General features: G+C 73.8%; 49 protein-coding genes and 1 pseudogene (1 of these 50 running past the window's edge). 19 read left to right on the top strand and 31 right to left on the bottom strand.

The annotated features are described in order from the left end of the window. A protein-coding gene (locus ACFRAV_RS09375) for a hypothetical protein (protein ID WP_382553046.1) crosses the window boundary here: on the bottom strand, positions 1-95 show its 5' portion. 1177 nt of this gene lie to the left of the window's left edge; only the first 95 of its 1272 coding nucleotides appear in the window; its start codon is at positions 93-95; its stop codon lies beyond the left edge, outside the window. A gap of 307 nt (positions 96-402) precedes the next feature. Between ACFRAV_RS09375 and ACFRAV_RS09370 the strand changes: the two genes are divergently transcribed. Beyond that, the gene (locus ACFRAV_RS09370; protein WP_382553044.1) at positions 403-957 is read left to right on the top strand and encodes a peroxiredoxin; all 555 of its coding nucleotides are present in this window, start codon (positions 403-405) and stop codon (positions 955-957) included. A gap of 3 nt (positions 958-960) precedes the next feature. Continuing rightward, positions 961-1497: a carboxymuconolactone decarboxylase family protein gene (locus ACFRAV_RS09365; RefSeq protein WP_382553041.1), complete on the top strand. Its 537-nt coding sequence runs from the start codon at positions 961-963 to the stop codon at positions 1495-1497. Positions 1498-1598: 101 nt separating this feature from the next. Here ACFRAV_RS09365 and ACFRAV_RS09360 read toward each other — a convergent pair whose 3' ends face one another. The 8 genes from ACFRAV_RS09360 to ACFRAV_RS09325 all read right to left on the bottom strand — a co-directional run bounded on the left by ACFRAV_RS09360 (position 1599) and on the right by ACFRAV_RS09325 (position 13945). After that, on the bottom strand, positions 1599-2837 hold the full coding sequence (locus ACFRAV_RS09360) for an AI-2E family transporter (protein WP_382553038.1): 1239 nt from the start codon (positions 2835-2837) through the stop codon (positions 1599-1601). A 164-nt stretch (positions 2838-3001) separates the two neighbouring features. Beyond that, positions 3002-3700, bottom strand: a complete 699-nt coding sequence (locus ACFRAV_RS09355; RefSeq protein WP_351116957.1) for a transglycosylase SLT domain-containing protein — start codon at positions 3698-3700, stop codon at positions 3002-3004. Positions 3701-4171: 471 nt separating this feature from the next. Next, entirely contained in the window at positions 4172-5497 is a 1326-nt protein-coding gene (locus ACFRAV_RS09350) for a PhoH family protein (RefSeq protein ID WP_351116959.1), read from the bottom strand. A gap of 372 nt (positions 5498-5869) precedes the next feature. Beyond that, a complete protein-coding gene (locus ACFRAV_RS09345; protein WP_382553033.1) occupies positions 5870-6643 on the bottom strand; it encodes an isoprenyl transferase in 774 nt (257 codons plus the stop codon). A 456-nt stretch (positions 6644-7099) separates the two neighbouring features. After that, the gene (locus ACFRAV_RS09340; RefSeq protein ID WP_382553031.1) at positions 7100-8095 is read right to left on the bottom strand and encodes an endonuclease/exonuclease/phosphatase family protein; all 996 of its coding nucleotides are present in this window, start codon (positions 8093-8095) and stop codon (positions 7100-7102) included. Positions 8096-8193: 98 nt separating this feature from the next. After that, the gene (locus tag ACFRAV_RS09335) at positions 8194-9633 is read right to left on the bottom strand and encodes a hypothetical protein (protein WP_382553029.1); all 1440 of its coding nucleotides are present in this window, start codon (positions 9631-9633) and stop codon (positions 8194-8196) included. Next, a complete protein-coding gene (locus tag ACFRAV_RS09330; RefSeq protein ID WP_382553027.1) occupies positions 9630-12863 on the bottom strand; it encodes a DEAD/DEAH box helicase in 3234 nt (1077 codons plus the stop codon). Before ACFRAV_RS09330 ends, ACFRAV_RS09335 begins: the two co-directional genes overlap by 4 nt. Positions 12864-12919: 56 nt before the next feature. Further along, a complete protein-coding gene (locus tag ACFRAV_RS09325; RefSeq protein ID WP_382553024.1) occupies positions 12920-13945 on the bottom strand; it encodes a hypothetical protein in 1026 nt (341 codons plus the stop codon). 187 nt (positions 13946-14132) lie between these two features. On the opposite strand from ACFRAV_RS09325, the gene ACFRAV_RS09320 reads away from it, so the two are divergent. Beyond that, positions 14133-14300, top strand: coding sequence for a hypothetical protein (locus tag ACFRAV_RS09320; protein ID WP_382553022.1), 168 nt, complete (start codon positions 14133-14135; stop codon positions 14298-14300). A 471-nt stretch (positions 14301-14771) separates the two neighbouring features. Here ACFRAV_RS09320 and mscL read toward each other — a convergent pair whose 3' ends face one another. Continuing rightward, positions 14772-15263 carry a large conductance mechanosensitive channel protein MscL gene (gene mscL, locus ACFRAV_RS09315; protein ID WP_351116971.1) on the bottom strand — a complete coding sequence of 164 codons (492 nt, stop codon included), beginning with the start codon at positions 15261-15263 and terminating at the stop codon, positions 14772-14774. A gap of 698 nt (positions 15264-15961) precedes the next feature. Here mscL and ACFRAV_RS09310 point away from each other — a divergent pair. Both ACFRAV_RS09310 and ACFRAV_RS09305 read left to right on the top strand, forming a co-directional pair. Beyond that, positions 15962-17704: a hypothetical protein gene (locus ACFRAV_RS09310; RefSeq protein ID WP_382553019.1), complete on the top strand. Its 1743-nt coding sequence runs from the start codon at positions 15962-15964 to the stop codon at positions 17702-17704. Positions 17705-17919: 215 nt separating this feature from the next. Continuing rightward, a complete protein-coding gene (locus ACFRAV_RS09305; RefSeq protein WP_170145095.1) occupies positions 17920-18081 on the top strand; it encodes a hypothetical protein in 162 nt (53 codons plus the stop codon). 87 nt (positions 18082-18168) lie between these two features. Here the strand turns inward: ACFRAV_RS09305 and ACFRAV_RS09300 are convergent, their stop codons facing one another. Then, a complete protein-coding gene (locus ACFRAV_RS09300; RefSeq protein WP_382553016.1) occupies positions 18169-19482 on the bottom strand; it encodes an MFS transporter in 1314 nt (437 codons plus the stop codon). A gap of 129 nt (positions 19483-19611) precedes the next feature. Between ACFRAV_RS09300 and ACFRAV_RS09295 the strand changes: the two genes are divergently transcribed. The 3 genes from ACFRAV_RS09295 (at position 19612) to ACFRAV_RS09285 (ending at position 23672) form a co-directional block, all read left to right on the top strand. Next, positions 19612-20607, top strand: a complete 996-nt coding sequence (locus ACFRAV_RS09295) for a DUF5937 family protein (RefSeq protein ID WP_382553013.1) — start codon at positions 19612-19614, stop codon at positions 20605-20607. Between the two features lie 217 nt (positions 20608-20824). After that, positions 20825-22381, top strand: coding sequence for an MDR family MFS transporter (locus tag ACFRAV_RS09290; RefSeq protein WP_382553010.1), 1557 nt, complete (start codon positions 20825-20827; stop codon positions 22379-22381). A 334-nt stretch (positions 22382-22715) separates the two neighbouring features. Further along, positions 22716-23672, top strand: a complete 957-nt coding sequence (locus ACFRAV_RS09285; RefSeq protein WP_382553007.1) for a hypothetical protein — start codon at positions 22716-22718, stop codon at positions 23670-23672. 138 nt (positions 23673-23810) lie between these two features. On the opposite strand, the gene ACFRAV_RS09280 is transcribed toward ACFRAV_RS09285, so the two are convergent. The 11 genes and pseudogenes from ACFRAV_RS09280 to cpaB all read right to left on the bottom strand — a co-directional run bounded on the left by ACFRAV_RS09280 (position 23811) and on the right by cpaB (position 31957). Then, the gene (locus ACFRAV_RS09280; RefSeq protein ID WP_382553005.1) at positions 23811-24476 is read right to left on the bottom strand and encodes an OmpA family protein; all 666 of its coding nucleotides are present in this window, start codon (positions 24474-24476) and stop codon (positions 23811-23813) included. Positions 24477-24478: 2 nt separating this feature from the next. Then, positions 24479-25054 (bottom strand): hypothetical protein, encoded by a 576-nt coding sequence (locus ACFRAV_RS09275; protein ID WP_382553003.1) that lies wholly within the window; start codon positions 25052-25054, stop codon positions 24479-24481. Between the two features lie 11 nt (positions 25055-25065). Then, a complete protein-coding gene (locus ACFRAV_RS09270) occupies positions 25066-25206 on the bottom strand; it encodes a hypothetical protein (protein WP_382553070.1) in 141 nt (46 codons plus the stop codon). A gap of 309 nt (positions 25207-25515) precedes the next feature. Then, positions 25516-25608 (bottom strand): annotated as a pseudogene (locus ACFRAV_RS09265) (pilus assembly protein TadG-related protein); the annotation flags it as partial. A 62-nt stretch (positions 25609-25670) separates the two neighbouring features. Beyond that, positions 25671-25871, bottom strand: coding sequence for a hypothetical protein (locus tag ACFRAV_RS09260; protein WP_382553001.1), 201 nt, complete (start codon positions 25869-25871; stop codon positions 25671-25673). 54 nt (positions 25872-25925) lie between these two features. After that, positions 25926-26834, bottom strand: a complete 909-nt coding sequence (locus tag ACFRAV_RS09255; RefSeq protein WP_382552998.1) for a DUF5936 domain-containing protein — start codon at positions 26832-26834, stop codon at positions 25926-25928. Positions 26835-26837: 3 nt separating this feature from the next. After that, on the bottom strand, positions 26838-27779 hold the full coding sequence (locus ACFRAV_RS09250) for a type II secretion system F family protein (RefSeq protein WP_382552997.1): 942 nt from the start codon (positions 27777-27779) through the stop codon (positions 26838-26840). After that, complete coding sequence (locus tag ACFRAV_RS09245; RefSeq protein ID WP_382552996.1) at positions 27776-29158, bottom strand: CpaF family protein; 1383 nt, start codon at positions 29156-29158, stop codon at positions 27776-27778. Before ACFRAV_RS09245 ends, ACFRAV_RS09250 begins: the two co-directional genes overlap by 4 nt. A gap of 21 nt (positions 29159-29179) precedes the next feature. Beyond that, the gene (locus ACFRAV_RS09240) at positions 29180-29590 is read right to left on the bottom strand and encodes a TadE/TadG family type IV pilus assembly protein (protein ID WP_382553066.1); all 411 of its coding nucleotides are present in this window, start codon (positions 29588-29590) and stop codon (positions 29180-29182) included. A 20-nt stretch (positions 29591-29610) separates the two neighbouring features. Next, positions 29611-31236 carry a CpaE family protein gene (locus tag ACFRAV_RS09235; protein ID WP_382552994.1) on the bottom strand — a complete coding sequence of 542 codons (1626 nt, stop codon included), beginning with the start codon at positions 31234-31236 and terminating at the stop codon, positions 29611-29613. A gap of 10 nt (positions 31237-31246) precedes the next feature. Then, positions 31247-31957: a Flp pilus assembly protein CpaB gene (cpaB, locus tag ACFRAV_RS09230; RefSeq protein ID WP_382552992.1), complete on the bottom strand. Its 711-nt coding sequence runs from the start codon at positions 31955-31957 to the stop codon at positions 31247-31249. Between the two features lie 1579 nt (positions 31958-33536). Here cpaB and ACFRAV_RS09225 point away from each other — a divergent pair. Further along, positions 33537-33863, top strand: a complete 327-nt coding sequence (locus ACFRAV_RS09225) for a hypothetical protein (RefSeq protein WP_382552990.1) — start codon at positions 33537-33539, stop codon at positions 33861-33863. A gap of 785 nt (positions 33864-34648) precedes the next feature. Further along, complete coding sequence (locus ACFRAV_RS09220) at positions 34649-36376, top strand: chitinase (RefSeq protein WP_382552989.1); 1728 nt, start codon at positions 34649-34651, stop codon at positions 36374-36376. 180 nt (positions 36377-36556) lie between these two features. On the opposite strand, the gene ACFRAV_RS09215 is transcribed toward ACFRAV_RS09220, so the two are convergent. Then, positions 36557-37594 carry an ArsR family transcriptional regulator gene (locus ACFRAV_RS09215; RefSeq protein ID WP_382552988.1) on the bottom strand — a complete coding sequence of 346 codons (1038 nt, stop codon included), beginning with the start codon at positions 37592-37594 and terminating at the stop codon, positions 36557-36559. A 135-nt stretch (positions 37595-37729) separates the two neighbouring features. Between ACFRAV_RS09215 and ACFRAV_RS09210 the strand changes: the two genes are divergently transcribed. The 4 genes from ACFRAV_RS09210 to ACFRAV_RS09195 all read left to right on the top strand — a co-directional run bounded on the left by ACFRAV_RS09210 (position 37730) and on the right by ACFRAV_RS09195 (position 41577). Further along, positions 37730-38659: a hypothetical protein gene (locus ACFRAV_RS09210; RefSeq protein ID WP_382552987.1), complete on the top strand. Its 930-nt coding sequence runs from the start codon at positions 37730-37732 to the stop codon at positions 38657-38659. A gap of 88 nt (positions 38660-38747) precedes the next feature. Beyond that, the gene (locus ACFRAV_RS09205) at positions 38748-39203 is read left to right on the top strand and encodes a hypothetical protein (RefSeq protein ID WP_382552985.1); all 456 of its coding nucleotides are present in this window, start codon (positions 38748-38750) and stop codon (positions 39201-39203) included. A 192-nt stretch (positions 39204-39395) separates the two neighbouring features. After that, complete coding sequence (locus tag ACFRAV_RS09200; RefSeq protein ID WP_382552984.1) at positions 39396-40433, top strand: ParB N-terminal domain-containing protein; 1038 nt, start codon at positions 39396-39398, stop codon at positions 40431-40433. A 136-nt stretch (positions 40434-40569) separates the two neighbouring features. After that, the gene (locus ACFRAV_RS09195; RefSeq protein WP_382552983.1) at positions 40570-41577 is read left to right on the top strand and encodes a helix-turn-helix transcriptional regulator; all 1008 of its coding nucleotides are present in this window, start codon (positions 40570-40572) and stop codon (positions 41575-41577) included. 3 nt (positions 41578-41580) lie between these two features. Here the strand turns inward: ACFRAV_RS09195 and ACFRAV_RS09190 are convergent, their stop codons facing one another. Together ACFRAV_RS09190 and ACFRAV_RS09185 are read right to left on the bottom strand one after the other, a co-directional pair. Further along, on the bottom strand, positions 41581-42369 hold the full coding sequence (locus tag ACFRAV_RS09190; RefSeq protein ID WP_382552982.1) for a hypothetical protein: 789 nt from the start codon (positions 42367-42369) through the stop codon (positions 41581-41583). A 122-nt stretch (positions 42370-42491) separates the two neighbouring features. Continuing rightward, the gene (locus ACFRAV_RS09185) at positions 42492-42704 is read right to left on the bottom strand and encodes a hypothetical protein (RefSeq protein ID WP_382552980.1); all 213 of its coding nucleotides are present in this window, start codon (positions 42702-42704) and stop codon (positions 42492-42494) included. 179 nt (positions 42705-42883) lie between these two features. Here ACFRAV_RS09185 and ACFRAV_RS09180 point away from each other — a divergent pair, with 179 nt between their 5' ends. After that, positions 42884-43516, top strand: a complete 633-nt coding sequence (locus ACFRAV_RS09180; RefSeq protein ID WP_382552978.1) for a class I SAM-dependent methyltransferase — start codon at positions 42884-42886, stop codon at positions 43514-43516. Positions 43517-43545: 29 nt separating this feature from the next. Here the strand turns inward: ACFRAV_RS09180 and ACFRAV_RS09175 are convergent, their stop codons facing one another. The 4 genes from ACFRAV_RS09175 to ACFRAV_RS09160 form a co-directional block, all read right to left on the bottom strand. Next, on the bottom strand, positions 43546-44835 hold the full coding sequence (locus tag ACFRAV_RS09175; protein ID WP_382552976.1) for an Nramp family divalent metal transporter: 1290 nt from the start codon (positions 44833-44835) through the stop codon (positions 43546-43548). An 82-nt stretch (positions 44836-44917) separates the two neighbouring features. Beyond that, positions 44918-45694: a hypothetical protein gene (locus tag ACFRAV_RS09170; protein WP_382552974.1), complete on the bottom strand. Its 777-nt coding sequence runs from the start codon at positions 45692-45694 to the stop codon at positions 44918-44920. 85 nt (positions 45695-45779) lie between these two features. Continuing rightward, positions 45780-48482: an ATP-binding protein gene (locus ACFRAV_RS09165; protein WP_382552972.1), complete on the bottom strand. Its 2703-nt coding sequence runs from the start codon at positions 48480-48482 to the stop codon at positions 45780-45782. 303 nt (positions 48483-48785) lie between these two features. Next, positions 48786-49193 (bottom strand): RidA family protein, encoded by a 408-nt coding sequence (locus ACFRAV_RS09160; RefSeq protein ID WP_382553063.1) that lies wholly within the window; start codon positions 49191-49193, stop codon positions 48786-48788. An 84-nt stretch (positions 49194-49277) separates the two neighbouring features. Between ACFRAV_RS09160 and ACFRAV_RS09155 the strand changes: the two genes are divergently transcribed. Together ACFRAV_RS09155 and ACFRAV_RS09150 are read left to right on the top strand one after the other, a co-directional pair. Next, complete coding sequence (locus ACFRAV_RS09155) at positions 49278-50552, top strand: amino acid deaminase (protein WP_382552970.1); 1275 nt, start codon at positions 49278-49280, stop codon at positions 50550-50552. Positions 50553-50625: 73 nt separating this feature from the next. Beyond that, positions 50626-52257: an amidohydrolase family protein gene (locus ACFRAV_RS09150; protein ID WP_382553061.1), complete on the top strand. Its 1632-nt coding sequence runs from the start codon at positions 50626-50628 to the stop codon at positions 52255-52257. Positions 52258-52339: 82 nt separating this feature from the next. Here ACFRAV_RS09150 and ACFRAV_RS09145 read toward each other — a convergent pair whose 3' ends face one another. Then, positions 52340-53410, bottom strand: coding sequence for a hypothetical protein (locus tag ACFRAV_RS09145; protein WP_382552969.1), 1071 nt, complete (start codon positions 53408-53410; stop codon positions 52340-52342). A 194-nt stretch (positions 53411-53604) separates the two neighbouring features. Between ACFRAV_RS09145 and ACFRAV_RS09140 the strand changes: the two genes are divergently transcribed. Both ACFRAV_RS09140 and ACFRAV_RS09135 read left to right on the top strand, forming a co-directional pair. Continuing rightward, the gene (locus tag ACFRAV_RS09140) at positions 53605-54816 is read left to right on the top strand and encodes a pyridoxal phosphate-dependent aminotransferase (protein WP_382552967.1); all 1212 of its coding nucleotides are present in this window, start codon (positions 53605-53607) and stop codon (positions 54814-54816) included. Between the two features lie 123 nt (positions 54817-54939). Then, positions 54940-55368, top strand: coding sequence for a hypothetical protein (locus ACFRAV_RS09135; protein WP_382552966.1), 429 nt, complete (start codon positions 54940-54942; stop codon positions 55366-55368). 123 nt (positions 55369-55491) lie between these two features. Here ACFRAV_RS09135 and ACFRAV_RS09130 read toward each other — a convergent pair whose 3' ends face one another. Further along, positions 55492-57267, bottom strand: a complete 1776-nt coding sequence (locus ACFRAV_RS09130) for an Ig-like domain repeat protein (RefSeq protein ID WP_382552965.1) — start codon at positions 57265-57267, stop codon at positions 55492-55494.

Here is a 57267-nt window from a genome sequence, read left to right as displayed (position 1 = left end):
CACCCCGCGAGGGACCGGGAGAGCCGCTCGTAGCCGGCCCGGTCGAGCGATCCGCGCGCGCCGCCGTCCAGCACCCCGTCCAGAACGCCCGTCATCACACCCCCGACCCGATCCGCCGTCGCACATCTGCCTGACACGTCGCCCTGAGGGGGCAATGTCTACAGCGGCCCGGCGCGTACCGGCCGCATGCGACCGAAGCTGTCGCCAGGTGACGCGAGATGACCGCTCACGCCAGTCGAGACCCGTCATGCTTCGCTCATCCGACCGATCGAGGACCGGAAACTTCACACCACCCCCACGGCACACCGGCGCCCCGAAATCCGTGAGTTGGCCTATTTCCGGAAACGCCCCCGTCTGTGCCACGATCACGGGGAACGTCCACCCCCGCGCAAGGGAGAGCCCGTGCTCACTGTCGGTGACAAGTTCCCTGAATTCGAACTCACCGCCTGCGTCTCGCTGGAGAAGGGCAGGGAGTTCCAGCGGATCGACCACAAGACCTACGAGGGTCAGTGGAAGGTCGTCTTCTCCTACCCGAAGGACTTCACCTTCGTCTGCCCGACCGAGATCGCCGCCTTCGCCCGGCTGAACGAGGAGTTCACCGACCGCGACGCCGTGGTGCTCGGCTTCTCCGGCGACTCGGAGTTCGTCCACCACGCCTGGCGCAAGGACCACCCCGACCTGCGCGAACTGCCCTTCCCGCTGCTCGCCGACCCCCGGCACGAGCTGATGCGGGCGCTCGGCATCGAGGACGAGGACGGGTACGCGCAGCGGGCGGTCTTCGTCGTCGACCCCCACAACGACATCCAGTTCACGATGGTGACCGCCGGCTCCGTGGGCCGGAATCCGCAGGAGGTGCTCCGCGTGCTGGACGCCCTGCAGACCGACGAGCTCTGCCCCTGCAACTGGAACAAGGGCGAGGCCACCCTTGACGCGGACGCCCTGCTGGCGGGTGTGTGACCGATGGCGCTCGCGGAACTGAAGTCGGCCATACCGGACTACGCCAAGGACCTGCGGCTCAACCTGGGCACGGTGATCGGCAACTCGCTGCTGCCCGCCCAGGCGTTGTGGGGGACGGTGCTGGCCTGCGCCATCGCCTCGCGCTCACCGCTCGTGCTGCGTGAGCTGGAGCCGGAGGCGCGGGAGAACCTGAAGCCGGAGGCCTACCGGGCGGCGAAGACGGCCGCGGCCATCATGGCCATGAACAACGTCTTCTACCGCACCCGGCACCTGCTCTCCGATCCGGAGTACGGCTCGCTGCGCGCCGGGCTGCGGATGAACGTCCTCGGCGACCCCGGCGTGGACCGGGCGGACTTCGAGCTGTGGGCGTTCGCGGTGTCCGCGGTGAACGCCTGCGGCGCGTGCCTGGACTCGCACGAGCACAAGCTCCGCGAGGCGGGGGTCTCCCGCGAGGTGGTGCAGGAAGCGACCAAGATCGCGGCGGTCCTCCAGGCGGTGGCCGTCACGCTCGACGCCGAGGCCGTGATGTCGTCCTCCTGACGCCTCCCCCGCGCGGGCGGGACACATGCGTGAGGGGTGGACGCCGCACGGCACCCACCCCTCACCCGTTCCCAGCCGTCAGGCCCTGCCGTAGTCCCCGGTCAGGGAGCCACCGTCGACCCGGCGGACGGTCCGCTCGCCCGGTGGGCGTGCCGGTGCAGGTACGAGACGACCGTGTTCAGCACGGCGACCAGCGGGACGGCCACCACCGCGCCGCCGATGCCGGCGATCATGCCGCCGGCGGACACGGAGAGCACCACGGCCAGCGGATGCACCCGCACCGCGCGGCCGAGGATGAACGGCTGAAGGATGTGGCCCTCGATCTGCTGCACCGCCAGCACCACCAGCAGCGTCATCACCGCGACGAACACGCCCTGGGTCACCAGGGCGACCAGCACCGCCAGCGCCCCGGAGACGAAGGCGCCGACCAGCGGGATGAAGGCGAAGAGGAAGATGACGACGGCCAGCGGCACCGCCATCGGCACGTCGAGGAAGTAGATGCCCAGGCCGATGAAGACGGCGTCGATCAGCGCCACCACCACGGTGCCCCGCACGTAGGCGGTGAGCGTCCGCCAGGCCATCGGGCCGGCGCCCGCGACGCCCGAACGGGCCGCCGCCGGGACCAGCTTCAGCGTCCAGCCCCAGATCTTCCGGCCGTCGTGCAGCAGGAACAGCGTGCAGAAGATCATCAGCAGCAGCATGGTGAGCGCCTCGACGACCACCGTGACGCCCTCGAGGCCGGCCGAGGTGAGGGACTCGGTGTTGGAGCCGACCGCCTCGCGGAGGTTCTCCGCGATGCCGTTGATCTGGTCCTCGGTCACGTGGAACGGGGAGTTGAGCAGCCACCGCCGCAGGTCGTCGATGCCGCCCTGGACCTGCTGGGAGAGGTTGTCGGCGTTCTCCATGATCTGCCAGGTCACGAACCAGCCCATCAGGCCCAGCACCGCGAAGCCGAACACGGCGGTGAGCGCGGTGGCGGCGCCGCGCGGCAGCCCGTTGCGGATCAGGCGGGCGGCGAGCGGCTGGAGCAGCGCGGTGACCAGCAGGGCGCCGGCGAAGGAGAGCACGATCAGCCGGACGGAGCTGATCACCCGCATCAGCACCCAGACGGTGCCGGCCAGGACGAGCAGCCGCCAGCCGGCCTCGGCGGCCACGCGCAGGCCCCACGGCACCACCTGGGCCGGGTCGGGCCGCACCACGACCTGCTGCACGACGATCGGCTCGTGCTCGGACTCGTTGCCCTCGTCGCGGCGGACCTCGGCCCGCCGCTCCTCCCACCGCTTGCCCGCGGCGTTGAGTCCGGCGCCGAGCCGGCCCGCCCAGTCAGGAAGTCGCGCCATGGTCGTCCTCTGCCCCCGTCTCTCCCCGTCACTCCGGGCGTGTCAGCTTGATGTGGACGACCGTACATGGCCGCAGCCCCCCACCGTAGGACGGTGAAGGGCTGCCACACGAACGCGCGGTGACCCGGGAGCGAAGCCCCCGGGTCACCGCGGTACGGGTCCGGTCAGTACCAGTGGTTGGCCTGCCAGAAGTCCCAGGCGCCGCAGGGGCTGCCGTAGCGGGACTCCATGTAGTTCAGGCCCCACTTGATCTGGGTGGCCGGGTTGGTCTGCCAGTCGGCGCCCGCCGTGGCCAGCTTCGAGGCCGGAAGCGCCTGGAAGAGACCGTAGGCGCCGGAGGACGCGTTGACCGCCTTGTAGTTCCAGCCCGACTCGTGGGAGACGATGTTGCTGAAGCACTGCCACTGGTCGGCGGCGACCATCTGGCGGGCCATCGCCTGGACCTGGGCCGTCGTGTAGGAGGACTGCACCGCGAAGTCGGCGGCGTCGGCCTTCTCGCGGGCGGCGCGGTCGGCCTTCTTCTGCTCGGCCTCGCGCTCGGCGGCCGCCTTCTTGGCGACGGCCTGCTTGGCCGCCGCCACGCGGGCCTCCGCCTCGGCGCCCTTGCGGGCCTCGTAGTCGGCGGCGATCGCCTGTGCGTCGGCCTGGGCCTCCAGGTGCGCGACCTGGACGTCGGCCTGCTGGCCGGCCGGGATGTCCGCGAGGAGCAGCGTGGCGCCCTCGGCGGCTGCCTGTGCGTCGTTCGGCTGGGCGGTGCTGCCCGTCGCGACGCCGACCACGCTTCCGACTGCGGTGACCGCCGTGGCCGAAGCCACCGCGAATCCCCGGACCGAGATCCGGCTCACACGATTTCCTTCCAGCATCGCCCGCATCGGTGACCCTGGCGGACGCGTTCGTGCCCCTGGCGCTGGCCTCCCAACAGCGGGTCACGGAGGCGCGGGCCCGGTGGGCGACTCCCTTGCGGGAGCGCCGTGTACAGCTCGGGCGGCATGCGGCTGCGCTATGCAGTTGGCCTTGATGCTCATGGGGGGCGGTACCGCTGGGGGTACCGATGAGCCGCATGCGGGGCCTGACAGAAGGGAGACTCTGCCGTAACGGACACCGCAAGGCAATTCCCAGTGCCGTGTGAAAGCTCACATGGCCCACGCACAGGGGAATTTCACCGATCCGGAGGACGTGCGAACGCCGCCCGGCTAGGCTTTCGTGCCTTTGCCGAACGGCGCTCGACTTCCCTGCTGTGCCGCTCAGTTGGCGGTGATCGGAGGAGTGTCCGGATTACCGGATGACCATGTGCATTTCTCGCGCATCACCCGATATCCATCTTTTCCGGACCGTCACATCGCGCTCTCCTCGAGCATCTCCGTGACCAGCGCGGCGATCTGGGACCTTTCGGACCGGTTGAGGGTCACGTGGGCGAAGAGCGGATGGCCCTTCAGGCGCTCGACCACGGCGACGACTCCGTCGTAGCGGCCCACCCTGAGGTTGTCCCGCTGGGCGACGTCGTGGGTGAGCACCACCCGCGAGTTGGCGCCGATCCGGGAGAGCACGGTCAGGAGCACGTTCCGCTCCAGCGACTGCGCCTCGTCGACGATCACGAACGCGTCGTGCAGGGAACGGCCGCGGATGTGCGTGAGCGGCAGGACCTCCAGCATCCCGCGCGAGGTGACCTCCTCGATCACCTCGCGGCCGGTGACCGAGGAGAGCGTGTCGAAGACCGCCTGCGCCCAGGGGTTCATCTTCTCGCTCTCGGATCCCGGCAGGTAGCCGAGGTCCTGCCCGCCCACCGCGTACAGCGGCCGGAAGACCATGATCTTCTTGTGCTGACGCCGCTCCAGCACCGCCTCCAGGCCGGCGCACAGCGCCAGCGCGGACTTGCCGGTGCCGGCCCGGCCGCCCATCGAGACGATCCCGATCTCCGGGTCCAGCAGCAGGTCGAGGGCGATCCGCTGCTCGGCGCTGCGGCCCTTCACCCCGAACGCCTCGCGGTCCCCGCGCACCAGGCGCACGTCGCCGTCGGCGGTCACCCGGCCGAGCGCCTTGCCCCGCTCCGAGGTGACCCTCAGGCCGGTGTGGACCGGGAGGTCGACCGCCTCGGGGACGTGCACCACCCCCTCCTCGAAGAGCAGGTCCACCTGCTCGGCCGAAAGGGTGAGTTCGGACATCCCGGTCCACCCGGAGGAGTCCGTGATGGCAAGCTCGGCGCGGTACTCCTCGGCGAGGAGCCCGACCGACGACGCCTTGATCCTGAGCGGGAGGTCCTTGGAGACGACCGTGACGTCGAATCCCTCGGCCTGGAGGTTCCGGGCCACCGCGAGGATCCGGGAGTCGTTGTCGCCCAGCCGGTAGCCGGAGGGCAGCACGCTTTGATCCGAGTGGTTGAGCTCGACCCTGAGGGTGCCTCCCAGGTCTCCGATCGGGATGGGCGCGTCCAGCCGCCCGTGCTGCACCCGCTGGTCGTCGAGCAGGCGGAGCGCCTGCCGCGCGAAGTACCCCAGCTCGGGATGGTGCCGCTTGGCCTCCAGTTCCGTCACCACCACGACGGGGAGCACGACTTCGTGCTCGTCGAAACGGTGGACGGCGTTGGGATCGGCCAGCAGGACGCTGGTGTCGAGAACGTAGGTGCGCCGGTCGGGCTTGTGGCGCTGTGCGCTGGTCACCACGGAAGGACGTACCCCCTCGGGGAAGGTCGGGGAGCGACGACGGAATGTGGACCGGTCTCGGGCGCCGATGCGCGGGCCGAGAACCGGCCCCCCGCTGCGTCCGTGACTGCCTCGGCGGCACGGTCGGGCTGGTGCAAAGGGCCTCCCGGACGGGCGGCCCCTGTGCCGCCCGCTGAGGTGTGACACCCGTGGTTCGGGCGTCGACCTGCAGGGGTTATGCCCGCCCACGGCCCTCGCCATGCCGTCGCCCCGCCCCGTCGTACGACAACTCCCCCACGCCACCCGCGAGTGTGCGAACTCATCGATGGTGAGGGGGAGTTGGAAAAGCGCGTGATTCCGGCCCCGGCGGAGGGGCCCGGAGGACGTCGAGTTTCAGCCGCCGAACCGGCGGTGCCGGGCCGCGTAGTCGCGCAGCGCGCGCAGGAAGTCGACCTTGCGGAAGGCCGGCCAGAAGACCTCGCAGAAGTAGTACTCGGAGTGCGCGGTCTGCCAGAGCATGAAGCCGGACAGGCGCTGCTCGCCGCTGGTGCGGATCACCAGGTCCGGGTCGGGCTGGTCGCCGGTGTAGAGGTGACGCCCGATGAGGTCGACGTCGAGGGTCTCGGCGACCTCGCCCAGGGTCCGTCCGCGCTCGGACGCCTCCTGGAGCACGGAGCGCACCGCGTCCACGATCTCCTGTCGCCCGCCGTAGCCGATGGCGACGTTGACGAGTATCCCCGTGTTGCCGGCGGTGGCCTCCTCGGCCTCCTTGAGGGTGCGCAGCATCCCGTCGGGGAGACGGTCCGTGGCGCCCACGTGGTGCAGACGCCAGCGGCCGTCGGCGGCGAGGGAGTTCACCACGCCCTCGATGATGCCGAGCAGCGGGACGAGCTCCTCCTGCGGGCGGTCGAGGTTGTCCGTGGAGAGCAGCCAGAGGGTGACGACCTCGACGTCGGTCTCGGCGCACCAGCCGAGGAACTCCTCGATCTTCTCCGCGCCGGCCTGGTGACCCTCGGCGGTGGTGCCGCCGGCCGCCTTCGCCCAGCGCCGGTTTCCGTCCACGATCACGCCGATGTGTTTGGGCACCTGGGCATGGTCGAGGTGGCCCTCTACGCGGCGTGCGTAGACCCTGACGAGCAGGCGGCGAAGGTTGTCGCGCAGCTTCACGTGATTGTCAGCCCCTCCGTGCGGATCCCCCGGGAAGCGTACCCCCGCCCCCTGCGGCGCCCGGCCCGCCCCCTGCGGGGCCGAGGGGCCCGGACGCCGGGACCCGGCGCGGCAAAGAAAACGGGCCGGTCCGTGGGGGGGAGACGGACCGGCCCGAGGGGGGGAGTTCCACCATAACCCTTCGTAAGGGATGGCGCGTACATTGGCGGCAAACAACTACTCTCCGGAGCCGACCGGCGACGCCGCGCGTACCGCATTCCGGGCATATCGATCGCCCTGCTCGCGCGTTCGTGATCGATTCACATCCCGTGGGGCGGATGTCACATTCCATTCCAAGGCACCACTGCCCCCTCACCCCCGTTTCACAGCCCCTCCCCGTCACGGCCCTCCCGCCACGCCCGTCCCCCCGTCCGGGCGAACCCGACACGCCGCGGCTGACGAGGGGAGGGCCGCCGGTCAGAGGCGGAGGCGGGCGAGGAGGGGGAGGTGGTCGCTGGGGGTCGAGGGGAGGGAGGCGACGTGGAGGCTGCGGGGACCGCGGGCGAGGACCTGGTCGATGCGGGCCAGTGGGAAGGCGGCGGGCCAGGTGAAGGAGAGGCCGCCGTGGACGGGGGTGGCGAGGCGGGCGGTCAGGGGGGCGAGCCCGCCGTCGTCGAGGGTGGAGTTGAGGTCGCCGAGGAGGAGGACGCGGGGCAGCGGCTCGGCGTCGATCGCGGCGGCGAGCAGGCGGGCGCTCTCGTCGCGGCGCGCGGAGGTGAACCCGGCGGTCGGCGAGACGCGGACCGAGGGGAGGTGGGCGACGAGGACGGCGAGCTCACCGTGGCGGGGCAGGCGGACGGTGGCGCGCAGGGCCCGCTGCCAGGAGGGGTCCACCCCTGCGGGGCGGATGTCGAGGGGGCGGACGTCGGCGAGCGGGTGGCGGGAGAAGAGGGCGACCGTGCCGGACACGGCGTGATGGGGGTAGCGCTCGCGGAGGACGGCGCGGAGGACGGGCAGGCTGTCGGGCGTCACCTCCTCGAGGGCGATCAGGTCGGGACGGGGAGCGGCGACGGCGCGGGCGGTGGCCGCGGGGTCGGGGTTCACGTCGTTCACGTTGTGCTGGACGACGGTGAGGTCCGTGCGGGGCTCGGCGCGCGGCAGCAGGTGCGGACCGAAGAGCCAGGCCCAGGTGAGGGCGGGCAGCAGCGCGGCGCACAGGGCGACGGGCGTCCGGCGGCGCAGGAGGGTGAACAGCAGGAGCGGCGGCACGGCGAGGCCCAGCCAGGGCAGGAACGTCTCCACGAGGCTGCCGAGCCGCGGCCCCCCGTCGGGCACCGCGGCGTGCCCTGCCAGCAGGGCGGCCACCAGCAGGGCGAGCAGGGCGGGGGCGTGCCGCCGCGCGAGGAGGGTGAGCTTCCGGGGCGGGGTGCGTGCCGGAGTCCGGGGCGGGGGCTGGTGCGGGGTCGGGGCCATGTGGGGGCAGGACGCGGATCGGGGAGGCGTGGTTCCGGGGGCGGGCGGTGCCGGTGCACGGGCGGCCGGGGAGGCGGCGCGTGGGACCTCGGGGGTGGTCAGGGCTGGGGAGGGATTTCCTCGGCCGCCAGTAGTTCGGCCGTCGCGGCCGCGGGGTCGGTGGCCGGTTCGCCGGAAGGCCACCACGCCCCGTCGCGTCGCCGGTACCCGTACCAGCGCCCGTCCCGCCCCAGACGCAGCTGCAGCCCTCGGCCCCCGAAGGTGAAGCGGTTCTCCTCCACGGTGAGCCGCGGCTCCTCGTCCGGTGACCACGCCTCGGCCAGCGCGGTCCGTGCGCGCGCCGTCGTCGCGGGGGCCGGCGTCCAGGGGCGTTCCAGCACGTCCAGCCCGGCCGCGCCTGCCGTGCGCCACGCCTCGGCCAGTTGGTCGACGTCGTGCCCGGTGTCGCGCTCGGCGGCTCGCTCCGTCACCGCCTGCCGCAGCCGCTCCCGTGCCCGTGGGTCCGGGTGGGTGGCGGCCAGGCGCACGGTGTCCTGCCAGGGATCCGGCGGAGGCGGCGGGTCCTCGGGGCCCGCGCCGTTCAGATGGGCCAGCAGCTCGCGCGCCCGTACCGCCGCGTCGGCCACCAGCCGGTCCAGTGGGTCCGCCTCGATCCCGGTGGCCGGCGGTTCCTCCTCCGCCCCGGCCTGCCGCTTCGGCACCGGGGGCAGCGGCGGCAGCGGCGCCGGGGGGCGGGCATAGGCGTCGCGGTTGCTCCGCGGGACCCTGCCGTCGGGCTCCGGCGGGTCGAGGGGGACGGGCTCGACGTCCTCCTCCGCCTCGTCGTCCACCTCCTGCGGGGCCGCCTCTTCCTCGTCCTCTTCTTCCTCCTCCGGGGCCGTCCCGTCGGCCTCGGCGTCCGGGGCCGTCCCGTCGGCCTCCCCCGTCACCTCCGTCATGGCCCGCAGCATCAGCTCGGACTTCAGGTCGTCGAGCACCGCTTCACGGGTCCGCCCGCGCAGCAGCGCCAACAGCCAGGGGTCGTCGTCGAGCAGCCACGCCGTCTGGACGGCCAGCGCCAGCGCGTGGGTGCACGGGTGCTCGGGGGCGTCGCAGCCGCAGTCGGCGTCGAGGTCGCCGTGACCGGGGAGCAGCGGCAGCCCGGCCTCGCCGGCCTCCCCGGCGAGCTCGGCGGGCAGCGTCCCCTCCAGCAGCGCGGCGGCCGACTCCGGCCGGTCGGCGAGGTGTTCGGAGAAGCGGTCCCACGCGGCGTCGTCCAGCACCGGCACGGTGAGCTCCGTGGCGTACGCCGCGTCCCCCGCGTAGCTCTCGGCGCGGACCCGGCCCGGGGCGACGGTGACGGGCCCCAGGCGGCCGGAGCGGGCGAAGGCACGGCCGCGCCGGAGCGGCTCCTCCTCCGGCCAGACGTCCTCCACAGCCACCGTCCACGCCCGCGCCCAGGCGGTGCGGCCGCGGGTGGCCCCGCCGCGGCGGACGGGGAACGCGGGCAGGGTCCGCTCCCCGGCGGATCCGGCCGACGGTGCTGCGGCGTCGTTCATTCGGTGCTCCTCAGCGCGACCAGGTCGGCCAGTTCGTCGTCGGACAGCCGGGCGAGCACCTGCTCCCCGGAGCCGAGGACGGCGTCGGCGAGTTCCTTCTTGGCCTCCAGCAGCGCGGCGATGCGGTCTTCCACCGTGCCCTCGACGATCATCCGGTGCACCTGCACCGGCCGGGTCTGCCCGATGCGGTGCGCGCGGTCGGTGGCCTGCGCCTCCACGGCCGGGTTCCACCAGCGGTCGTAGTGGACGACGTGGTCGGCGCGGGTCAGGTTGAGGCCGGTGCCGGCCGCCTTGAGCGACAGCAGGAAGACCGGCGCCTCGCCGTCCTGGAACCGCCGCACCAGCCGCTCCCGTTCGGCGACCGGGGTGCCGCCGTGGAGCAGCAGCGCGGGGATGCCACGTGCGGCGAGGTGACGTTCCAGGAGGCGGGCCATCGTGACGTACTGGGTGAAGACCAGGGCGGCGCCGTCCTCGGCGAGGATGGTGCCGAGCAGCTCGTCCAGCAGTTCCAGCTTGCCGGAGCGGCCGGTCAGCCGCGCCTCGGCCGGGTCCTCCTTGAGGAACTGGGCCGGGTGGTTGCAGATCTGCTTGAGCGAGGTGAGCAGCCGCAGCACCATCCCGGCCCGGGCGAACGCGCCGTCTCCGCTGCCCTGTTCGCCCGCGGCACGGATCCGCGCCATGGCCCGCTCGACCTGGGCCCGGTACAGCGCGGCCTGTTCGGCGGTCAGCGCTACCGGGCGGTCGGTCTCGGTCTTGGGCGGCAGCTCGGGGGCGATGCCGGGGTCGCTCTTGCGCCGCCGCAGGAGGAACGGGCTGACCAGTGCGGCCAGTTGCTCGGCGGCGGGCAGTTCACCCGGGCCGGCGGCGGCTCGGGCGGCCGCGGCTGCGGTCCCGGGGCGGTCGGAACGGTCGGAGCTGCCGGAGCGGTCGGTGCTGTCGGAGCGAGCGGTGCCGTCGGAGCGATCGGTGCCGTCGGAGCGATCGGTGCTGTTGGAGCGGTCGGATCGATCAGTGCGGTCGGTGCGCCCGCCGCGTTCGGCGTCGATGCGGGCGATCCAGCGGCGGCGGAACCGGGCGTGCCCACCGAGGAGTCCGGGAGTGGTCCGGTCGAGGATGGCCCAGAGCTCGGAGAGGTTGTTCTCCACGGGGGTGCCGGTGAGGGCGATCCGGATGGCGTCGCCGCCGATGCGGCGCAGCGCCTTGGCGGTGGAGGAGTAGGCGTTCTTCACGTGCTGGGCCTCGTCGGCGACGACCAGGTCCCAGTGGACCGCGGCGAGTTGGGCCGCGTCGAGGCGCATGGTGCCGTAGGTGGTGAGGACGAAGCCGTCCTCGACGCCCTCCAGGGTGCGGCCGGGGCCGTGGTGCCGTCGGACCGGGACGCCCGGGGCGAAACGCTTCACCTCGCGTTCCCAGTTGCCGAGCAGAGAGGCGGGACAGACCACCAGGGTGGGTCCGCCAGCCTCCCCGCCCCGATCGCGTCTGAGCAGGTGCAGGGCGATCAGCTGGACGGTCTTGCCCAGGCCCATGTCGTCGGCGAGGCAGCCGCCGAGACCGAGGGAGGTGAGCCGGTGCAGCCAGGTCAGGCCGCGGAGCTGGTAGTCGCGGAGGGTGGCGGTGAGCGCGGCCGGAGGATCGACCAGCTCGGTGTCGTCGCCCCGGCCGGGCGCGGTGAGGCTGCGGGCGATCTCGACGAGCCGTTCGTCGGGCAGCACGGAGACCTCGGCGCCCCGCACCTCCGTCCCGCCGGTCAGCGCGGCGGCCAGCGCCTCGACCGCGGTGAGGGGTCTGAGACCGCCCTTCTCGCGGACGGTGCGGGCGGGCGCGTCGCCGATCAGGAGCCACCGGCCGCGCAGCCGGACGGCGGAGCCGCCCGCCTCCACCACGGCGGTGACCTCGGCGGTCTCCTCCTCGGTGAGCGGGTCGTCGTCCAGGCAGAGCTGCCAGGTCAGCTGCACGGGACCGCCGTGATCGCCGCGTGCGCCGCCGAACAGCGCCCTGGGGTCGGCGCCGCCGTCCTGGCCGGAGCCCACCACCGCGCGTGCGGTGAGGGCGCCGGCCTCGGAGCCGGGCGGGCGGACCACCTCGACGCCGTGCGCGGCCAGCCGGTCGCCGGCGGCGCCGAGGAGTTCACGCAGCTCGCGGGCGGTGAGGTCCAGGGCGCCGGGCACCGGCAGCAGGCGGTCGAGGGGCGGCCACACGTCGGCGGCGCGGCGCAGGGCGCGCACCATGTCCACCTGGGCGGCGGGGCCCAGCGCGTGGTCGGCGCCGGCGAACAGGGCGTCCGCGTCCATGGCGACGGTGGGGTCGGCGAGGCTGTGGGCGCGGGGGACGAGGCGGGTGGTGGGCGCGGCGGGGACGACGACGGGGGCGGGGGTGCTGTCGGTGCTTCGCGTGCTGCCCGTCCTGCCGGAGTCGCCCGTACTGCCGGAGCCGCCCGTACTGCCCGTGATTCCGGCGCCTCCCGGGCCTCCCGGGCCGACGATCTCGATCTGCAGGGAGACGCGGACCCCCGAGTCGACACCGGCGGAGATCTCGTCGGCCCAGGCCCGCAACTGCGGCACGTACTGCGGTTCGGTCGCCGCGAAGGCGGCGCGGCCGGTGGCGACGGGCGCGGCCGGGGTGCGGGGCAGGGTGTCGGCGACGGCGTCCAGGAAGCCGCGGACCAGGGCGGTGACGTCGGAGTCCGGTGCGGCGACGGCCTCCGCGGGGGCGGCTGCCACCAGTTCACGCAGGCGTTCCACGTCCTCGGCGTCGAACGGTCCGGCCCGCCACGTGTCGTAGCCGCCCGGCGAGACCCCCGGCAGCGCACGCTCCCGGGCGAGCAGCCGCAGGGCCAGCGCGAGGACGCCGCCCCAGAAGGCGGTGGCGGGGTGCGGGGCGCCGGGCCCGTCGTCGGCGGTGGTGACGAGGGCGGCGCGGGGAGGGGCGGACGCCGGCCGGGGCGCCGGGGCGGGTACGGCGTCGGAGGCACGGCGGCGGGCGAGGGCGAGCACGGGGATCGCGTCGGCCACGGTGAGCCGCAGCACCGGGACGGTGCGCAGCACGAGGCGGCCGCGGTCGTCCCGCACCACCAGCCGGGCCCACCCCCGCTCCCCCGTCGGGATGCGCGGCGGCCGCGACCCTGCCGGGAGCCGGAACGCGACCCGCCCGGTGCGTGCGGGATCGCCCGGTTCGAAAACCGCTGCACACCGCACCAGCTCCGCCGCCTGGCTCCGCGTCAACCACACCATGCGCACAGTCTCCCTCAGGGTGAACGGCGCGCCCGGCGCGTCGGCATCGACCGTTTCTACTGGATGCTCCAGCGGTGAGGGTGGCCGGGGTCGCCAGGACAGGCGAAGACGTTGAGTTCGCCCCAGCGCCCGAACACCACCTGGGTGGGCGACGCGTGCGGGTGAGGCGGCAGGTCGGCGTCCTCCACCGGCCGCCAGCTGACGGTGCCGTCCCATTCACCGGAGTCCGCGGTGAGCAGCAACTGCATGGGCGCGGCGCACACCTGACAGCCCATGGGGTACGGGTCGGTCGTGTGCCAGGAGGCGTACCCGCCTGCCCGCCATCCGGGTGGCACGGAGAGGTCGTACTGGTAGCGGGGGATGTCGGGCGTCTCGTCGCCGTAGTCGCCGTCCGGTCCGCGGTCGGCCCAGGGCCGCTCGACGGTCTGCTCCTCGGCCTCCTCCTCACGTTCGTCCTCCCAGGCGTCGAGCCGTTCGCACAGTTCCTGGGGGAGGCAGCCGGCGAAGGGGTAGGTGACGACCTGCTCGGGATGCAGGACGCACGGCTCCGGCACGTACCCGTCGAAGCCGACGACCTCGGGCTCCGGCTGGGGGTGGGCCACCTCGGCTCCGGCGGCCTCGGCCGAGCGTCGCCAGTGCACGTGGACCTTCGTCCCGTGACCGGTCCGGCCGTGCGCGTCGAAGGGGCAGGCGAAGAGCTGGAGCAGGTCCGCGCCCTCGGGGCCCGGGCGCAGGTCGGGGACGTCCCGGCGGTAGAGCTGGGCCAGGGCGATCATCGGGACCGGGTGGTCGTCGGGCAGGTCGAGCAGACGGCGCCTGTCCTGCGGGCCGGAGGAAGCGCCGTCGCCCCGGCGGGCACGGCGGACGTCCTGCGTGCGGTACCCGGTGCCACGGTCGTGCGGTTCGGTGCAGACCGGCCACGCCTCGTCCGCCGGCCACAGCAGCGGGCCGCCCACCGAGCTGTCCGCCACGGTGGGCGTGCCGGGGCGGGGGTGCAGCCGGGTGGTGGTGCCCCGGTACGCGGCGAGCTCCGGGAAGACGGCCTCGACGTCCAACGGGCGGGGCGGGGTGGTCCTGGTCATGACCACGACCTTAGTGAGGGGGGTGGGGCCGCGGGGGCCGGTCCCGGGATACCGGACGGGCCTCCGTCACGGCGTCCTTGACCCTGCCCTTGGGTGAGGCCACAGCATCGGTGGCACCGGGCGATGGGCGCCCGGTGGCCGGCGGCCTGTGCGCCGAGAGGCGTGCCGGCCGAAGGAAGGAGGCACCGTGCACCACATCCCGTATCCGCACCGCTCCGAGGAACTGCTGCGGGCGGCGGAGGAGTACCGGCTCGCCCGCGAGGCCGGGGCCCGCGGCAGGATCTCCCGCGCCGCTCCGGCCGCTCGCTCCTGGCCGCCCCGCCTGCGACTCCGCCACCGGCCACCCCGCGCCTGACCGCCGGGGGCGGGGGCCCGCGGCCGGGGGCGGTTGCCGCCCGGGGGCGGTTGCCGCCCGGGGGACACGACCAAGGCGGTCACGGCCGGGGGCGGTCCGGGGCGGTCACGGCCTGGTGGGATCCGGCTGGCGGGGGCGGTGCCCGGGGGCCGTCACTGCCTGGAGGCCGTCACTGCCTGGAGGCCGTCACTGCCTGGAGGCCGTCACTGCCTGGAGGCAACATGGCCCATGAGGGCGCATGGCCCATGGGGCGGTCACTGCCCGGAGGCGGTCATGGCTCGGAGGCGGTCATGGCTCGGAGGCGGTCACTGCCCCGGAGGCGTTCATGGCCTGGTGGGAGCACCCGGCCGGAGGCGCTGTCCTCGATGCCGAGCCCCGCCCCGCCCTCGCTCGGGCGGCGCAGGCGCACCGCACCGCCGAGGGGGCGCAGGGCGTCCCGCCCCGCCGGGGTGGGGCGGGACGCCCCCGGCCTCAGCGGGGGGAGACGACGTTGCCGCCCGCCGTCGTGCCGCCCTGACGCTGCTGGACCAGCGCGTCGCGGATCTCCTGCAGGACCTCGAGCTCGGTGACGGTCACCGGGTCCTCCACCCGCCGCTCCTGCGCCTCCTTGGCCTTGCGGCGGGCCGCCTGGCGGGCCAGCACACGCGACATGGGCAGGACCATCAGGAAGTAGACGACCGCCGCGGTGATCAGGAAGGTCAGCGTGGCGCTGAGCACCAGACCCCACATGATCTCGACGCCCTGCCCCTTCTTCGTGCAGTCCCCCTCGATGCAGACGCTGTACTGCGCGAGATCCATCGTGCCGAAGGCGCCGACGACGGGGTTGATCACACCCTCGACGATCTTGTTCACGATGTTCGTGAACGCGGTGCCGATCACGACCGCCACGGCCAGGTCGATCACGTTGCCCCGCATCAGGAAGGCCTTGAAGCCCTCCAGCACGCTGACCTTCTCCTCGCTCACCCGAGGCCCCTTCCGTACCGAACCGGTCGGCACGCATGCCGCCGTTGAGAAACACAACGATCGAACCCTAGGGGGCGGGCGTCAGCCCGGCGCAATCCGTTCACTCGATCGTGGACAAGTGCCCGGCGGAATCACGGAAAACGCACACCTCACCCGCACACCCGCCGGTCTGCGCCCGCCCGGTGCGCGCCCCGGAACCGCCGACGAGGGCCGGCATCATGGCGCACGGGCCGGCCGTGCACCGGGGGACGGCGGCTTCACGCGCCTGGAGTCGCGGCACTCGACCGACCACCCGACAACCCGGCGTCCTGCCGGGTGGCCGAGACGGGCCACGCCTTCGAGGGGGGCCGGAAGCCATCGGGCCGGGTGGTCGGACAGGGCGTCGCCGTCGTGCGGTTCGAACTCCGCACACACCCCGTCCGGCCACCCGGCCGCGACAGTGGTCTCCTCGTTGCCCGGACTCCGCGGTTCATGCCCGGAAAACGGAACGAATTTGTTCAGATCCCGGGACCGGCTCCCCGGATCGGGACCGGAAGGAAAAAACCGTCACCCGTTCGGAGGACGGTTGGAACTCACGCATTTCGACGCTCGTTGGCGGAACAAGCGTCGAACTCCTGTGGGCGGCAGGGTGCCGGACAGGAGCTCTGCGATTGGCGCGGGGTCGTTCCGGCCCCGCCTGCGTGGAGGGAGTACCGACCGTGACGGACCTCAGCGACCATCCACTCGCCCACAGAACGGTACTGACCGTTCCCGATGCCGAGACGCTCTTCGCGGACGTGCGCCGTACCAGTGCCCGGTGGCTGCTGGGCAGGTACGGCGCCGCGCCACTGGAACCCGGCCGGCACCGGCTGGACCCGGCCACGGTGCTGACCAACCAGACGGCATGTCTCCCCGACGGCTCCGAACGTGCGATACGCCTCCAGCTGCGGGAGGAGAGGGAGGAGGCGGTCTGGCGCACCACCATCACGGCCCTGGCCTCGGAGGACATGGCCGCGGTGTCGGTGGGCCTGGAGGTGTTCCCCGACGAGGGCGCCCGGCCACGGGCGGGGCGGCCCAAGCTGGTGCGGGACCTGGTGGCGGCGCTGCGGCCGGAGGACGGGTCGGCCCGGCTGACGCTGGACGCGCAGTGCGTGGAGGCCGGTGGCGTCGAGACGCTGATGGACGTGCTGTGCGACCCGGAGCGCCGGCTGCCCGTCGTGGTGGCCGCCGATCCGGTGCGGCCCCCCGTCGACGGACTGTGGTCGGAGCGGCTGGAGCGGATCGTCCGGCAGGCCGCGGGAGCCGCCTCGCTGTACCGGCTGGCCGACCTGGAGGCGGTGGACGCCTTCCGGGAGGCGATAGGCGAGGACCACGGGGTGGCCCCGGGAGCCGTGCGCACGTACCTGACCGACGTCGATCCCGCCTGGGGCAAGGACGCCTCACGGCACCGGCTCCTGACCGCCGCCCGGATGTGCGACGCGGAGGACCGCGCCTGGTTCGGCATGGTGCGCGCCGTGCAGCGCCTGTCCACCGCGGCGCCGCTGCCCCGCCCGCTGCGGAGGGTGCTCTTCCCCGACGAGACCGCGCGACGGCACGGCGGGCGGGAGCACGGGCGGCCGGGCATCGGGCGGGGTGCCGCCGTACCGGTCCTGCCGCCACCGCCGGACACGCCGCCGCCGTCGTCCACGGACCCGGACGAGGCGGCCCGGCTGCGCGGGGAGGCTGAGGATCTGCGGGCCGAACTCGATCGGGCCCGCGAGGAGTTGCGGCAGGCCCGGCTGGACGCGGAGCTGTCCGCGCGCAGCCTGGCGGCGCTGGAGGAGCAGCGGGACCGGGCCGTCTCCCAGGCCGAGGAGGACATGGAGACGGCGCTGCGCGCGATGGACGGCGAGGAGGCCGCCAGGGCCGAGGTGTACGTCCTGCGCGAGCGGCTGTGCGGGGAGGGCCGGTACGAGGAGACGGTCGTCAAGGAGGCGGCCGGCGCCCCCGACTCGTTCGCCACGGTGTGGGAGCGCCTGGATTCCCTGGACGGCGTCCTGGTCACGGCGGACGCCCAGCGGGCCCTGGAGCTCGACGACGCGCAGCGCGGCCACATCTGGGCGGCCAAGGCGTGGAAGGGGCTGCGGGCCCTCAACTCCTACGCCAGGGCGGCGAAGGACGGCTTCAAGGGCGGTTTCTACCAGTACTGCTCCTCGCCGCAGTCGGGCGGCGAGTGGCCGCGCAAGCAGGTGGCGCTGGTGGAGTCGGAGACGACCATGAACAGGTGGGGCGAGGAGCGGATCTTCCCGGTGCCGGCGGGGGTCGACGCCTCGGGCATGGCGGAGATGCAGTCGCACCTGAAGATCGACAGCAAGGGGAGCACCTCGCCGCGCGTGTACTTCCTGGACGACACCAAGGGGATCACGGGCCGGGTGATTGTCGGGTACATAGGCGCGCACCTGACCAACACCCGGACCAACTGAGCCCCGGACCGGCCGAGGCAATTGAGTCGCGGGCCGCCGCGGTTGGGGCGGGAGGCCGCGGAACGAGGCCGCGTCGGACGGGGAGTCTGAGCGCCGGGAAGCGGGGCAGACGGAAGGCACGGGCGGTGGCCACGGCTTCAGGGACGCGGGGCCGCCGCCCGCCCGGGACGACGCATACACAACAACGACCCACAACCGAACAAGGAGTGGCCCCCATGCTCGCGATAGCCGGTGCCGTGCTGTTCGTCATCGCCTTCCTGATCAACGCCACCGAGCTGGACACCAACGCCGTGTTCAGCTCCGGCAACCTCACCCTGCTCGGCCTCGCAGCCGTCGCCCTGCACCTCGCGGGACTGGGCGGCCGCCGCACCCGCTGACGCCGCCCGCGCGGCGCCCCCGCTCTCGCGTTCACGGCCCCGCCCGCCCCCGCTCGGCCCGCCCTCGTTCCCGCCTTCCCCGGCGGTTCAGGCGGCCAGCGCGTGCCGGGTGCGGGCCGTGACGCGTCGCGCCAGGCCGAGCGAGAGCGCCGAGGCGGTCACGCCCGCGACCAGGGCCGTCCACCACAGCACCGCCGGACCGGCCGCCGTGTAGAGCAGGACGCCCACGGTCAGCGCGGTGAAGCGGGCGACGCCCCACGTCCAGTTCAGGGCGCCCTGGTAGCGGCCGCGGGCGTGCGGCGGGGCCAGGTGCGAGATCACGGTGGCGCTGATGCCGGCCACCACCACCTCGCCCAGCGACCAGACCACCACCGAGACGACGTACCCGGCGACACCGTCGGCCAGCCCGGTCATCGCCACCCCCACCGCGACCAGCACGCTGCCCGCCGCGTGCACGGACAGCTGCGGCAGGTGGGCGAGCCGGGTGGTCACCAGCGGCTGGAGCAGCACCACCAGCGCCGCGTTGACCGCCCCGAGCGTCCCGTAGACCGTGGGGGACAGCCCGCTCCCGCTGATCGCCAGCGGCAGCGCGGCCTCGGTGAGCGCGTACACGAAGGACTGGACGCCCAGCACCGGCAGCACCAGCAGCATGAGCCGGTCCCGCACCACGATGCCGTACCCGACGCCGGCCCCGCCGGCGCCCTTCACCCCGGCCCCGGCCCCGGTGGCCGCCGCGCCGGCCGCACCCGCCGCGGCCGCCGCCTCAGGCCCGCCCGTCGCCGTCGCCTCGGCCGCCACGACACCGGTCGCGTCCGCCCCGTGCCCCTTCCCCTTCGCGGGCCGGGTCTCCCGCAGGCGGGTCGCCACCACCAGGGCGTACGCCAGCATCGACGCGGCGTCGACGGCGAACAGCAGCCAGTACCCGTGCGCCGCCAGGAATCCGCCGAGCACGCCGGCGATCGAGGTGCCGATGTTGATCCCCCAGCCGAACAGCGCGTACGCCTGCCTCCGGTGCGGCCCTTCCACCGAGTCGGCCATCAGCGCGTAGACGGCCGGGGAGACCATCGCGTTGGTGGCGCTGACCAGCAGCGCGGCCGTCGCCATGAGGGCGACGCCCGGCGCCAGGAAGAGCGCGCCCTGCGCGGCCGCGGTGCCGACGAGCCCGATCAGCATGGTCGGGCGGCGGCCGATCCGGTCGGCGAGCAGCCCGCCGACGGCCGGGCCCAGCAGGCCGCCCGCGCCGAGCGCGCCGAGGATCAGTGACGTCTCGGCGCCGGTGATGCCCCGGGAGGCGAGGAAGAAGACCAGGAACGGCGTGACCATGCAGCCGATCCGGTTGATGATCGTGCCCGCGAAGAGGGTCCGGACGGTCGCGGGGAGGCCGCGAAGGGTGGAGAACATGTGAGGAGGCTGTCCCTGGTCACCGCCGTGTCCCTATTGATTAAGCTCAGACCGAATCCAACGGACTTGCGGGGATCGCGCCGGTGATCGGACAGGTCGGGCCCGCCCGCGTGACGCGACGGGGGTTGCGTGGAAGCAGAGCTCACCTTCTCGGCGACGGACCTGGCGCAGACCCGCTTCGCCGTCTCCCCCATGTGGGAGGTGGTCACCAGCTTCCGGCTGCTGTCCGCCGGGACCGAGCCGCCGCCGTACCGGAGCTGGCTGGCCCAGGTGCGTCCGCGGGTCCGTGAGGCCGGGCTGGACCAGGGCTGGCTGGCCGCGCTGGTGCCGCCGCGGAACTACCTCGCCGACTTCCTCACCCCGCTGCCCGCCGCACCGTTCGCCTCCCTGGCCGAGGAGCTCGACGCGATCCGCGGCACCGACCCGGCCCGGGTCCGGGCGGACGTGGCGTGCCTGCTGGACGCGGACCCCGAGCCGCGCGCCGAGGTCCGGCTGCGGCTGCTGGAGAGGGCCCCGGAGGCCGCTCTGGACAAGCTCACCACGGAGATCGAGACCTACTGGGAGGCGGCGCTCGCCCCCTACTGGGCCCGCATCCGCAAGCTGCTGGAGGCGGACGTCTTCCACCGCGCCCGGCAGACCGCCGAGCACGGCTCCGCGCACGTCCTCAACGACCTGCACGACTCCGTGCGCTGGGACGACGGCGCGCTGCGGCTGCTGCGCCGTCAGGCCGGGCTCTCGCGCACCGGGTCCGGCCCGGGCCTGCTGCTGGTCCCCTCCGCCTTCACCTGGCCCGGACCGCTGACCCGCGCGGTGCCGCCCGAACCGCCGCAGGTCGCCTACCCCGCCCGCGGCGTGGGCCTGCTGTGGGAGGGGCGCACCACCGCCTCCACCGACGCGATCGCCGCCGTCCTCGGCCGCTCCCGCGCCCTCCTGCTGGCCGAGCTGGACGTCCCCGCCTCCACGACCGACCTCGCCCAGCACTGCGGTCTCTCCCCCGCCGGGGTCTCCCAGCACCTGACCGCGCTGCGCGACGCCGGCCTGGTCACCGCCCACCGCAACGGGCGCTCCGTCCTCTACGCCCGCACCGCCGTCGCGGACGCCCTGCTGTGTCCCCCGTCAGCGTGAGGGCCCCCGGGGCGCCTGGCGCCTGGCCCCCTGTCGACGCCCCCGGTCGACCGGCGGCCCGGCCGTGCCCCGGCGCCGCCCGTGACACGCGTCACCCGAGGGTGGCTGGAGGAATGATCGCGTCCTGGTGCGAGTTGGACAGCCGGGCAACGGCACACGGTCGCCTCGTCCCCAGCAGCACCAGTACCAGCAGCAGTGAGCAGCGCCCGGAGGATCCATGGAGACCGCGTCCACCCGCCCCCGCCCGACGTCGCCGTCGGCCTCGTCGTCACCCGAGATGAACGGGGAGCACGCTCCGCCGGGCGCGGAGACCTCCCCCGGCACGCCCGCCGCCCCCGCCGCCCCCGCCGACGGCAAGCTCCCCCGCAGCCACTTCACCCTGATCGCGCTGCTGCTGGTCGCCGCGTTCGTCGTCATCCTCAACGAGACGACCATGGGCGTGGCCCTCCCGCCGATCATGGAGCACTTCGGCGTCTCTGCCGGTGTCGGGCAGTGGCTCACCACCATCTTCATGCTGATGATGGCCGTGGTCATCCCCATGACCGGCTTCCTGCTGCAGCGCCTGGGCACCCGCGTCTCGTTCCTCATAGCCATGGGGCTCTTCACGGCGGGCACCGCGCTGGCCGCGCTCGCCCCGACGTTCGGCGTCCTGGTCCTGGCCCGTGTGGTGCAGGCCAGTGGCACGGCCGTGATGCTGCCCCTGCTGATGACCACCGTCATGAACCTGGTGCCGCCGTCCCGCCGCGGCCGCTTCATGGGCAACGTCTCGCTCGTCATCGCGGCCGCCCCGGCGCTCGGCCCCGTCATGTCGGGCGCGCTGGTCGAGCCGCTCGGCTGGCGCGGCATCTTCGGCGTCATGCTGCCGATCGCGGCCGTCTCCCTGATCCTCGGCGCGCTGATGGTGAAGGACGTCTCCGAGCGGAGCCGGCAGAAGCTCGACCTGCCCTCCGTCCCGCTGAGCGCGCTCGGCTTCGGCGGCCTGGTCTACGGTCTGTCCGCGATGGGCGAGGGCGGCGGCGCCCCCGTCCACCCCGCGATCCCGATCGCCCTCGGCGTCCTGATCCTGGGTCTCTTCACGTTCCGCCAGGTCCGCCTGCAGCGCACCGACGACGCCCTGATGGACATGCGCGCCTTCCGCGCGCCCGGTTTCTCCAAGGCGCTCGCGGCGATGTCCGTCGCCGCCCTCGGCATGTTCGGCGCGCTGATCCTGCTGCCGCTGGTCCTCCAGGAGGCCATGGACCTGGACCCGCTCTCCACCGGCCTGATCGTGCTCCCCGGCGCCATCTCGATGGGCCTGCTCGGCCCGGTGGTGGGCGGCTGGTACGACCGCGTGGGCCCCCGCCCCCTGGTCGTCCCGGGTTCGGTCCTCACCGTCCTGTCCATGCTCGGCCTCTCCACCGTCGAGCCGGACAGCTCGTGGCTGCTGGTCCTCGCCTCCCACGTCGTGCTCTGCCTGGGCCTGGCCATGATGTTCACCCCCCTCTTCACCACCGCCCTGGCCGGCCTCACGCCCTCGCTGTACTCCCACGGCTCGGCGGCCTTGAACACGGTCCAGCAGGTCGCCGGCGCGGCCGGCACCGCCCTGTTCGTCGCCCTCTTCTCCGCCCGCAGCGAGTCCCTGGCCGACCAGGGCGTCCCCACGGCGGAGTCCCTCACGGGCGGCGCGCACCTGGCCTTCCTGGTCGGCGCGGGCGTCCTCGTCGCCGGCCTCCTCATCGGCCTCACCCTCCGCCGCCCCGAGGGCACCACCCCGGCGGTGACGGGCGGCCACTGAGCCTCCTCCTGCCCGCGCTCCCTCACTGCCCTCCGGCAGGTGCTGACCTTCCGCCCGCCCCGGCCTCCCGGGGCGGGCGGACAGCGTCGTGCCGGGTGGTGCCGGGTGCCGCTGTCCGCCCGGGTGCCTAGGGTGAGCGACGCAAGGCCGTCGGCGGGTTCCCCGGCGGGACAGGCACGGACGAAGCCGGCGGGGGTGCCAGGTGCACTGGTGGAGCAGGGATCCCGAGACGCGCGAGCAGTGGGTGCTCGACCCACTGTCGGGAGTCGGACCGTTGCGGTTCGGCATGAGCCCGGCGCAGGTGCTCGCAGTGATGGGCGAGGAAACGCTCAGCATGTCGCAGTCCACCCAGGACCGGGAGGTCGTGCACGGGTTCGGCGGTGGCGGCGTCACCGCGATCTACGCGCCGGAGCCGGAGCGGCGGTCCGAGGCTCGCCTGGTCGCGGTGGAGGTCGACATGCCCGTCGGGCCGAGGGTACGGCTGGGCGACATCGAACTGATCGGCCGGGTTCCGTCCGAGGTGCGGGCCGACCTCGAGCGGCTGGCTCGAGCACAGGGTGCGGAGGTCCGGCGGAACTGGAGCGGCGACCCGGAGATCACCACGTGGGGGTTGTCCATGGGCACGTCGCGGGAACTCCCGTGGACACCGGACGGGTATGGATCACCGACGGACCGGTTGGTCACCAACGCGCTCGTGGTGTCCAGGGACCTGGCGGACAGCCCGTACGACACGGCTGCGGTGACTGCCTGGCGCGATGTTCGCGACCGGGGGACCAGCCCGGGGACATGGCCGTTCACCCCTCTCCCGGAGCGCCCGCGCTGGACGGGGAAGCCCTTGGAAGCAGTGGGACCGTTGCGGTTCGGGATGAGCCCCGAACAGGTGGCCGCCGCCCTCGACGGCGCGGCCCCGGCCGCCCGGCGTGGCGCCTTTCCCCGGCCGTGGCACGGGCCCGGCAACTGGTACCTCACCGACGACGAGTTCCCCACGGCCGGTGTCACCGCGCACTACGCGCAGCGCGAGGGCGGACCCACTCTGGCCGCCGTGACGGTCCACGGCCGCACCGGGCCCCAGGTCGAACTGGAAGGCACCGAACTGGTCGGCCGCGTACCGTCAGCGGCCGACACCGCACTGGACGACCTCGCGGAGCGGAAGAACTGGAGCCTCGTCATCGGCTGCTCGGGCGATCTCGGATCCGACGAGCCGAACGTGCACCTGAAGGCGGAGAGAGCCGGCGACGCCCTGGTCAGCGGGGTCAGGTTCTGCGCCGCCGACTGGGAGGAACACGGGTGACCGGTGCCGGCCGGCCCTGGCGGCCAGGCCGACCCGGGCGGGGGTAGGTGTCCGTCCGTTGCAGGTGAGCCGTGAATGTGCCGCTGGGGCAGCGCATTCGGGACTCACCTTTGGCATACACCTACCCGTCCGCCGCGGCTACGCGCCCGACGGGGCGGACGCGGCGACGTCGGGGGACGGCGCCTTCTGGAAGGTGACCTCCACACGGCGGTTCTTACGGCGGCCCTCCTCCGTCGTGTTGTCGGCGATGGGGTAGTCCTCGCTGTAGCCGCGGACCTCGTAGTTCACGTCCGGGCCCAGGGTCACGGCGAGTTCGCGCTGGACCTGGTCGGCGCGGTCCTTGGACAGCTTCTCGCCGTGCGCGTAGCTGCCGAGGTTGTCGGTGAACCCGAAGACGCGGACGGTGGTGGCCTGCTGGCCCTTGATCTCCTCCGCGATCGCCGCGATGCGGGACTTCGCCTCGGGGTTCAGGCGGGAGCTGTTCTTGGGGAACAGGACCTCGGCCTGGAGGGCGAGCGTGACGGTCTGGGGGGTGTCCTCACGGCGTTCCTCGCCGCCGAGGTCCTCGACGACGGACTTGATGTCCAGCACCTTGGCGGGCGCGAGCTTCGCGCCCGCCTCCAGCCGGAGCCCGGACGCACCGCCGTCCACCTCCGGCGGCGCGGCGGAGCTCACGGACCCGGGGGGTTCGCTGGGTCCGCCCTCGTCGGCGGAGGCGGGGGTGCCGGTGAGGGTGAGAGTGACGAACACGGCGAGGGTGGTGACGGTGACTGCGACGGGGGTGGGGCGGGGGGTGGGTGGCATGGCTACTCCCCCCCGGACAGTGAGAGGGTGGCCGGGGGCAGCCCGCCTACCTGGAAGTTCACGTCGCTGGTCTCCTCAGGAGGAGCAGGGAACTGGGCGAACCATTCAGTGGTCTGCCCGGCATCGATGCCGCCCGTGAATCGCGTGCACAGGCACTGCCCTTCGGTGTCCCGCAGGACCAGGTACTTCTTCTTGCCGGCATTGTCGACCAGGCTCGCCCCCGCCATTGATCCGGCATTACGGGCCAGCTCGCGCTCGTTGCCCCGCCACTCCCCCATGCCCTTCGCGCTGCTCGAGTTGTTGGTGACGGTCCCTTCCACAGTGACGAAGCCACCGCCGTCGCGCTTCGCTGAGGTGATCTGCAAGGTGACCCCGTCCCCCTTGACCTCGGCCAAGACCTCTTCCAGAGCCTGGGAGGGAGTCCTCTTGTCATTGCCCTTGGCGGAGGAACGGGTGGGGTCTGCAGTCTTGGCCTTGTCGTCGCCGCCATCGCTACAGGCAGCGAGGGTGAGCAGCAGTGCCGCTGCGACAGAAGTGGCCGACAACGTGGCGCGCCCGAAGATGGGGTGCCGATGCATTACTGGTCCTCTCATTCTGCAAGGTATACGGCGAACAGGTCAGACCCGTCCGGGAGATCATCCGGTTCGAAATCCTTGGGATCGATGGTCACGATCTGCCCGTCGCAATCCAGCTCCACGGCTTCGGCAGGCTCCGCATCGGAGTCGAACATGCACCGAGGCTCGATCACTGCCGTCGCTGTCGCCTTGGCCCGCATTCCTTCCGTGCCGGGGATAACGGAGTCTCCTACGGACGAGGCCATTTGCACAGCGACCTCGAACGCGGGGTATCCGCGAACAGACGTTGCGCTAGGACCAGCTGTAACGGTCGCTCCGTTCTCGGCCGCCAAAGCTTGTGCGGTTGCCTGGCCTGCGAGGCCTAGCTCACCGTCGCCGTCGAGCCAGCGGAGCCAGTCGTCCCCGTCCTGCAGAGCCAGCAGGAGACCGTCCATCAGGTCGTCGCGAGCGCTCTGCGCCGCCCCGAGCGCGGCGGCGTCAGCAGCGGTCTGAGCAGAATTCCGCGCTGAGGCAGCTTGGGCAAAGGCGAAGAAGGCAAGCCCGGCGAAGAGAAGAATGGTCGTCAGCCAGATGTACAGCGGGAGGGATTGCCCCGCGTCGATTGCGGCACGGGATTCCGTCAGCCGCCGATGACGTCGTTCACCGCGTTCAGTATGGCGTCGGAGATCAGGCTGTCGAGTGCCAGACCGTCGATCAGGACGAAGATCCCCGCCACGATGATCAGCAGCCCCGCGTACTCCACGAAGCTGGCTCCCCGGTCCCGTTCCGGGCCGCGTAGGCGGGCGAGGGTGGTCAGGGTCCAGGTGTGCAGTCGGGTCATGGCTGTCCTCCAGGTGATGGCGTCGTGTCGCTGCTGCTGCCCGGGGTGACGTGGTCATTCGCCCCCCAGGATGGATCCGATGCCGGTGGCTGTGCCGAGGAACATGCCCGTGGCGATGAGGATCAATGTCGCCGGGAGCATGAACAGCAGGGTCACCAGCGTGGCTTTGGGGATCGTCTTGGCGGCGCGGCGGCGGGCGTTCTGCGCGTCGGTGCGGCGCATGTCCGTGGCGATCTGGATGAGCGTCTCGGCGATGGGGGACCCCAGCTCCTCGCCCTGCTGCAGCGCGGAGACGAACTGGGCGACCTGTTCGGAGTCGTTGCGGCGGCGCAGTTCGTCGAAGGCCTGGCGGCGCGGGACGCCCATGTCCATCTGCCGCAGCGTGATGCGGAGTTCGTCGGCCCAGGGCCCCTCGTACCGTTCGGCGACGCGGTCGAGCGCCTGGCGGAAGGCGAGGCCGGCGGAGACGACGACCGCGAGGACGTCGAGGAAGTCCGGCAGCGTGCGGTCGATGACCTCGCGGCGTTCGCGGACGGCCTGCCAGATCTGGGCGTCGGCGGCGAGGAGGCCGAAGGCCAGGGACAGGAGGGCCATCGGCCAGGACGCGTTGGTCGCGAAGACGAGGAACATGAACGCGCCGAAGAGGCCGTAGACGGCGCGCCGCGCGGCGTAGCGCTGGAGCGTAAGGCCGCCAGGGTTGCCGGCCATGTCGATGCGGCGCCGCTTGGCGTCGGCGCGGCGGGGGCCCATGAGGCGCAGGACGGTCGGGGCGAAGCGCATGCCGAGGCGGTCGACGGCGGAGTCACGGCGGCCGACGCGGGTGGAGCCGACCTCGAGGGCGAGGGCCAGGTCGTCGGGGAGGGCGGCCTCGGAGCGCAGCAGGCGGATGCCCTGGACGAGGCCCACGGCGGCGAGGGCCGTCAGGAGGGCGAGACCGAGAGGCAGGAGCGAGGACGGCGTCATGGGTCACACCTCGATCTTTCCGAGGCGGCGGATGGCGAGGAAGCCGACGACGTACAGGCCGAGGGCGAGCAGGACGAGGGCCTGGCCGACCGGGGAGCCGGTGACGCGGGCCAGCGCGCCCTCGTTGGAGGCGTCGACCAGGAGGAGGGAGCCGATGCCGAGGGCGGGGACGGTCAGGGCGGTGGCGTTGACCTCGGAGAGCATCGTGCGCACCTCGCGACGGGTCTCCTTGCGCTCCTCGAGGGTCTTGGTGAGGTTGCGGAGGGAGGAGACGACGGAGCCGCCCGCCTTGTTGGACAGCACCAGGGTGGTGACGAGGACGACGAGTTCGCGGGAGGGGAGGCGTTCGGCGAGTTCGCCAAGGGCGTCGTCGATGGACCGGCCGAGGGTCAGCTGGTCGGCGACGCGGGCGAGTTCGGAGCCGGCCGGGTCGTCGAGCTCCTCCGCGGCCATGGCGAGGGCGGTGCGCAGGGCGAGGCCGGCGGCGGTGGCGTTGGCGATGAGGCGGGCCACGTCGGGGAGCTGGTTGATGAACGCCTCGATGCGGCGCTGCCGCTGCCAGTTGAGATAGACGCCCGCGGACCACAGGGCGACGAAGGCGGCGATGGGGCCGAAGAAGGGGGCGAGGGCGGCGGAGGCGACGAGCCACAGGGCGAGCGCGGCGCCGCACGCGTACGCGGCGAACTCCCCCACCGTGACGTCCAGGCCGGTGGCGGCCAGCCGGAGCTGGACGGCACGGCCGAGGCGGGTGCGGCGCAGGCGGCGGTCGACGGCGGTGAAGCGGCGGGGTCGGCCACCGACCAGGCCGACGGCGCCCTGTTCGGCTTCCAGGCGGTCGACCAGGGCCTGGCGCTGGGCGCGGCCGGAGGCGTAGACGTGGACGCCGGCCACCGCGAGGAGGCAGGCGAGCAGTGTCGCGCCGAGCGCCAGGAGGGACCCGTTCACGTCAGCGCCTCCCGGGTGTTGCGGGAGTCGAGCGCGTCGGTGACGCCGTAGGCGGGCGGGACGGACTCGTCGGCGAGGAACAGCTTGTCGGCGGCCTCCCGGGGCAGCGGCAGGTGCTGGTAGTGGCCGCGGACCACGCGGTCGGGCCCCATCGGCTGCGGCACGAAGCGGGAGACGGTGGCGATGCGGTACGGCTGGCGTCCGCGGGAGATCAGCAGGGCGATCTCGACAACGCGGCGGGTGCCGTCGGCCTGCCGGGCGAGCTGGACGACGACGTCGACGGCGGAGTTGATCTGGTCGGTGAGCGCCTCGAAGGGGATGTTGACCTCGGACATGGACCCGAGGGTCTGCAGGCGCATCAGCGCGTCCTCGGCGGTGTTGGCGTGCACGGTGGCGAGCGAGCCGTCGTGGCCGGTGGACATGGCCTGGAGCATGTCGAGGGTCTCGCCGCCGCGGACCTCGCCGACGATGATCCGGTCGGGCCGCATGCGCAGGGAGTTGCGGACCAGGTCGCGGATGGTGACCTGGCCCTTGCCCTCGATGTTGGCGGGACGGGACTCCAGGCGGATGACGTGGCTCTGCTGGAGCTGGAGTTCGGCGGAGTCCTCGATGGTGATGATGCGCTCGTGCGAGGGGATCAGGCCGGACAGCGCGTTCAGCAGGGTCGTCTTGCCGGAGCCGGTGCCGCCGCTGACGATGACGTTGAACCGGGCGCGGACGAAGGCGGCGAGGAGCAGCAGCATCTGCTCGTCGAGGGAGCCGAGGCCGATCAGCTCGGGGAGCGTGTAGGCGCGTGGGAAGCGGCGGATGGTGAGGGTGGGGCCGGTCAGCGCGAGCGGCGGGATGATCACGTTGACGCGCTCGCCGGTGGGCAGGCGGGCGTCGACCATCGGGTTGGACTCGTCGACGCGGCGGTTGACCGTGGAGACGATGCGCTCGATGGTCTGCATCAGCTGGTCGGCGGAGGCGAAGCGCAGCGGCAGGTGTTCGACGCGGCCGGCCCGCTCGACGAAGACCGAGTCGGGGCCGTTGACCATGATCTCGGTGATCGACGGGTCGGCGAGGAGCGGTTCGAGCACGCCCAGGCCGAGGGCCTCGTCGACGACGCGGCGGATCAGGCGGGCGCGTTCGGTGGAGGAGAGGACGGGGCCCTCGCGGCTGATGATGTGGCCCAGGACGCGTTCCAGGCGCGTGCGGCGCTCGGTGGCGTCGAGGGCGGACATCTCGGCGAGGTCGATCTCCTCGAGGAGCTTGGACCGGTAGACGGCGACGAGGTGGTTGTCCTCGCGGTGGCCGTCGGCGGCGCCGCCCTGGCCGGGGAGGGCGGACGGGGCGCCGTCGGGGCCGTTCGCGGCGGTGAGGCGGGAACGCAGGCTCATGGGGCGGGTCTCCTTCCTCGGTCAGCCGCCGGAAGCGGCGGTGCGGTCGGTGGGCATGGTGGCCTCGCGGGTGATGTCCCAGCCGTCGCCGAGCAGCGGGATGACGGACGGGACGTGCACGGTGACGCGGGCCGTGGTGGTCTCGGCGCCGGGGGCGGTGCTGACGGCGGGGTCGAGCCAGGAGCTCACGGCGGCGGCCCCCACGGCGGCCCCGTCGCCCTCCTGGGAGGCGGCGCGGGCCGCGGCCCGGGCGGCGGTGCCGGCCTGGTTGGCGCCGTAGCCGACCAGGCCGAGCTGGAGGGCGGCCATCGCGATCACGAGGAGGACGGGGAGGTAGCCGGCAAGCTCCAGGGAGGACACCCCGCGGTCACCGCGTCCGCGCGGCGTCGAGGAGCCGGGGCCGCCCGCGCGGCGGAACCGTGCCGGGGCCAGGGAGCGCGCCACGGAACGGGTCACCCGAGGTCACCCCCCTCCAGTGCCGCCCCCGCCGTGCCGTCCACGGACCAGCCCGCGTCGACGCCAGGGAAGAAGAGGGGCACGTCCGCGTGGACGGTGGCGCGCATCAGGTCGCCCTCGGGGGCGCACCGGATCTCCGCGCCGCTCCAGGCGTCGGGGAGGTGCCTGGTCCCCGCGGCGGAGCAGGCGCCGGCCCAGTCGCCGTGCACGGCGTGCGCGGCGGTGGCGGCGCGGGCGGCCTCGTCGGCGGCGTTGCCCGCCAGGGAGAACGTGTAGCCCCACAGCACCGCCTGCCAGAGCAGGCCCATCACGACGAGCAGGATGGGGAAGATCCCGGCGAACTCCAGCGTGACGGAGCCGCGGTCGCCCGCGCCGCGGCGCAGGGCGATGCCGTTGCCGGGCTTGCGGCGTCGCCCGCGCGCCGCGGCCTCGTCCTCCGGCGCGGCGGCGACCAGGCCGAGTTCGCCCGCCAGCGTCCACAGGGCGCGCTTGACGGAGGACTTGGCCTCCAGGTCCTGGAGCCGGCCGGCGTCCACCACGGCGGACAGTTCCTTGTACGCGGCGGGCACGTGGGTCGTGGCGGTGCGGGTGCCGGTGACCCGTTCGACGAGCTGGGGGTTGATCTCCGCGCCGCGGGCGTGCCGGTTGACGACGGTGAGGGTGTCCTCGGCCTTGCGGATCTGGAGCCGGTCCCAGAGACGGACCATGCGCTTGGCGGCGCGGACCGCGATGACGTCGGGCGTGACGACCAGCAGCGCGTGGTCGGCGGACTCCACGGCGGCGGCGGTGGCGGCGTCCATCCGGGCGCCGCAGTCGAGGACGACCACGTCGTAGCGGGAGCGCAGCACGGACAGGACCTGGCGGGCGGTACGGTCGCCGACCTCCTCGCCGCGCTCGCCCTCGGCGGGGGCGAGCAGCAGGGCGATGCCGGAGTCGTGCGTGTAGATCGCGTCCTGGAGGACCCGCGGGTTGATGTCGTGGATGCCGGCCAGGTCGGCGACGGACCGCCGGTACTGGACGTCCAGGTAGGAGGCGACGTCGCCGGACTGCAGGTCGAGGTCGACGAGGGCGACGGTGCGGCCGGAGGCGCGGGCGGCCAGCGCCAGGTGGACGGCGGTGACGGTGGCGCCGACGCCGCCCTTGGCCCCGGTGACGGTGACGACGGTGCCGCCCGAGCCGCGGCCGTACGGGTCGGCGCCCGAGCCGGCGGTGAGGTGGCGGCGCATCCCGGCGGCCCAGGAGGCCGCGGCGTGCACCCGCTCGGCGAGCCCTTCGGGGGTGAGCGGCAGGGTGACGACGCCGCGGGCGCCGGAGTCCATGGCGGCGGTGAGGGTGGTGGAGGAGGAGTCGGCGGTGATCAGCACGACGCCGACCGCCGGGTGGCGCAGCACGATCTCCCGGATCAGCTCCAGGGCCGGCACCGGGCCGATCCGTTCGTGGACCAGGACCACCTCGGGCAGCTCGTCCACCGACTCGGCGGCGCCCGCGCCGAGGGCGTCGAGCAGGGTGGCCGAGTCGTGTACGGGCAGGGCGGGCACGACCTCGGGCAACTGGTCGAGGAGGGCGGCGAGAGCGCGGGCGGAGTCGACGTCTCCCACGGCGGGGAGGATGCGGACGGTCATCGACGGCCCCTCACTGCTTGTCCTGCTCGAGGGTGTACGTCCGGTCGGCGGGCGGCACGGAGGTGTCGTCGCCGCCGGCCACCAGGGCGAGGCGCACGTGCTCGGCGAACGACTCGGCGTACGCGACGCGTTGGGCGTCGGAGGTGGAGAGGGCGAAAGTGATCGGCACGGCCTCGGTGGCGGTGCGGCGGTTCGGGCCGCTGCCGTCGGGCTCCAGGGCGGTCAGCTTGCCGACGTCGATGACGCGGGCGTTCTGCACGATCAGGCGCGACTGGTCACGGCCGCGGTCCTCGCCCTCGAAGGTGGCGAAGATGTTCACCCGCGCGCCGGTGGTGATCTTTCCCGCGACGCCGGTGGAGGCGTCGATCATGATGGCGATCTCCTGCTGCCCGCGCTGGAGTTCGGGGCGGTCGACCACCATGTCCGACTGGAGCAGGGAGCCTTCGCGGAGCGTCGTGACGGCGATCTTCCCGCGGATCTTCGAGAGGTCGGTGACGGCGGTGCCGGACAGCCAGCGCTTCGGCATGCTGATCTTCTCGAACTGGCTGGGGCTGAGCTCCTGGTACGGCGCGACGTCCGCCTTCAGCCGGTAGGCGGTCACCTCGGGACCGACCTTCGACTTCACGTCCCTGACCACGGCGAGCACTCCGGCGAACGCCGCGATGGCGGCTATCGCCGAGAGGACCAGCAGCAGAACGCCGCGGCGCTGGCGGGAGTTCACGGTCTGTTTCACCTCGTGGGTCGGGAACGGTGGTTCGGGTCGGACGGGGCGGGCGGCGGAGCGTGCGAGACGGGGCGGGGCGGGGATCGGTCAGGGCGAGCGTGGCGGCGGCGGTTCCTGCGGCGGGGGGCCGGGGTGGCGGTCGGGTCGGGGCGGACGGTCCTCGGTGCCGGGGTCGGCGCCGGGGATCACCGGTCCGGTACCCGGGGTGGGCCCGGACGTGCCTGTCTCCGTGATGTCCCTGTCCGTGCGCCCGACACCGTGTCCCAACGGCCGCACGGGGCCGAACCCGTCCCCCGCCGCGGGACGCGGCCGGACCCCGGCGCCGTCCTGCGTCCCCTGCGACGCGGGCCCGTGCACGGCGCCCTCCCCGGGGAACGTCCGGGAAGGGTGCCCGGCCCCCGGGGCGCGGCGCGACAAGTCCCCGGCAGCCCCCGCCCCCGGAACACGGCCGGGGTGCGGCACGGAACCGGTCGGTGCCGGACCTAGACCCCCGTGGGCGGCACCAGGGTGGGCGCCGGGGGCGGCCGAGGGGTGCCCAGGCCCGGGGGGCGGACCGAAGCGGGGGCCGGGTGCGGCCGGCCTGGCCCCGGGACCCGTGAGCGGACCGACGCGCGAGTCAGGCGCGGTCGGCGCGGACCCAGGACCCGAGGGCGGACCGAAGCGGGCGTCAGGTGCGGTCGGCGCAGGGCCGGGACCGAGGGCGGGACCGAAGCCGGGGTTGTGCCCCGCCGGTACGGAACCGGGACCGGAACCGGAGCCCGGACCGGAACCGGAGCCCGGACCGGAACCGGAGCCCGGACCGGGCCGGTGGCCCGGTGGGGCCGAAGCGGAACCCGGAGCGGGACGCCCACCGGGCGCCGCCCCCGCGGAACCGGGACCGGAGGCCGGACCCGAGCCCGAGCCCGGCACCGTCGAAGCGGAACCCTGCACGGGACGTGCGCCCGGCCTTGTCGGCGCGGAACCCGGCCCGAGGCCGATGTTGGGCGTCGTCGACGCGGAACCAGGACCCGAGGGCCCACCGAAGCGGGCGTCAGGTGCGGTCGGCGCAGGGCCGGGACCGGGAGCAGGGCCGGGCCGCGAGCCGGGGGCGGCCGGGCCGGGACCTGGCCGCGGGCCGGGTCCCCCGGAAACAGAACCGGAGCGGGCACCCTGCACCCCTGGCGCCGCACCGGACCGCGCACCCGGCACCCCCGGCCCCGCACCCGGCCGCGGAGCCGGTATCGGACGGAGTCCCTCGGGCCCGGTGGGACGCGGCGCGCCGCCGCCCGGGCCTATGGCGGCCGCGGGCCCCGCCGGACGCGTGAGGGGTGCGGGCGCGGCGGAACCCGGCCGCACCGCGCGCGCCCCGGCCCCGGCAACCGCACCGCCCCCGGTGCCGGCACCCACCACCGCACTCCCCGTCCCGCTGTGCGTGAGCGCGGGGAACTCCGGCGGCGGCGCGAGCGGTGAGGCGCAGAAGGCGCAGCGGTCCCCGATGATCTCGAGGCCGCACCACCGGCACCGGTCCCGCCGCACGGAGGAGACGAGCTGGTAGAGCACCGACACGTCGGGCAGCCCGGCGGCGAACTCGACCAGCTTGGCCGTCCCCCACCAGGACGCCGACTCCGCCGGCACCGGCACCGTGGAGAAGTGCTGGACGCGCCAGTCGGGGGCGAGCGTGGAGCCGACCCAGTCGGAGGGGGTGCCGCTCCCGAAGCCCGCGCCGGTCGCGGCGACCATCCGCGTGGCGAACTCCGGCCCCGGCAGCCGGTCCTCGCCGCCCACCCGCACCAGCGAGGGTCGCGGCGTCGCGAGGACCGCGAACTGCGCGCCCGGCAGCCAGGACCTGGCGTGCGCCGTCATCGTGACCGGCACGTGGTCAAGCCGGGTCACGGAGCTGAGCAGCGCGCCCGACCAGATGTAGTGGGCGAGCAGCCGCGCCGCCGAGGCGAGCACCCCGGGTCCGAAGTCGCAGACGCTCAACTGCCGTAACTGCTGGACCAGTACCGCGACGCCGAGCGGCGGGAGGTCCGCGGCGACGATGGCCACCCGGTCGGTCTCCAGCAGCGAGCGCGCGGTGTGCAGCCGCCGCACGACGGCCGGGTCGGTGACCGCGGGGTGCACGGCGACGACGTAACCCTGCTGCTCGACCATCGAGTTGAGCTCGTAGACCGTCTCCTCGACGGTCGCCCGCGGCTGGAGGACCGCGGGCGGGGTGTGCCGGTCGCCGGCGGGGAGTACCAGGCCGGAACCGGACACGCTGATGGCAGTCGGCACCGCTCCACCCTCCCCCGTCGCCCCCGTCTTCACGTGCGCAGCGCTTTCACCAGCACGATATCCCCGGGTTACGGCCTCCGACACCTGCTTGGCGGAGATCGTCTCAAGCGGGACCTGTCCGGTGATCGCGGCGTGTCGGCATATACGCCAACTCGCGTACGCGCGCGTGAAGTTACGGTGCCGCCGCGGCTCTTGACACCGGCATTGGTCTGGACCAAGTTGGTCTAGACCGGTTGGAACGCGCCGCGGGATCCGGCCATCCCGGCCCGATTCCGCCCCGGCGACCCCCGCCATCCCCGTCCCACGAAACACCGTCACGCCAAGCACCAAGCACCACGCACCACGCACCACGCACCACGCACCACGCACCACGCACCAAGCACCAAGCACGAGTCCCCGCCCCACGTTCCCCCTCACACGCAGGGAGCCCCCATGAAGCTCACGCGTCCCACCCTCACCTCTCCCCAGGCGAGACCCCGGATACTCGCGACCGTCCTGACCTCCGCGCTCGCCCTCGCGGGCACCGCCCTCGCCGCCGGCCCCGCGGCCGCCGCCGACGTGAACAACATGCGCAACGGCGGCTTCGAGTCGGGCCTCACCGACTGGACCTGCTCGGCGGCGAGCGGCGCGTCGGTGACCTCCCCGGTGCACGGCGGCTCGCGCGCCCTCAAGGCCACCCCGGCGGGGCAGGACAACGCCCGCTGCAGCCAGGTGGTCGCGGTGAAGCCCGGTTCCACCTACACGCTGAGCACCTGGGTGCAGGGCGGCTACGCCTACCTGGGCGTCACCGGGACCGGCACCACGGACGTCTCCACCTGGACCCCGGACTCCGGGGCGTGGAAGGAACTGCGCACCACCTTCACCACGGGCGCCAACACCACGTCGGTGACCGTCTACACCCACGGCTGGTACGGCCAGGCCCCCTACTACGTGGACGACTTCTCCGTCTTCGGCCCCGACGGCGGAGGCGGCGGGGGCGGCGAGCCGGAGCAGCCCGCGATCCCCGCGGCCCCGGCCGGACTGACGGTCTCCGGCACGACCTCGTCGTCCGTCTCCCTCACCTGGAACACCGTGCAGGGCGCGACCGGCTACACCGTGTACCGGGGCGGCACCAAGGTGGCGACCGCGACCGGCACCTCGGCGACCGTCACCGGGCTCAGCGCCTCCACCGCGTACTCCTTCCAGGTGACCGCGAGCAACGCGGCGGGCGAGTCCGCGAAGTCCGCCACGGTCAACGCGACCACCCAGCCCACCGGCACCGGAGGCGGCGGCAACCTGCCCAAGCACGCGGTGACCGGGTACTGGCAGAACTTCAACAACGGCGCCACCGTGCAGACGCTGGCCCAGGTACAGAGCCAGTACGACATCATCGCGGTCGCCTTCGCCGACGCCACCGCCACGCCGGGCACCGTCGACTTCACCCTCGACTCGGCCGGCCTGAACGGTTACACCGAGGCCCAGTTCAAGGCCGACATCCGCGCCAAGCAGGCGGCCGGCAAGAAGGTCGTCATCTCCGTCGGCGGCGAGCTCGGCGCGGTGCGGGTGGCCGACTCGACCTCCGCGACCAACTTCGCCAACTCCGTGTACGCGCTGATGCAGGAGTACGGCTTCGACGGCGTCGACATCGACCTGGAGAACGGCCTCAACGCGACCTACATGACGCAGGCGCTGCGCTCCCTGTCGGCGAAGGCCGGACCGAACCTGATCATCACCATGGCCCCGCAGACCATCGACATGCAGTCGACCTCGGGCACCTACTTCCAGACGGCGCTCAACATCAAGGACATCCTGACCGTCGTCAACATGCAGTACTACAACAGCGGTTCCATGCTGGGCTGCGACGGCAAGGTGTACTCGCAGGGTTCGGTGGACTTCCTCACCGCGCTGGCCTGCATCCAGCTGCAGGGCGGGCTCGCGCCCTCCCAGGTCGGCATCGGCGTCCCGGCCTCCACCCGCGGCGCGGGCAGCGGCTACGTCTCGCCGACGATCGTCAACAACGCCCTGGACTGCCTGACCAAGCTCACCAACTGCGGCTCCTTCAAGCCCTCCAAGGCCTACCCGGACCTGCGGGGCGCGATGACCTGGTCGACGAACTGGGACGCCACCGCCGGCAACGCCTGGTCCAACGCCGTCGGCCCGCACGTCCACGGTCTCGGCTGATCCCCCCCACCGCCCCTCAAGCCCCGCCTCCACACCTCCCCCCGCCAGGAGGCGGGCACCGCCCCCGCAGCGCCACACGGCTGCGGGGGCGGTCACGTTTCCGGAGACCGGACGGGGTGCGGGGCGTTCAAGCGGATCCGGGCCGCGGTTGAGCGCCGCCCCCACGGGCTCCGACCCACCTCACCCGGCCACCGGCCGGCGCGGGGCGGGGATCCCCGCCGGACGGCCTCCCGCTCCCAGCAGTGCCGCCCCCAGCGGGGTCAGCGTGTGCAGGACCGAGCCGGCGTGCCGGTGACTGAGCAGCAGACCGGTGTTGCGCAGGGCGGTGGCGTGCTGGCTGGCGGAGGACGCGGACACCCCGGCCAGGCGGGCGAGTTCGCCCGTGGTGGCCCCCGCGCCGCCGGCGGCTGCGAGCAGCACCGCGGCGCGGGTGCGCCCCAGCAGCACCGCGAGCGGCTTTCCGCCGGTGAACTCCGTGAAGTCCGGCGTCCCGTGGGACTCGTGGACGAGCGGGTACACCAGGACGGGCTCCAGTGCCGGGTCGGCGTAGGCCACCGGGTTGCCCCAGCAGTAGGAGGAGGGGATCAGGCGCAGCCCCCGACCCCGCAGGAAGAGGTCCCGGTCCACCGGGTACCGGACACTGAGGACCGGCGCGTCCCAGCTCACCCGGTCGCCCAGCCCTCGCAGCAGCCCGTCGACGCCGTCCGCGAGCACCTCACGGGCGTGCCGGGCGGCCCGCGCCTCCACGCAGGCCTGCGCCCGGTCGCCGTGCGGCGCGACGACCGCGTCGTGGTAGGCGCGCAGCGCCCGGGCCAGCCCGTCGCGGACGTCCCGCTCGGCCAGGTGGGACACCCAGGCGGGAGCTCCGCCGGGCAGGGCCGACGCGCCGACCTCGCGCAGAACCCGCTCCGGTGTGGTGTCCACGATCGCCCGCAGCCCGGCGTCCAGCCCGTCGGCGGACTCGGGCGGGGTGAGGAAGTCGGGGAAGTACCCGGCCGGCGGGACGAGCGGCATGAGAAGCCCCCGCACGGTGCGGGCCAGACCGCTCTCCCGAAGGCGCTCCAGGGCCGTCCTGCGCCACGGTGCGAAGGCCAGGCGTCCCTGGCCGGGGGCCGCCCGCAGGCGGTGCAGGCTCAGGCACGCCTCCCACAGCGGGTCGGGGGCGGCCGACAGCCGGACCCGTGCGAGATCTGCGTCGGTGAAATGGATGCGAAGCATGCGCGTCTCCCGGTCTTCCTGCGCTTTTCAACCACAGCGAAAAGCCCTGGGCGCGCATCGTGGATCCGGAGATGCTTGCAGCGCAATTGAACGCGGCAAAGAGTGCCGCATCAGCCGGCAGGGAGTGCGTGTCACATGAGACGGAAGACGTTGGCCACCGTCGCCACTGTGCTGATCGCCTGCACCGCGGGCGGATGCGGTACCGCAGGGGAGAACGAGCCGGCGAAGTTCTCCGCCGCCCACCGGGAGGCCCTGTCGGTCGTTTCCCACGAGAAGCTCCGCGACCTGACCGTGGCGGAGGAAATCGAGATCGAGTACGCCGAGCACACTCTTGTCAAGGAGTGCATGGAACAGAAGGGATTCTCGTACTGGCTGGGCCCGTTCATCCCCGCCGAGGCCCGCAAGGCCGGCGGCTACGTGATCGACGACGTGGAATGGGCGAAGAAGTACGGATACGGGCGGCCCTTCGACGAGGAGGGTGAGCGCAACCGTCGGGAGCACCCGAACGTGCGGTACCCCAACGGGCTCTCCGAAGAGGAGCGGATCCGCTACAACATCGCCCTGGACGGGCAGTACGACGATGTCATGAAGATCCCGCTGCCCACCGGCGGCGCCGTGGAAACCCCCCGCGAGGGTTGCTGGGTCGACGCACGAACCGCCCTCTACGGCGATCTGAAGACATGGCTCACCGCCAGGAAGACGGTCACCGGCCTCACTCCTCTATACGTTCCGCGAATCCACAAGGACAGCCGGCTGCTGAAAAAGGTCGACGCCTGGGCGCGCTGCATGAAGAAGGCGGGGCACCCCTACTCCTCTCCCGACGAGATCCGCGACAAGCGTGTGATGCTCGTCAAGGGAATGAGTGCGCGAAAGGCCCAGGAGACCGAAGTGGCCCTCGCGGTCACCGAAGCCGAATGCGCCCGCGCGACCTCTCTCGGCGAAACGGCGCGCACCCTGGAGAAAGAGTACCGCGGCACGTTGCTGAAGAAATACGCCAAGAAATACACCACCTATCGGCAGATGCGCCTGAACGCGCTCGCCCGAGCCCGCGGTCTCGACGGCTGAATTCGACCGCCCCCTTGATTTCCACGGCCTCGCGGTCGTGGGACACCGCACCACCTGCCCTTTCCCTTTCACCTCTCAAGGAGAAGACATGCGCAAGCTCCCCGTCCTCGTGACGACCCTCGCCGTGGCCGGCCTCGGTCTCATCGTGCCCGCCACCTCCGCCCAGGCAGCGGGCTGCGCCACCGCCAAGTCGGCCGCGCTCTCCGGTTACATGTACGCCTACGACAACGTCAACTGCGGCGTCGAGCTCGGTCACGCCTCGGGTGACGACTCCAACTGGGGCGACAGCGGCGGCAGCTTCCAGGGCGGCGACACCAACAAGGCCACGTCCATCCTCAACAAGGGCAACTCCTACGAGGTCGCCTTCTACAACGGCACCCGGGACTCGGGTGCGTCCGGCGGCGGCAACATCTGCCTGTCCCGTGCCGAGGGTTTCGCGTCGGACCTCACCAACGACTACTTCAACAACGGCAACTCCGCGAACAACTCCATCAGCAGCCACGCCTGGTCGTCCGCCAGCAACTGCTCCAAGTGGGCGGTCTGACACTCCCGCAAGGCCCGCCCCGCGTGCCCCGGCCCACCGGACTCCTCCCCGGGGTGGGCCGGGGCACCCGGCGTTCCGGAAGCAGCATCCAGCCACCCCCTGGCCGATTGCTGCCAGCGCCGCACGGCCCGGGGCGCACCGCCCGCTGCCACACTTCTGGCGTTTCCGGTGACCCGTGTGAGGGGGAGGCACGTGACGACAACTCTGGACCGCCTGGACAAGAGCGAGCACGTCGTCGAGCTGGCGGTGGCACGCCTGACCGCGAACTGGTCGCCCCGGCTCGGCGCCCCCGACCCGGCGCACGTGCGGCTGCTCGCCGAGCGGCTGGAGGACCTGCCGCCGGTCGTGGTGCAGCGGTCGACCCTGCGGGTGCTCGACGGCCGGCACCGGCTGGCGGCCGCCCGGCTGCGCGGGCTGGAGCGGATCCCTGCGCGGTGCGTCGACGTCTGCGACGCGGAGGCCTTCGTCACGGCGGTGCGGCTGAACGCCTCGCACGGCCTCCCGCTGGCCGCGCACGAGAGGGCGGCCGCGGTACGGCGCGTCCTGCTCACTCATCCCGAGCGCTCCGACCGGTGGATCGCCGCCCTGTGCGGCGTCGCGGTGCGCACGGTCGCCTCGCTGCGGGCGGACGCCGGGCCCGGCGGGGAACCGGACCGCCAGGTCCGGGTGGGCCGGGACGGCCGGCGCCGTCCGCTGTCCGCCCAGGCCGGCCGGCAGGCCGCGACGGAGATCATGCGCCGTGAGCCGGGGGCGAGTCTGCGCGACGTGGCCCGGCGCGCGGGCATCTCGGTGGGCACCGCCCTCGACGTCCGCCGACGTCTGGCCGCGGCGGACGGCGAGGCCACCGGGCCGCACGGCACGACGGGGACCGGGCCCGGTGAGGCGCGGGTCGGGGCGCCGCCGGTCGCCGGACCGCCGGCCCTGGAGGCCGCCCGGACGCGTCTGGCCCACCTCGTGCGCGACCCGTCGCTCAAGTACACCGACAACGGGCGGTCGTTGCTCCGGCTGGCGGCGAGCACCCTCACCTTCGTGGAGCAGGCACAGTGGGCGCCCGGGGTGACCACCGGCCATTCCCGGGAGTCGCTGCGGCTGGTCGCCCGGGCGTGCGCCGAGGGCTGGCTGAGGCTCGGTGAACACCTTGCGGACGCGGAGCGGGACGGCGGTCCCCCGGACGGGGAGCACGGCGCGACGCGTGACGCCGGACCGGCCGTCGCCGCGCCCGGTTCGTGACGAAGTCTCCACTTCGGCTCCACCGGATCCCCACCGAGTTCCGCACAAGTGATCACCTTCCGGCCGCGTCCCTCCTACACTCCGAGCCAAGCACGCGGTCCGGCTCCCCGGAGCCTTCCCCCACGGAGTGTCCGCCTTGCACCTGCATCCGATGTCCGTCCTCGGCCTCAGCTCCGTGGAGGAGGACGTCTACCGGCACCTGCTGCGCAACCCGGGCCTCGAACTCGACGACCTCCACCTGCTGTTGCGCCAGGACGCGCAGACGGTCGCCTCGGCGGTGGACCGGCTGCTCGTGCTGCAGGCGCTGCGGCGGGACGAGGACGGCACGGCGTGGCCGCACAAGCCGGACCTGGTGGTGAACCGGCTGGCGCAGCAGCGCCTCGAGGATCTGTACGACACGATCCGCGCGCTCTCCGACCTGCGTCCGCTCCTCGACTCGCTGGCGGACGAGGTGCGCGCCCCGGCCGCCGACGCCACGGAGTCCACGGTCGAGCGGTTGATGGGCCTGCGGGCCATCAGGGACCGTCTGGACGAACTGGCCTTCTTCGCCCGCGCCGAGGTCCTCGCCGCCGAGCCGTACGACGCGCTGACCCGGGAGAACATCGAGCACTCCCGCCCGCTGGACATGCGCTGCCTGCGCCGGGGCGTGGTGCTGCGCAGTCTGATCCGCGGCTCCGCGCTGGAGGACGACACGACCCGCTCCTACCTCCAGGAGCTCGTCGCCGCCGGCGCCCGCATCCGGGTCGTCAAGGACCTCGACGAGCTGATGGTGGTGTACGACCGCCGCACCGCGCTGATCCCGGTGGACCCGCAGAACACCGCGAAGGGCGCGCTCTGTTCCAGCGAGGCGGGCATCGTCACGACCATCGTCAACAACTTCGAGCGCCTGTGGGCCGCGGCCGAGGAGTTCTCCGACGCGATCGAGGCGCGCGGCGGCGACCCGTCCGGCCGGGACGCGCTCTCCGACCTTCAGCTGCAGATACTGCGGGCCATGTGCACGGCCGGGAAGGACGAGACGGGGGCCCGGAGCGTGGGCGTCGCGCTGCGGACGTACCGGCGGCACATCTCCGACCTGCTGCGGGCGCTCGGCGCGGACAACCGGGCCCAGGCCGCCCTTCTGGCGCGCGAGCGCAGGTGGATCTGAGGGTCAGTCGCCCGCCTCGGCGGGGTCGAGGGCGTCGTCCCACAGCAGCTCGAAGCGGCGCACCGCCGGCAGGACGAGTCCGGGCGCCGACGAGGACAGCAGGCCCCGGGCGAAGTCCGACGGGTCGACCGGCACCAGGAGGCGGTTCCGGTCGCAGGCGAGCAGCGGCCCGTCCGGCTCCGGCAGCACCCTGACGCGCGCCCCGGCCGCGTGCAGCTCGGCCAGATCGGGGACGGCGACGGCCTCGCCGGGGACGGACCGCCACACGACCACCCGCACCAGCACGGAGCGTCGCAGCAGCACCGTGCACAGCCGTGCCAGGGCCCGGCGTGCCTCCGGTCCGCCGGCACTCCACGGTCCGGCCACCAGCATCTCGGTCCTGGCCACGTGAGCCAGGCTCCGGACCGTCGCCCGCATCAGCGCGGCATCGGTGATCCGTTCCACGAGTGCCGGCTCGGGCGCGGCACGCGGCCAGGGCATCCGGCCCGGGGCGGCTTCGCGCTTCAGGGAGTCCACCACCGGGCGCAGTGCGCCGAGGCCGCGGATGAGGGTGTGCAGTTCCTCCAGCAGCCGCCCGGACAGCCGGGTCACCACCCGTTCGGGATGCTCCGGCCACAGCGCGCCGTCCCGCTCGACGACGGCGCCGAGCGCCCGCAGCCGGTCGACGTCACGGGCGGCCGCTCCGTCCGTCCCGCCCGCCGGCCCCACGACCGCCGCGACGGGGAGACCCGGCCGGCGCAGCAAGCGCCGGTACAACTCCTCCTCCGCCGGGGTGAATCCCAGGATCTGCATACCGTGCACGGGCGGCTTTCCCCTGTCTCGATCGGTGATCACGACCCGGAAAGCGCGGTCCGGACGCCGTTCCCGGCGTCCGGACCGCGCTGCCCCCCACCGGTGGGCGGAACCACCGAGGATCAGCGCGGCTTCTGCGGGTTGTCCTCCTGCCAGCCGTTGACGGGCCCACAGGCTTCGATCGAGGTCATACAGCTGTCGGTCGCCGTCACTCCGGTGTGCCCGGACACCGCGCCCTGTCCCGCCAGTGCCGCGGACGCCCCCGCGGTCACCAGGACGGTGAGCGCCACGGCTGCCGCTCCCCGGCACGCCTTGCTGGTCGCGATACGCATCATGGGTCTTCCCCTCCCCGGCGCCCGAAGCGCCTGTCCCCGCCCGCTGACCGGGGTGATCCCCCGCTCACGTCAGGAAGCATGGCAGCGCGCGGGCGGCCCGTGACCGGTCGCCGGTGGCAGCCTCCTGCCGCCAGCGCGTGCACGATCCTGCCAGCGCACGGTCGGCTAGCCTGCGGAACATGACCGACGACCCCCGCTTCACCGCCGCCTTCTGGGACGAGCGCTACTCCTCCGCCGACCGGCTGTGGAGCGGCGATCCCAATCCCGCTCTGGTGGACGAGGTGTCCGGGCTGGCCCCGGGCCGGGCGCTGGAGGCCGGGTGCGGTGAGGGCGCGGACTCCCTCTGGCTCGCCCGGCAGGGGTGGACGGTCACCGGGACGGACGTCTCGCAGGTGGCCCTGGACCGGGCCGCCGGGCACACGCCGCAGGAGCTGGCCGGGCAGGTCACCTGGCGGCGGACCGACGTGCTGGACTGGATGCCGGAGACGGCCGCCTACGAGCTGGTGTTCGCCACGTTCCTGCACCTGCCGTCGCACGTGCGCCGCCAGGTGTTCGCGGGTCTCGCCGAGGCCGTCGCGCCGGGCGGCAGCCTGGTCGTGATCCTGCACCACCCGCGGGACCTGACCGACGGCGCCGTGCCGCGGCCGCCGGAGCCGGACCTGTTCTGCACGGCCGACGAGCTGGCCGACGACCTCGTCCCGGTCGGCGGCTGGACCGTGCACACCCGGGACGCCCGGCCGCGGACGGTGACCCACGAGGGCCGCGAGGTCACCGTCCACGACGCGGTGCTGCGCGCCGAACGCGCCGTCTGACGGGTCCGGTCCGGTCCGGTCCGGTCCGGTCAGAAGAACTTCGCCCAGTCCTGGTCCCAGATCTGCTTGACGCACAGGACCAGGAAGAGCAGTCCGGCGACGGCCAGCATCACGTTGCTCGCGATCCCGTTGCGCCACTCGACGGGCGTGCGGGTGGAGTTGAGGAGCCAGATCAGGGTCAGCGCCAGGAACGGCATGAAGGCCGCGCCGAGGACGCCGTAGAGGATGATCAGGCGGAACGGCTGGCCCTGGAAGAGCAGCACGATCGGCGGGAAGGTCAGCCAGAGCAGGTAGCCGCGGAACGCCCAGGACTTCTCGCGGCGGCCCTCGGCGACCTCCTCGCCGGTGGCGGCCCGCTTGGTGCGGTAGCGGGCGGCGAAGTCGGCGAACATCAGGCTCACGCCGTGCCAGACGCCGATCAGGGAGGTGAAGGAGGTGGCGAAGAAGCCGATCAGGAAGAACTTGGCGGTGGCGGTCCCGTACTCCTCCTCCAGGATGTCGCCGAGCTGGATCAGGCCCTTGTCGCCGGAGGCGATCGCGATGCCCGAGGAGTGCAGCAGCTCGGCGCCCACGATGAGCATCGCCACGACGAAGATGCCGGTGGTGATGTAGGCGACCCGGTTGTCGAGCCGCATCACCTTCATCCAGCCGGTGTTCGTCCAGCCCTTGGCGTTCACCCAGTAGCCGTAGGCGGCCAGCGTGATGGTGCCGCCCACGCCGCCGATGAGGCCGAGGGTGTTGAGGACGGAGTCCTTGCCGTCCGGGAGGACCGGCAGCAGGCCGGCGAAGAGTCCACCCAGATGAGGGACCACGCGGATCGCCAGGTAGACGGTGACCAGGAACATGACGCCCACCAGGACGGTCATGACCTTCTCGAACACCGCGTACCGGTTGAACCAGACGAAGACCAGCCCGACCAGGCCGGTGGAGACCGCCCACCACTCCAGGTCCATCACGCCGGGGAACAGCGCCTGCAGTGGCAGTCCGCTCGACGACATGGCGGCGGCTCCGTAGACGAAGCCCCAGACGATCGCGTAGACGACGAAGAAGACGGTGGTCCAGGCGCCCAGTGACGCCCAGCCGTCGAAGAGGGTGCGGCCGGTGGCCAGGTGCCAGCGGCCGGCCGCCTCGGCGAGGGCGATCTTGACGACGCAGCCGATGACGGCGGCCCACAGCAGCGTGTAGCCGAAGTTGGTCCCGGCGACCAGGGTCGCCACCAGGTCGCCGGCGCCCACGCCGGTCGCCGCGACGACGATGCCGGGGCCGATGTACTTCCAACTCGATTTCCGGGGTGCGGCGTTGCTCGTGTTGTCAGCCATGGCGATCAACCTGGCCCACCCCGGCCGCACCGGCAAGGGGCGCGGCAGGACGACGTCCGCCGCTCCCCCGGCATCGCGCGGGCTACGCCTCCGTCGGCCCCGGCTTCCGCCCGCCGTCACCGTCGGCCTTCGCGTCCGCTTCCTCGTCGGCCTCCGTGTCGGCCTTCGCCTCCGTGTCGGCCTTGGCCTCCGCATCCACGGCCGTGGCGTCGCCGGCCGGCTTCACGGCTGCGTCATCCGCCTCGGCCTCCGCCGGGGCGTCGGCGTCGGAGTCGGCGTCCGTCTCCGCATCGCCGTTTGCGTCGGCCGGCCGCGCGTCGGCCTCCTCGAAGTACGCGTCGAGGACGGCGTCCAGCTCCGTCTCCCAACGGGCGACGTCCGCGCGGGACTTGGCGTCGATCTCGATCCAGTACCACCGGCGGTCCGGGGTGTGCACGACGACCGTGTACCGCTTGCCGAAGCCCGAGGTCGACGTCTCGACGGCGCCGATCTCGTCCCAGCGGAACTCGCACTCCTGGTCGTCCAGGCACAGGCGGATGCCGGCGTGGTCGGCGACGAGGCGGGCGCGGAAGTCCTTGGCCTCGAGGACCGGACCGTCCGGCACGGGCGCGGACGCGGAGGCGCCCTCGCCCAGGTCCTCGGCGTCCTCGCCGGACGCGGCGGCCTCGCCGGAGTCGTCGGCCTCCGGCGCGGCGTCCTCCACGACGGCGTCGGCCTCGTCGGACGCCGCGCCGGGCACGGCGGCGTCCTCGGGCGCGCCGTCGGCCGTCGCCGGGACGGTGAGCCCCGGGATCAGGGCCGGGTCGACGGCGGCGGGCGGGGTCAGGGGCTTGGTGTTTGAACCGATGCGCTGCTCCACAGCCCGCAGTATGGTCCACGACCCCACCCCACGGAAAACCTGTCGTCGCATCGTTACCGAGGAACGTGGCCGCGGCCCGGGGGACTTACATGGCATCCGTGGCGAAACGGATGGCCCATTCCCGTGCCTCCTCGGCCGGCAGCGCGGCCCCTTCGGCCCTGGCCGCGCGGTACGCGTCCTCCCCCAGCGCGGCCCGCAGCTCCTCCAGGCACCGTGCGGTGTCCAGGGCCGCGACCCGGTAGGCCGCGATGCGCGTCTCCTCGACGGGCCAGCGGGCCTCGGAGGCGCCGAACAGGCGGGCGGCCTCGCGGTGGCGGCCGAGCAGCCAGGCGCAGTGGGCCAGCGTGTCGTGGCCCAGCGCGAGGGCGCGCGGGTCGGCGAAGTCCCGCTGCGGCTCGAGGACGCCGAGGACGTGCGCCAGTGCGCCGTCGGGCCCGGTGAGGCGCCGCTCGACGATCAGGGTCTTCGCCCGTACCCAGTGCAGGTAGGGGCGGTGCCAGCGCTCGTCCTGCTCCCGGGAGAGGCCGAAGGCGCGCTCCAGACAAACCAGCGCCTCCTCGATGCGGCCGGTCGCGCACAGCGCGCTGGCCAGGATGCTGAGCGCGTTCTGCTCGCCGTAGCGGTCGGCGGCGGCCCGCAGGTCCGTCACCGCCGCGCGGAAGGCGTCCAGGCTCTCCTCGACCCCGCCGCCGGTGAGGGTGGCCAGCGCGGTCACCGTGGTGGCCCAGCCCACCGAGGCCTGGTCGCCGTCGGCCCGGGCGCGCGCGGCCGCCTCGGCGGCCTGGCCGGCGGCGGCCTCCAGGTCGGCGGGGAAGACGGCCAGGAAGGCGCAGGCCCACATGGCCCGGGTACGGGCGGCCCGCACCACCGGGTCGCCGTCCGCGGGGGCGGTGGCGGCCAGGGCGCGGCGCAGCCAGCCGACGCCCTGTTCGGCGGCGCCGGTGGCGGTCCAGTACCAGACGAGGCCGTGGGCGATGTCCAGGGCGGCGCGCGCCTGCGCCGGCTCGGCGTCCTCCCGCACCCCGTACTCCAGGGCCTGGCGGAGGTTGGGCAGTTCCCGCCCCAGTTCACGCAGCCGCGCGGCCTGGCCGGGGCCCGCCCACCGTTCGTAGGCCTCGCGCACCATGTCGCGGAACCACAGAAGGTGCCGGGTGCGGGCGTCGTCGAGGTCCCCGCCGCGGGCGAGCCGGTCGCGGCCGTACTCGCGGACCGTCTCCAGCATCGTGTAGCGGCGGCCGGCGCCGTCGCCGGGCTCGGTGAGCAGCAGGGAGTGGTCGATCAGGCCGTCGACGGCGTCGAGCAGCTCCTCCGGGCCGGTCTCCCCGCCGCCACGGGTCTCCCCTCCGGTACGGGTTTCCTCGCCGGGGCCCGCGCCGGTGCGGGCGCCCTCGCCGGGACCGGTCTCCGCGCCGGTGCGGGGGACCTCCCACACGGCGTGCGCCGCCTCCAGCGATATCGAGCCGACGAACACCGACAGCCGGGCCCACAGCCGCTGTTCGGCGGGGGTGCAGAGCTGGTGGCTCCAGTCGAGCATGGCGCGCAGCGAGCGGTGCCGTTCGGGCGCCACCGGGTCGCCCTTGCTGAGCAGTGGCAGGCGTTCGTCGAGGCGGTCGAGGAGCTGTCCCGGGGAGAGCGCACGCAGCCGCCGGGCCGCGAACTCGATGGCCAGCGGGAGCCCGTCGAGGCGGCGGATGACGGCGCGGGCGTGCTCCACGTCGTCCGGCGACCAGGCCGCGTCGGCCAGCAGGGCGGCGCGGTCGGTGAGTAAGGCGAGCGAGGCGTCCTCGGGGAGCGGCGGGACGACGTAGAGCCGTTCGGCGGCCGGGCCGAGCGGCAGCCGGCTGGTGGCGAGCAGGCGGACGCCGGTGGTGGAGGCCAGCAGCAGGTGGGCGAGCCGGGCGCAGGCGGCGGCGAGGTGTTCGCAGTTGTCGAGCACCAGCAGGATCTCGCGGCCGCGCAGGGCGTCGGCCAGGTGGGCCGTCGGCGTGGTGTGCGGGGGCACGGGCGCCAGGCCGAGCCCTTCGACGACGGCGTAGGGCAGGACGTCGGGGCTGGTGACCTCGGCGAGCTCCACCCAGCACGCGCCGTCGCGCAGCAGCAGTCCGGCGGTGCGGGCGGCGCGCTGGGCGAGGCGGGTCTTGCCGACGCCTCCGACGCCGGTGAGGGTGAGCAGCCGGTGCTCGGCGAGCAGCCGGCACACCTCCTCCACCTCGTGGTCGCGGCCGACGAAGCGGGTGGGCGGGTCGGGCACGCCGCGCGGCGCGTGCGGGACGCCCTCGGCCGCGCCGCCGGGGCCGTCCTCGGTGTCCTGCCACGGGGCGTCGGACGGCGGTCCGTACGGCGCCCCGGCGGCCGTGCCCTGGCGGGGCAGGCCGGGCGGCAGGCCGTGGGGCGGCTCGCCCGACGACGGGTCCGGCGCGCGGGCGGGGCCCGCCGCGGAGCCCGTGAACGGGAAGGAGGTGCCGGCGGTCGGGCGGGGCGGCGGCCCGGCCGGGGGCCGGGCGGCGGGCTCCGCCTCGGGCGGCAGTCCCGCCGCCTGCCGCCAGCGCCGGTGCCACTCGCCGGTGCCGGTGACCCCGCAGGCCTCCAGGTAGGCGGCGACCACCGGCCAGGCGGGCAGCCGGTGCCCGGAGGCGGCGGCGGACAGGCTGGACGCCGAGTAGGGCACCCGGGAGGCGAGTTCGCGGTACGGCACGTTGCCGGTGCGCCGCCGGAGCATGCGGAGGTCGGCCGCGAACTCGGCGGCCTTCCCCTGCCCGGGCTCGATCGGCTTCTCCCGGCGTCCCATGTCGTGTGCGACCCCCCGGCCACTCGGCGATGTTCGCTTTGATCTCACGTTGTCCAGTAATTGTCCAGTGACGCCTGGGCACGCGTGGTCAACATGACGAACGGTCAGGATGGCCTTCGCCGCGCTCGCCGGTGATCGGGGGACCGTCGGGCGCCGGTGCTTCTTCGCGGGGAAGTCTTGGGGAACATGGGGGCCATCATGTGGGCCTCTCCGCGGAGGAGTTGATCTCCGCCGGGCCGCGTCGGCGCGGCCCGGCGGAGACCGGCCCGGTCCGGTGTCGGTCCAGGACAAGGGCCGTCGGCGTCAGTCCAGGACGGCCATCGCGTCGATCTCGATCAGCAGGCCGGGCGGCAGGCCCACGTAGACGGTGGTGCGGCAGGCCGGCGGCTGGGTGAGCCGCTCGCCGAAGTAGGCGTTCCAGATCTGGTTCATCTCCGCGAAGTGGTCCACGTCGGTGAGGTAGACGCGCAGCATCATCACGTCGTCCCAGCCGGAGCCGCCCTCCTTCAGCACCGCCTCGACGTTGGCGAGGGTCCGCAGGGTCTGCTCGCGCAGCGTCGGGCCGGCCGGCGTGGGCGGCTGCCCCTCCTCGGCGGGCAGGAAGCCGACCTGTCCGGCGACCTGGAGGATGTTCCCCTTGCGCAGGCCGTGGGAGAAGGCCGCGGGCGGAGCGGTGTGGGTGCTGGGGGTCAGTGCGGTCTTCTCTGTCATGGTCATCCTCCGGATGCTCGTGGACGGGGTCCCGATCATGGGAAAGTGAAACAGCCCGGATCCCGCAGCGCACAGGAGGCCCGAATGTCCGCGGATGCCGTCACCCGTCTTTCCGGGGAGCGGATCGACCACCGGTTCAAGGGTCTGCCGCTCGACGCGGACGCTCTGACCGTGGGCGAGCTGGCGGCGCAGCGGCGGAATCTGTTCACCGGCGGGTTCACCACCCCCGTGCTGACGCTTTCCGCCGAGCGCCTGCGCCACAACCTGCGGCTCATGGAGTCGTACACCGAGCGCCACGGCCTGGCGTTCGCCCCGCACGGCAAGACGACGATGGCCCCGCAGCTGTTCCGGCAGCAGCTGGAGCACGGCGCGTGGGGCATCACGCTGGCGGTGCCGCACCAGGTGCGGGTGGCGCGGGCCTTCGGGGTGCGGCGGATCTTCCTGGCCAACGAGCTGGTCGACCCGGCCGCGCTGCGCTGGGTCGCCGCCGAGCTGACCGCCGATCCGGCGTTCCGCTTCATCTGTTACGCCGACTCGGTGCGCGGCGTCGAGCTGATGGACGCGGCGCTGCGGCAGGTGGGCGGGCGGCCGGTGGACGTGGTGGTGGAGCTGGCCGCCGGGGACGGCGCGCGGACCGGGGCGCGGACCGAGGCCGACTGCCTGGCCGTCGCCGAGGCGGTGGCCGCGGCGCCGTCGCTGCGGCTGGCGGGCGTGGCGGGCTACGAGGGCGAGGTCCCGGACGCCACCGAGGAGCGGGTGCGCGCCTGGCTGGTGCGGCTGGTGGAGCTGGCGGCGAGGCTGGACAAGGCGGGGCTGTTCACCGGCACCGGTCTGGAGGAGATCGTGGTCAGCGCGGGCGGCAGCGCCTGGTTCGACACGGTCGCCGAGGTCTTCACCCGTCTGCCGGGGCTGAGCCGGCCCCCGTTGAAGCTGCTGCGCTCGGGCGCGTACGTCTCGCACGACGACGGCCACTACCGCTCGATCACGCCGTTCGTGCGCGTTCCCGAGGAGGGCGCGCTGGAGCCGGCGTTCCGGCTGTGGGCGCAGGTCGTCTCCCGTCCCACCGGGGAGCAGGCGTTCCTCAACGCGGGCAAGCGGGACGCCGCGTACGACCTGGGCATGCCGGAGGCGCAGGTGGTGCGCCGCGGCGACGTCGAGCGTCCGGCCGAGGCCATCGCCGTCACCCGGCTGTCCGACCAGCACGCCTGGCTGGAGACCGGGCCCGGCGCGGACCTGGAGGTCGGCGACTGGGTGGGCATGGGGCTGTCGCACCCGTGCACCGTCTTCGACAAATGGCAGCTGATCCCTCTGGTCGAGGCGGACGGCACGGTGGTGGACTACATCCGTACGTTCTTCTGACGGATCATCTGAGGGATCTTCCGACGGACGGCTCCGCGGCCGTCCGCCCAGCGAAGTGGGGGCCGCCGTGCATCTGGCCGATCTGGTCGTTCAGGACGCCGAGGTGGTGGACGGCACCGGGGGTCCGTCCTACCGGGCCGACGTGGCGGTCAAGGACGGCCGCGTCGTGCAGATCGTCCGCGAGGCGGCCGCGGCCGGGTGCCAGCGCCCGGTCGGCACCCGGATGCTGGACGCGGAGGGCCTGGCCCTGGCGCCCGGGTTCGTGGACATGCACTCCCACAGCGACCTGGCGCTGCTCACCGACCCGGACCACTCGGCGAAGCTCGCGCAGGGCGTCACCCTGGAGGTCGTGGGCCAGGACGGGCTCTCCTACGCGCCCGTCGACGACCGCACGCTGGCCGAGGTGCGGCAGGCGGTGGCCGGCTGGAACGGTCCGGGCGAGGATGTCGACTTCGACTGGCGGTCGGTGGGCGAGTACCTGGACCGGCTGGACCGGGGAGTCGACGGCGAGGGCATCGCGGTGAACGCCGCGTACCTGGTGCCGCAGGGCACCGTCCGGATGCTGGCGATGGGCTGGGAGAACCGCCCGCCTTCGGAGGCGGAGCTGGACCGGATGCGCGAGCTGGTGGCGGCCGGGCTGCGCGAGGGGGCGGTGGGCATGTCGTCGGGGCTCACCTATCCGCCCGGCATGTATGCCGGCGCCGGGGAGCTGACCGAGCTGTGCCGGGTGGTCGCCCGGGCGGGGGGCTACTGGTGCCCGCACCACCGCTCGTACGGGGCCGGGGCCCTGGCGGCGTACCAGGAGGTGATCGGCATCGCCCAGGAGGCGGGCTGCGCCCTGCACCTGGCCCACGCGACGCTCAACTTCGCGGAGAACGAGGGGCGTCACGGCGAGCTGGAGGCCCTGCTGGACGAGGCGCTGGACGCCGGCCGCGACCTGACGCTGGACACCTACCCGTACACCCCGGGCGCCACCACGCTGGCCGCGCTGCTGCCCGGCTGGGCGAGCGAGGGCGGCCCCGCCGCCATCCTGGAGCGGCTGCGGGACGACGCGGTCGCCGAGCGGATCCGGCACGTCCTGGAGGTGTCCGGCTCGGACGGCTGCCACGGCGTGCCGGTGGAGTGGGACACCGTGGAGATCTCCGGGGTGGTCGACCCCGCACTGACCGGGCGGGTGGGGCGGACGGTGGCGGACCTGGCGTCCGGCTCGGGGTCCTCGCCCTGGGAGGAGGCCCGCCGCCTGCTGCTGGCGGACCGGCTCGGCACGTCCGTCCTCCAGCACGTCGGCCACGAGGAGAACGTCCGCGCGCTGATGCGGCACCGGGCGCACACCGGGGGCTCCGACGGCATCCTGCACGGCACCAAGCCGCACCCCCGGGCGTACGGCACCTTTCCCCGGTACCTCGGCACGTACGTGCGGGAGCTGGGCGTGCTGACGCTGGAGGAGTGCGTCGCGCACCTCACCGGGCGGCCGGCCGCGCGGCTCGGCCTGCCGGACCGGGGTCTGGTCCGCGAGGGCCACCGGGCCGACCTGGTCCTCTTCGACCCCGCGACCGTCGCCGAGGGCGCCACCTTCGCGGAGCCCCGGACACCGCCGGCCGGCATCCCCTACGTCCTGGTGGACGGCCGCCTCGCCGTCGACGACGGTCACCGCACGGACGTCCTGGCGGGCCGCTCGGTGCGGGCGGGCCGCCCCCGCGGCTGACGCGGCCGGGGGCGTGCGCGGGCGCGGGGCTCCCGCGTTGCCGCGCGCGGGCCCGGGGGCGCGTCCTGTCCGGCGGTGCGTCCTAGCGGGGGCGGCGGGTGCTGTTGCCCCAGCCGTTTCCGCGGCCGCCGCCGCCGTCGTCGTAGTCCGGCCATCCCACCGTGGGCGAGGCGGGCGGGGACGTCTCCTTCACCGGCTCCCTGGTGGGCGTGGGCGTGGGTGAAGCCGTCCGGGTGGCCGAGGGGGTGGGAGTCGCGGTCGCCGTCCTCGACGGCGCCGCACCGGGCGTGACCGTGGCGGAAGGCGTCGACGCCTCCACGGACGGCATCAGCCCGGGGTCGGCCATGTCGCCCACCGAGAGCCCCGGCGCGTTGGGACCGTTGCCGCCCCGGGACGGCTCCTCGGAACCGGAGGACAGCGCGAACCCCAGCACCGTCAGCGCCCCGAGCCCGACGACGCCCGCGCCGGTGGCCAGCAGCATCTGGCGGCTGCGCACGCGGCGGGAGCGCGCTCCCTCCCGCTCCGCCGCCCGGGCGGCCTCCCGCGCCGCGGCCCGGCCGACCGGCGCCGCCCCCGTCCGTCCGGCCTGACCGCCGTACCCGGCCTGCCCGCCGTGTCCGGCCCAGTCGTCGTGTCCGGCGGCCGCCCCGTAGGCGCCGTAGGACGCGAAGTCGTCGAAGTCGGCGGCAGCGGAGGAGGAGGGGGCCGCTCCGTACGTGGCGGAGTCGGCGTACAGGCCGTGGCCCGGATACCCGTCCGCACCGCTGCCGGAGGCCTCACCGGCGTATCCCGCCGGCGGATACCCGTACGAGCCGACGGACCCCCCGGGGACCTCGTGCCCACCCGGAGCCGGGTGTCCGGCAGGCGCCCCGGGAGCCCCGCGCCCCGCAGAGGTCCCGGGCACGGCGTCGGCGCCGGGCGCGGGCGGCCAGGCGCCGTGCGGCCCTTGGCCGCCGGGCGTCACCGGCAGCTCACGCGTGGCCGCCTCGTCCCCACCGTCCGGGCGGTCACCCCGCACCGGCGGCAGCTCACGGGTGGCCTCCGCGTCACCCGCGGCGGGCCACCCGGAGGGGGCGGGTACCTCGGTCGGAGGTACCGCCGGCGGCTCCGGCGCGTCGTGCGCGCCCGGTCCGTGTTCTGGGGTGATGGACATGGGTGCGAATTGTAAAGACAGGCGTGGCGCAGAACACACCCGGAGTCCCCCCATCCCGCCCGCACGGACCGCCGAACGGGTCCCCGCACACCGCGAACAGGGGCGAACCGTTCCCCCGGCCTCCCCCGCGCCGGACGTCCGGACGTGTCGGAGAACACGAGGCGACCCGGGACGTATCCCCGTAGGCTCACGTCATGCAGGTGATCCAGTCGTCCAAGCTCGCCAACGTCTGTTACGAGATCCGGGGCCCGGTGCTCGAGGAGGCGACCCGGCTGGAGGCCGCCGGTCACCGCATCCTCAAGCTGAACACCGGCAACCCGGCCGCCTTCGGGTTCGAGTGCCCGCCGGAGATCCTCGAGGACATACTGCGCAACGTCGGCTCGGCGCACGGCTACGGCGACGCCAAGGGCCTGCTGGCCGCCCGCCGCGCGGTGGTGATGCACAACCAGACCCTGGGCATCGAGACCGACGTCGAGCACGTCTTCGTCGGCAACGGCGTGTCCGAGCTGATCGTGATGGCGATGCAGGGCCTGCTGGACAACGGCGACGAGGTGCTGGTCCCCGCCCCGGACTACCCGCTGTGGACGGCGGCCGTGGCCCTGTCCGGCGGCACTCCGGTCCACTACGTCTGCGACGAGCAGGCCGACTGGATGCCGGACCTGGCCGACATCGAGGCCAAGATCACCGACCGCACCAAGGCAATCGTGATCATCAACCCGAACAACCCGACCGGCGCCGTCTACAGCGACGACCTGCTGCGCGGGCTCACGGACATCGCGCGCCGCCACAACCTGCTGGTCTGCTCGGACGAGATCTACGACAAGATCCTCTACGAGGACGCCACCCACACCCCCACGGCGGCGATCGCCCCGGACCTGCTGACGCTCACCTTCAACGGCATGTCGAAGTCGTACCGGGTGGCGGGCTACCGGGTGGGCTGGATGTCGATCTCCGGCCCCAAGGCGCACGCGGACTCCTACATCGAGGGCCTCAACATCCTCGCCAACATGCGCCTGTGCGCCAACATGCCCGGACAGCACGGCGTGGTCGCCGCGCTCAGCGGCCGGCAGACGATCCAGGACCTGGTGCTCCCGGGCGGCCGGCTGCGCGAGCAGCGCGACGTCGCCCACGAGCTGCTGACGCGGATCCCGGGCGTGAGCTGCGTCAAGCCGAAGGGCGCGCTCTACCTCTTCCCGCGGCTGGACCCGAAGGTCTACCCGATCAAGGACGACCGACGGATGGTCCTGGACCTGCTGCGCCGGGAGAAGATCATGGTGGTGCAGGGCACCGGCTTCAACTGGCCCGACACGGACCACTTCCGGATCGTCACACTGCCCTCGGTCGCCGACCTGCGGGACGCGATCGGCCGCATCGGACGGTTCCTGGAGACCTACCGCCAGAACTGAGCGACGGGCCGCTCGGGCGGTCCGCCGGCGGGTCCGACACGCCGCGCCGAGCTGGGACTCGACACAACTTTAGACACGTTCCAATGTAGGATGGCTTCCTGTCGGAGCGCAGGAGGCCTTCCCATGTACGAACCGATCCGCAGCAAGTCGGTCCACACCATGGCCGGCCCCGGCACGGAGGTCCCCCGCAGGTCACGTGAGGCGGAGCTGGAGTTCCAGCTGGCCGGCCACCTGGCCGCGCTGCTCGCGGTGACCGACGAGCTCCGGGCCCTGGCGCCGTGCGCCGGTCTGGACGAGGCGGCCGAACAGCTGGCCGAGCAGGTGGCCAGGCTGCGCGGCGGCTCCGCCCCGGCGCGCGCGGCGTTCCCCGGCCCGTCGGAGCAGGACGACCGGCGGGCGCGGGTCACGGCCCTGCACCGCCGGGCGCACGACCTCGCCGGCCGGGCGCTGGTGGTCGCCGCGTCCCGTGCCGACACCCGGGCGGCCATCCTCGCCGCCCAGCGCATGGAGGCCCACGCCGAGGCCGCCGCGCGCCCCCTCAGCCCCTGCTGAGGCTCCCCCGAGCGGCCCCGGTCCGCGCCTGCCACGAAGCGGCGCGGGCCGGGTGCCACGAGACGTCCCCCGTCCGGTGCGGCGGAACGTCCCCCGCGAGATGCGCCGGAACGTTCCGCCGGGTCAGCGGCGCACGTGCACCGTGGCCGAGGCCTCCGCGCCCTCGTGCAGGGCGTCGCCCGGCCAGGCGACCGTGAACGTCACGTCCCCCTTGGACCGCGGCGCGTGCCGGACCGTGAAGGACCCGTCCGCCCCGGCGGTCACCGGCGCGAGCCGCACGACGCCGTCCCGGTCGGCGACGGTCACCGTGAGGGTGGCGGGAGCGGCGAGCGGCAGCCCCCGGGCGTGCAGCGAGCCGGTGATCTCCACACCGCCCTTGCGGGTCGCCTCGGCCGGCGCGGTGAGCGCCAGCGTGGCGGACGCCTTGGCCACGGGCACGGTGATCCGCGCGTCCTCGGCCGCCTTGTGCAGGCTGTCGCCCGCGTAGGAGAACCGGTAGGTGGCCTCGCCCACCAGCTGGGGCACGTCGCTGACGGTGAAGGCGCCGTCCTCCCCGGCCGTGACCGGCTCGAGGGCGTGGGCGCCGTCGGCGTCCTCCCGCACCACCTCGATCCGCGGGGCGTCGGCCGGCGCGGGTCCGTCGAGCTCCAGCCGGCCGCGCAGCGTGACCTGCTCACCGGCGGTCGCCCGGGCCGGCTCGTGGCTCGTGCCGTCCGCGAACCGGGAGGCGGACAGGCCGTCCGGGGTGGGGACCACGTGCAGCCAGAAGCCGGTGCCCGCGGCGTCGGTCGTCACGACGAACAGCGAGCGGCCGTCCGGCGCGAACGCGACGCCGCGCGGCACGACGCGGTCGCCGCCGTCGCCCTCGAGGACCACCTCCACGGGCGGGCGGGTGTCCGCCGGGTCTGCGGGTTCCAGGAGCAGGTCCGCGGCGTCGCCGGAGGCCGCGGCCCCCCGCGCGAACCACTTGCCGTCGTCGCTGTAGGCGACGGCCGTCGGCTCGGCCCCCTCGGGCAGCGGCGTGTAACGGTTCTCCCGGGGGGACAGGCCGGGCAGGGCGAGCAGCGCGGCGCCACGGGCCGGGTCGGCGAAGGCGAGGGTGGAGCCGTCCGGCGAGAAGGCGGCGTCGCGGAAGTCCAGGCCGCCGAGCCCCGTGCCGTCCTGGCCGAGCCAGGTCTCCCCGAGGAAGTCGAGCACCCCGCCGTACTCCGCCTCCTCGACGACCCGGTACAGGTTGATGTTCGGATCGTCGTTGAAGGCGGTGCGCCCCGAGACGATCATCAGCATGTCCGTGGGGCCGGCCGCCAGGTGGCCGGGCCCGCCGAGGTACATGACGGTCCGCGGGTCCGCCCCGTCGGCCGCCGTGGCGTGGACGGTGGGCATCACCGTCGCCTCGGCGCAGTCCTGGGGCGAGGCGCCCTCCTGACTGGTGAAGAAGAGCAGATGGCCGGCGTGGAACAACTCGCGCCCGCAGTCGTCGACCGGGGCCGGTGTGCTTCCGAGGGGTGCGAGATCGGCGTCGAAGGCCTGGATGCTGTCCCGCTGCCCGACCAGGACGCGCGCCCCGCCGGGCTCGGCCGCGATGCCGGAGACCCTCCCCTCGGTCTGCCGCTGCGCCCGCAGGACGCCGTCGAAGTCGTAGCCGAGGATGGTCCCCGGGCCGTCGCCGCCCTCGGCGGTGTTCTCGTCGGCGATCCAGACCCGCTCGTTGGCCGCGTCCACGGCGAACTGCGAGAAGGAGGAGACCGGCAGCTTCACCACCGTCTCCGACGCCGACGCCGTGTCCGGGGCGGCCCCCGCCGCCGGTCCCGCCGTGGCCGTCAGGCCCGCCCCCGCCATCACGACGGCCAGCAGGGCGGTGCCCGCCCGGCCGCCCGCCCGTGCCCTGTATCCGTTCAA

It is taken from the genome of Streptomyces sp. NPDC056600 (genome assembly GCF_042792855.1).
GTDB lineage: Bacteria > Actinomycetota > Actinomycetes > Streptomycetales > Streptomycetaceae > Streptomyces.
This window is presented reverse-complemented; position numbering and strand designations above follow the sequence as displayed.

Coding starts and splice junctions, on each gene's coding strand:
- ACFRAV_RS09365 (WP_382553041.1), top strand. CDS start 961: ATGGCGCTCGCGGAACTGAAGTCGGCCATACCGGACTACGCCAAGGAC.
- ACFRAV_RS09360 (WP_382553038.1), bottom strand. CDS start 2,837: ATGGCGCGACTTCCTGACTGGGCGGGCCGGCTCGGCGCCGGACTCAAC.
- ACFRAV_RS09355 (WP_351116957.1), bottom strand. CDS start 3,700: ATGCTGGAAGGAAATCGTGTGAGCCGGATCTCGGTCCGGGGATTCGCG.
- ACFRAV_RS09340 (WP_382553031.1), bottom strand. CDS start 8,095: ATGGCCCCGACCCCGCACCAGCCCCCGCCCCGGACTCCGGCACGCACC.
- ACFRAV_RS09335 (WP_382553029.1), bottom strand. CDS start 9,633: ATGAACGACGCCGCAGCACCGTCGGCCGGATCCGCCGGGGAGCGGACC.
- ACFRAV_RS09330 (WP_382553027.1), bottom strand. CDS start 12,863: ATGGTGTGGTTGACGCGGAGCCAGGCGGCGGAGCTGGTGCGGTGTGCA.
- ACFRAV_RS09325 (WP_382553024.1), bottom strand. CDS start 13,945: ATGACCAGGACCACCCCGCCCCGCCCGTTGGACGTCGAGGCCGTCTTC.
- ACFRAV_RS09305 (WP_170145095.1), top strand. CDS start 17,920: ATGCTCGCGATAGCCGGTGCCGTGCTGTTCGTCATCGCCTTCCTGATC.
- ACFRAV_RS09300 (WP_382553016.1), bottom strand. CDS start 19,482: ATGTTCTCCACCCTTCGCGGCCTCCCCGCGACCGTCCGGACCCTCTTC.
- ACFRAV_RS09290 (WP_382553010.1), top strand. CDS start 20,825: ATGGAGACCGCGTCCACCCGCCCCCGCCCGACGTCGCCGTCGGCCTCG.
- ACFRAV_RS09285 (WP_382553007.1), top strand. CDS start 22,716: ATGTCGCAGTCCACCCAGGACCGGGAGGTCGTGCACGGGTTCGGCGGT.
- ACFRAV_RS09280 (WP_382553005.1), bottom strand. CDS start 24,476: ATGCCACCCACCCCCCGCCCCACCCCCGTCGCAGTCACCGTCACCACC.
- ACFRAV_RS09275 (WP_382553003.1), bottom strand. CDS start 25,054: ATGCATCGGCACCCCATCTTCGGGCGCGCCACGTTGTCGGCCACTTCT.
- ACFRAV_RS09270 (WP_382553070.1), bottom strand. CDS start 25,206: ATGTTCGACTCCGATGCGGAGCCTGCCGAAGCCGTGGAGCTGGATTGC.
- ACFRAV_RS09260 (WP_382553001.1), bottom strand. CDS start 25,871: ATGACCCGACTGCACACCTGGACCCTGACCACCCTCGCCCGCCTACGC.
- ACFRAV_RS09255 (WP_382552998.1), bottom strand. CDS start 26,834: ATGACGCCGTCCTCGCTCCTGCCTCTCGGTCTCGCCCTCCTGACGGCC.
- ACFRAV_RS09245 (WP_382552996.1), bottom strand. CDS start 29,158: ATGAGCCTGCGTTCCCGCCTCACCGCCGCGAACGGCCCCGACGGCGCC.
- ACFRAV_RS09235 (WP_382552994.1), bottom strand. CDS start 31,236: ATGACCGTCCGCATCCTCCCCGCCGTGGGAGACGTCGACTCCGCCCGC.
- ACFRAV_RS09220 (WP_382552989.1), top strand. CDS start 34,649: ATGAAGCTCACGCGTCCCACCCTCACCTCTCCCCAGGCGAGACCCCGG.
- ACFRAV_RS09215 (WP_382552988.1), bottom strand. CDS start 37,594: ATGCTTCGCATCCATTTCACCGACGCAGATCTCGCACGGGTCCGGCTG.
- ACFRAV_RS09210 (WP_382552987.1), top strand. CDS start 37,730: ATGAGACGGAAGACGTTGGCCACCGTCGCCACTGTGCTGATCGCCTGC.
- ACFRAV_RS09205 (WP_382552985.1), top strand. CDS start 38,748: ATGCGCAAGCTCCCCGTCCTCGTGACGACCCTCGCCGTGGCCGGCCTC.
- ACFRAV_RS09190 (WP_382552982.1), bottom strand. CDS start 42,369: ATGCAGATCCTGGGATTCACCCCGGCGGAGGAGGAGTTGTACCGGCGC.
- ACFRAV_RS09185 (WP_382552980.1), bottom strand. CDS start 42,704: ATGATGCGTATCGCGACCAGCAAGGCGTGCCGGGGAGCGGCAGCCGTG.
- ACFRAV_RS09180 (WP_382552978.1), top strand. CDS start 42,884: ATGACCGACGACCCCCGCTTCACCGCCGCCTTCTGGGACGAGCGCTAC.
- ACFRAV_RS09175 (WP_382552976.1), bottom strand. CDS start 44,835: ATGGCTGACAACACGAGCAACGCCGCACCCCGGAAATCGAGTTGGAAG.
- ACFRAV_RS09165 (WP_382552972.1), bottom strand. CDS start 48,482: ATGGGACGCCGGGAGAAGCCGATCGAGCCCGGGCAGGGGAAGGCCGCC.
- ACFRAV_RS09160 (WP_382553063.1), bottom strand. CDS start 49,193: ATGACAGAGAAGACCGCACTGACCCCCAGCACCCACACCGCTCCGCCC.
- ACFRAV_RS09155 (WP_382552970.1), top strand. CDS start 49,278: ATGTCCGCGGATGCCGTCACCCGTCTTTCCGGGGAGCGGATCGACCAC.
- ACFRAV_RS09145 (WP_382552969.1), bottom strand. CDS start 53,410: ATGTCCATCACCCCAGAACACGGACCGGGCGCGCACGACGCGCCGGAG.
- ACFRAV_RS09140 (WP_382552967.1), top strand. CDS start 53,605: ATGCAGGTGATCCAGTCGTCCAAGCTCGCCAACGTCTGTTACGAGATC.
- ACFRAV_RS09135 (WP_382552966.1), top strand. CDS start 54,940: ATGTACGAACCGATCCGCAGCAAGTCGGTCCACACCATGGCCGGCCCC.